52 protein-coding genes (1 of these 52 running past the window's edge) are annotated in these 57,671 nt (G+C 34.9%); 24 read left to right on the forward strand and 28 right to left on the reverse strand.

Annotated elements, in window-relative coordinates; genetic code table 11:
• Positions 1-445 precede the first annotated feature (445 nt).
• Entirely contained in the window at positions 446-1,246 is an 801-nt protein-coding gene (locus tag AZF04_RS03580; protein ID WP_061947598.1) for an RDD family protein, read from the reverse strand.
• 106 nt (positions 1,247-1,352) lie between these two features.
• Here AZF04_RS03580 and AZF04_RS03585 point away from each other — a divergent pair, with 106 nt between their 5' ends.
• Positions 1,353-2,345 (forward strand): stage II sporulation protein M, encoded by a 993-nt coding sequence (locus tag AZF04_RS03585; RefSeq protein ID WP_061947599.1) that lies wholly within the window; start codon positions 1,353-1,355, stop codon positions 2,343-2,345.
• Between the two features lie 46 nt (positions 2,346-2,391).
• Here AZF04_RS03585 and AZF04_RS03590 read toward each other — a convergent pair whose 3' ends face one another.
• The 6 genes from AZF04_RS03590 to AZF04_RS03615 all read right to left on the reverse strand — a co-directional run bounded on the left by AZF04_RS03590 (position 2,392) and on the right by AZF04_RS03615 (position 9,970).
• The gene (locus tag AZF04_RS03590; protein ID WP_061947600.1) at positions 2,392-3,750 is read right to left on the reverse strand and encodes a DUF58 domain-containing protein; all 1,359 of its coding nucleotides are present in this window, start codon (positions 3,748-3,750) and stop codon (positions 2,392-2,394) included.
• Positions 3,701-4,630: an AAA family ATPase gene (locus AZF04_RS03595; protein ID WP_061947601.1), complete on the reverse strand. Its 930-nt coding sequence runs from the start codon at positions 4,628-4,630 to the stop codon at positions 3,701-3,703. The genes AZF04_RS03590 and AZF04_RS03595 overlap by 50 nt, the downstream gene beginning before the upstream one ends.
• Positions 4,627-5,772 (reverse strand): DUF4350 domain-containing protein, encoded by a 1,146-nt coding sequence (locus AZF04_RS03600; RefSeq protein ID WP_061947602.1) that lies wholly within the window; start codon positions 5,770-5,772, stop codon positions 4,627-4,629. Before AZF04_RS03600 ends, AZF04_RS03595 begins: the two co-directional genes overlap by 4 nt.
• Before the next feature lie 19 nt (positions 5,773-5,791).
• Positions 5,792-6,445, reverse strand: coding sequence for a DUF4129 domain-containing protein (locus AZF04_RS03605; RefSeq protein WP_061947603.1), 654 nt, complete (start codon positions 6,443-6,445; stop codon positions 5,792-5,794).
• 40 nt (positions 6,446-6,485) lie between these two features.
• Complete coding sequence (locus tag AZF04_RS03610; protein WP_061947604.1) at positions 6,486-7,394, reverse strand: hypothetical protein; 909 nt, start codon at positions 7,392-7,394, stop codon at positions 6,486-6,488.
• Between the two features lie 239 nt (positions 7,395-7,633).
• The gene (locus tag AZF04_RS03615) at positions 7,634-9,970 is read right to left on the reverse strand and encodes a hypothetical protein (protein ID WP_064504041.1); all 2,337 of its coding nucleotides are present in this window, start codon (positions 9,968-9,970) and stop codon (positions 7,634-7,636) included.
• Between the two features lie 265 nt (positions 9,971-10,235).
• Between AZF04_RS03615 and AZF04_RS03620 the strand changes: the two genes are divergently transcribed.
• The 4 genes from AZF04_RS03620 to phnE (AZF04_RS03635) all read left to right on the forward strand — a co-directional run bounded on the left by AZF04_RS03620 (position 10,236) and on the right by phnE (AZF04_RS03635) (position 13,854).
• Positions 10,236-11,222, forward strand: a complete 987-nt coding sequence (locus AZF04_RS03620) for a phosphate/phosphite/phosphonate ABC transporter substrate-binding protein (protein ID WP_045477929.1) — start codon at positions 10,236-10,238, stop codon at positions 11,220-11,222.
• Between the two features lie 267 nt (positions 11,223-11,489).
• On the forward strand, positions 11,490-12,263 hold the full coding sequence (phnC, locus tag AZF04_RS03625; RefSeq protein ID WP_045477931.1) for a phosphonate ABC transporter ATP-binding protein: 774 nt from the start codon (positions 11,490-11,492) through the stop codon (positions 12,261-12,263).
• On the forward strand, positions 12,263-13,054 hold the full coding sequence (phnE, locus tag AZF04_RS03630; protein ID WP_082795373.1) for a phosphonate ABC transporter, permease protein PhnE: 792 nt from the start codon (positions 12,263-12,265) through the stop codon (positions 13,052-13,054). Before phnC ends, phnE (AZF04_RS03630) begins: the two co-directional genes overlap by 1 nt.
• Positions 13,051-13,854 carry a phosphonate ABC transporter, permease protein PhnE gene (phnE, locus tag AZF04_RS03635; RefSeq protein WP_061947606.1) on the forward strand — a complete coding sequence of 268 codons (804 nt, stop codon included), beginning with the start codon at positions 13,051-13,053 and terminating at the stop codon, positions 13,852-13,854. Before phnE (AZF04_RS03630) ends, phnE (AZF04_RS03635) begins: the two co-directional genes overlap by 4 nt.
• A gap of 145 nt (positions 13,855-13,999) precedes the next feature.
• Here phnE (AZF04_RS03635) and AZF04_RS03640 read toward each other — a convergent pair whose 3' ends face one another.
• The 4 genes from AZF04_RS03640 to AZF04_RS03655 all read right to left on the reverse strand — a co-directional run bounded on the left by AZF04_RS03640 (position 14,000) and on the right by AZF04_RS03655 (position 18,078).
• Positions 14,000-14,524: a hypothetical protein gene (locus AZF04_RS03640; protein ID WP_061947607.1), complete on the reverse strand. Its 525-nt coding sequence runs from the start codon at positions 14,522-14,524 to the stop codon at positions 14,000-14,002.
• Entirely contained in the window at positions 14,514-14,894 is a 381-nt protein-coding gene (locus tag AZF04_RS03645; protein WP_045477943.1) for a hypothetical protein, read from the reverse strand. The genes AZF04_RS03640 and AZF04_RS03645 overlap by 11 nt, the downstream gene beginning before the upstream one ends.
• A 301-nt stretch (positions 14,895-15,195) precedes the next feature.
• Positions 15,196-17,076: a molecular chaperone HtpG gene (gene htpG, locus AZF04_RS03650; RefSeq protein WP_061947608.1), complete on the reverse strand. Its 1,881-nt coding sequence runs from the start codon at positions 17,074-17,076 to the stop codon at positions 15,196-15,198.
• Positions 17,077-17,190: 114 nt separating this feature from the next.
• A complete protein-coding gene (locus tag AZF04_RS03655) occupies positions 17,191-18,078 on the reverse strand; it encodes a TIGR01777 family oxidoreductase (RefSeq protein WP_061947609.1) in 888 nt (295 codons plus the stop codon).
• A gap of 150 nt (positions 18,079-18,228) precedes the next feature.
• Here AZF04_RS03655 and AZF04_RS03660 point away from each other — a divergent pair, with 150 nt between their 5' ends.
• Together AZF04_RS03660 and AZF04_RS03665 are read left to right on the forward strand one after the other, a co-directional pair.
• Positions 18,229-18,852, forward strand: a complete 624-nt coding sequence (locus AZF04_RS03660; protein ID WP_061947610.1) for a YesL family protein — start codon at positions 18,229-18,231, stop codon at positions 18,850-18,852.
• 101 nt (positions 18,853-18,953) lie between these two features.
• The gene (locus AZF04_RS03665; RefSeq protein WP_061947611.1) at positions 18,954-19,823 is read left to right on the forward strand and encodes a hypothetical protein; all 870 of its coding nucleotides are present in this window, start codon (positions 18,954-18,956) and stop codon (positions 19,821-19,823) included.
• Positions 19,824-20,518: 695 nt separating this feature from the next.
• Here AZF04_RS03665 and AZF04_RS03670 read toward each other — a convergent pair.
• The 4 genes from AZF04_RS03670 to AZF04_RS03685 all read right to left on the reverse strand — a co-directional run bounded on the left by AZF04_RS03670 (position 20,519) and on the right by AZF04_RS03685 (position 25,038).
• Positions 20,519-21,259: a class I SAM-dependent methyltransferase gene (locus AZF04_RS03670; RefSeq protein ID WP_061947612.1), complete on the reverse strand. Its 741-nt coding sequence runs from the start codon at positions 21,257-21,259 to the stop codon at positions 20,519-20,521.
• Between the two features lie 216 nt (positions 21,260-21,475).
• A complete protein-coding gene (locus tag AZF04_RS03675) occupies positions 21,476-22,372 on the reverse strand; it encodes a carbohydrate ABC transporter permease (protein ID WP_045477960.1) in 897 nt (298 codons plus the stop codon).
• Between the two features lie 18 nt (positions 22,373-22,390).
• The gene (locus tag AZF04_RS03680) at positions 22,391-23,248 is read right to left on the reverse strand and encodes an ABC transporter permease (protein ID WP_412459195.1); all 858 of its coding nucleotides are present in this window, start codon (positions 23,246-23,248) and stop codon (positions 22,391-22,393) included.
• A gap of 176 nt (positions 23,249-23,424) precedes the next feature.
• Positions 23,425-25,038 carry an extracellular solute-binding protein gene (locus AZF04_RS03685; RefSeq protein WP_061947613.1) on the reverse strand — a complete coding sequence of 538 codons (1,614 nt, stop codon included), beginning with the start codon at positions 25,036-25,038 and terminating at the stop codon, positions 23,425-23,427.
• Between the two features lie 386 nt (positions 25,039-25,424).
• Between AZF04_RS03685 and AZF04_RS03690 the strand changes: the two genes are divergently transcribed.
• Positions 25,425-26,333 (forward strand): AraC family transcriptional regulator, encoded by a 909-nt coding sequence (locus AZF04_RS03690; protein ID WP_061947614.1) that lies wholly within the window; start codon positions 25,425-25,427, stop codon positions 26,331-26,333.
• A gap of 74 nt (positions 26,334-26,407) precedes the next feature.
• On the opposite strand, the gene truA is transcribed toward AZF04_RS03690, so the two are convergent.
• The 4 genes from truA to AZF04_RS03710 all read right to left on the reverse strand — a co-directional run bounded on the left by truA (position 26,408) and on the right by AZF04_RS03710 (position 30,751).
• Positions 26,408-27,133 (reverse strand): tRNA pseudouridine(38-40) synthase TruA, encoded by a 726-nt coding sequence (gene truA, locus AZF04_RS03695; RefSeq protein WP_061947615.1) that lies wholly within the window; start codon positions 27,131-27,133, stop codon positions 26,408-26,410.
• Positions 27,115-28,080, reverse strand: coding sequence for a TRM11 family SAM-dependent methyltransferase (locus tag AZF04_RS03700; protein WP_235599916.1), 966 nt, complete (start codon positions 28,078-28,080; stop codon positions 27,115-27,117). Before AZF04_RS03700 ends, truA begins: the two co-directional genes overlap by 19 nt.
• Before the next feature lie 149 nt (positions 28,081-28,229).
• A complete protein-coding gene (locus AZF04_RS03705) occupies positions 28,230-29,384 on the reverse strand; it encodes a Gfo/Idh/MocA family protein (protein WP_061947617.1) in 1,155 nt (384 codons plus the stop codon).
• A 269-nt stretch (positions 29,385-29,653) separates the two neighbouring features.
• A complete protein-coding gene (locus AZF04_RS03710) occupies positions 29,654-30,751 on the reverse strand; it encodes a Gfo/Idh/MocA family protein (RefSeq protein WP_061947618.1) in 1,098 nt (365 codons plus the stop codon).
• Positions 30,752-31,200: 449 nt separating this feature from the next.
• Here AZF04_RS03710 and AZF04_RS21095 point away from each other — a divergent pair, with 449 nt between their 5' ends.
• Positions 31,201-31,338 carry a hypothetical protein gene (locus AZF04_RS21095; RefSeq protein ID WP_156479542.1) on the forward strand — a complete coding sequence of 46 codons (138 nt, stop codon included), beginning with the start codon at positions 31,201-31,203 and terminating at the stop codon, positions 31,336-31,338.
• A 173-nt stretch (positions 31,339-31,511) separates the two neighbouring features.
• Here the strand turns inward: AZF04_RS21095 and AZF04_RS03715 are convergent, their stop codons facing one another.
• Positions 31,512-31,712 (reverse strand): cold-shock protein, encoded by a 201-nt coding sequence (locus AZF04_RS03715; RefSeq protein WP_045477981.1) that lies wholly within the window; start codon positions 31,710-31,712, stop codon positions 31,512-31,514.
• A 308-nt stretch (positions 31,713-32,020) separates the two neighbouring features.
• Here AZF04_RS03715 and AZF04_RS03720 point away from each other — a divergent pair, with 308 nt between their 5' ends.
• The 7 genes from AZF04_RS03720 (at position 32,021) to AZF04_RS03750 (ending at position 39,538) form a co-directional block, all read left to right on the forward strand.
• Positions 32,021-33,139 (forward strand): sensor histidine kinase, encoded by a 1,119-nt coding sequence (locus AZF04_RS03720; protein ID WP_061947619.1) that lies wholly within the window; start codon positions 32,021-32,023, stop codon positions 33,137-33,139.
• Positions 33,129-33,737, forward strand: coding sequence for a response regulator transcription factor (locus tag AZF04_RS03725; RefSeq protein WP_235599917.1), 609 nt, complete (start codon positions 33,129-33,131; stop codon positions 33,735-33,737). Before AZF04_RS03720 ends, AZF04_RS03725 begins: the two co-directional genes overlap by 11 nt.
• Positions 33,738-33,765: 28 nt before the next feature.
• Positions 33,766-34,410 (forward strand): hypothetical protein, encoded by a 645-nt coding sequence (locus AZF04_RS03730; RefSeq protein WP_061947620.1) that lies wholly within the window; start codon positions 33,766-33,768, stop codon positions 34,408-34,410.
• A 262-nt stretch (positions 34,411-34,672) separates the two neighbouring features.
• Positions 34,673-35,287: a trimeric intracellular cation channel family protein gene (locus AZF04_RS03735; RefSeq protein ID WP_061947621.1), complete on the forward strand. Its 615-nt coding sequence runs from the start codon at positions 34,673-34,675 to the stop codon at positions 35,285-35,287.
• Positions 35,288-35,418: 131 nt separating this feature from the next.
• Positions 35,419-37,176, forward strand: a complete 1,758-nt coding sequence (locus AZF04_RS03740; RefSeq protein ID WP_061947622.1) for a sensor histidine kinase — start codon at positions 35,419-35,421, stop codon at positions 37,174-37,176.
• Entirely contained in the window at positions 37,173-37,913 is a 741-nt protein-coding gene (locus AZF04_RS03745; protein WP_061947623.1) for a LytR/AlgR family response regulator transcription factor, read from the forward strand. Before AZF04_RS03740 ends, AZF04_RS03745 begins: the two co-directional genes overlap by 4 nt.
• 170 nt (positions 37,914-38,083) lie before the next feature.
• The gene (locus AZF04_RS03750; RefSeq protein WP_061947624.1) at positions 38,084-39,538 is read left to right on the forward strand and encodes a carbon starvation CstA family protein; all 1,455 of its coding nucleotides are present in this window, start codon (positions 38,084-38,086) and stop codon (positions 39,536-39,538) included.
• Positions 39,539-39,900: 362 nt separating this feature from the next.
• On the opposite strand, the gene AZF04_RS03755 is transcribed toward AZF04_RS03750, so the two are convergent.
• Positions 39,901-40,734 (reverse strand): MurR/RpiR family transcriptional regulator, encoded by an 834-nt coding sequence (locus tag AZF04_RS03755; RefSeq protein ID WP_061947625.1) that lies wholly within the window; start codon positions 40,732-40,734, stop codon positions 39,901-39,903.
• A gap of 851 nt (positions 40,735-41,585) precedes the next feature.
• Between AZF04_RS03755 and AZF04_RS03760 the strand changes: the two genes are divergently transcribed.
• Together AZF04_RS03760 and AZF04_RS03765 are read left to right on the forward strand one after the other, a co-directional pair.
• Positions 41,586-42,605, forward strand: coding sequence for a Gfo/Idh/MocA family oxidoreductase (locus AZF04_RS03760; RefSeq protein ID WP_061947626.1), 1,020 nt, complete (start codon positions 41,586-41,588; stop codon positions 42,603-42,605).
• Positions 42,605-43,561 (forward strand): Gfo/Idh/MocA family protein, encoded by a 957-nt coding sequence (locus tag AZF04_RS03765; RefSeq protein WP_061947627.1) that lies wholly within the window; start codon positions 42,605-42,607, stop codon positions 43,559-43,561. Before AZF04_RS03760 ends, AZF04_RS03765 begins: the two co-directional genes overlap by 1 nt.
• Positions 43,562-44,099: 538 nt before the next feature.
• On the opposite strand, the gene AZF04_RS03775 is transcribed toward AZF04_RS03765, so the two are convergent.
• Positions 44,100-45,782, reverse strand: coding sequence for a methyl-accepting chemotaxis protein (locus AZF04_RS03775; RefSeq protein ID WP_082795432.1), 1,683 nt, complete (start codon positions 45,780-45,782; stop codon positions 44,100-44,102).
• 614 nt (positions 45,783-46,396) lie between these two features.
• Entirely contained in the window at positions 46,397-46,684 is a 288-nt protein-coding gene (locus AZF04_RS03780) for a hypothetical protein (RefSeq protein ID WP_061947629.1), read from the reverse strand.
• A gap of 227 nt (positions 46,685-46,911) precedes the next feature.
• On the opposite strand from AZF04_RS03780, the gene AZF04_RS03785 reads away from it, so the two are divergent.
• The 4 genes from AZF04_RS03785 to AZF04_RS03800 all read left to right on the forward strand — a co-directional run bounded on the left by AZF04_RS03785 (position 46,912) and on the right by AZF04_RS03800 (position 51,031).
• Positions 46,912-47,673, forward strand: coding sequence for a YwaF family protein (locus tag AZF04_RS03785; protein WP_061947630.1), 762 nt, complete (start codon positions 46,912-46,914; stop codon positions 47,671-47,673).
• A 368-nt stretch (positions 47,674-48,041) separates the two neighbouring features.
• Complete coding sequence (locus AZF04_RS03790; RefSeq protein WP_045478035.1) at positions 48,042-48,296, forward strand: transcriptional regulator SplA domain-containing protein; 255 nt, start codon at positions 48,042-48,044, stop codon at positions 48,294-48,296.
• Positions 48,293-49,321: a spore photoproduct lyase gene (gene splB, locus AZF04_RS03795; protein WP_045478038.1), complete on the forward strand. Its 1,029-nt coding sequence runs from the start codon at positions 48,293-48,295 to the stop codon at positions 49,319-49,321. Before AZF04_RS03790 ends, splB begins: the two co-directional genes overlap by 4 nt.
• Positions 49,322-49,723: 402 nt before the next feature.
• The gene (locus tag AZF04_RS03800) at positions 49,724-51,031 is read left to right on the forward strand and encodes a lysine N(6)-hydroxylase/L-ornithine N(5)-oxygenase family protein (protein WP_061947631.1); all 1,308 of its coding nucleotides are present in this window, start codon (positions 49,724-49,726) and stop codon (positions 51,029-51,031) included.
• Positions 51,032-51,083: 52 nt separating this feature from the next.
• On the opposite strand, the gene AZF04_RS03805 is transcribed toward AZF04_RS03800, so the two are convergent.
• The 4 genes from AZF04_RS03805 to AZF04_RS03820 form a co-directional block, all read right to left on the reverse strand.
• Complete coding sequence (locus AZF04_RS03805) at positions 51,084-51,578, reverse strand: shikimate kinase (protein WP_061947632.1); 495 nt, start codon at positions 51,576-51,578, stop codon at positions 51,084-51,086.
• 293 nt (positions 51,579-51,871) lie between these two features.
• On the reverse strand, positions 51,872-52,705 hold the full coding sequence (locus AZF04_RS03810) for an ABC transporter permease (RefSeq protein WP_061947633.1): 834 nt from the start codon (positions 52,703-52,705) through the stop codon (positions 51,872-51,874).
• Positions 52,698-53,684, reverse strand: a complete 987-nt coding sequence (locus AZF04_RS03815; protein ID WP_061947634.1) for an ATP-binding cassette domain-containing protein — start codon at positions 53,682-53,684, stop codon at positions 52,698-52,700. Before AZF04_RS03815 ends, AZF04_RS03810 begins: the two co-directional genes overlap by 8 nt.
• Before the next feature lie 105 nt (positions 53,685-53,789).
• The gene (locus AZF04_RS03820; protein WP_061947635.1) at positions 53,790-54,536 is read right to left on the reverse strand and encodes a MerR family transcriptional regulator; all 747 of its coding nucleotides are present in this window, start codon (positions 54,534-54,536) and stop codon (positions 53,790-53,792) included.
• Between the two features lie 724 nt (positions 54,537-55,260).
• Between AZF04_RS03820 and AZF04_RS03825 the strand changes: the two genes are divergently transcribed.
• Both AZF04_RS03825 and AZF04_RS03830 read left to right on the forward strand, forming a co-directional pair.
• Positions 55,261-55,833, forward strand: coding sequence for a TetR/AcrR family transcriptional regulator (locus AZF04_RS03825; RefSeq protein WP_061947636.1), 573 nt, complete (start codon positions 55,261-55,263; stop codon positions 55,831-55,833).
• 66 nt (positions 55,834-55,899) lie between these two features.
• Positions 55,900-57,342, forward strand: coding sequence for a DHA2 family efflux MFS transporter permease subunit (locus AZF04_RS03830; protein ID WP_061947637.1), 1,443 nt, complete (start codon positions 55,900-55,902; stop codon positions 57,340-57,342).
• 164 nt (positions 57,343-57,506) lie between these two features.
• Here the strand turns inward: AZF04_RS03830 and AZF04_RS03835 are convergent, their stop codons facing one another.
• Positions 57,507-57,671: the 3' end of a YcdB/YcdC domain-containing protein gene (locus AZF04_RS03835; RefSeq protein ID WP_061947638.1), read on the reverse strand. It continues 1,320 nt past the right edge of the window; the window shows 165 of its 1,485 coding nt (coding positions 1,321-1,485); its start codon lies beyond the right edge, outside the window; its stop codon occupies positions 57,507-57,509.

Consider the following 57,671-nt stretch of genomic DNA (forward strand, 5'->3'; position numbering starts at 1 on the left):
CAATCTTACAGGATTAAGGACCATCTAAAAAAGGACGATAGTTGAAATTGTACATTCTTACGTAATCAAAAATGTACATACAAACCTTGACGTTTACAATTTTCATTTAAGAATATGAATGATGAAAAGGATTCAACTAAATAAAATTTGATTTTAGACATACTTGTTTTATGAATGTTTGAAATACACGAAATGAAGGAAAGGATTACTATTCTCTTTATTTCAAGCTAGACATGATAGGTAATGGATGTAAACTCAAAATACGAATGAACCCTCCTTCTTGTGAGAAGAAGGAGGGTTCATTCGAACGGATAAATTTTTATGAAAGACGAAAGCTAGCCATTAATGAAGTGGCCATGCTTAACGCGGAGGAGATCTTGGGTGAGCGAACAGCCGACAAAGCACCTAACATGTGTAAGTCCCAGTCACTCCTTGGACTAAGGTTTTATAATTCATATTCCCAATTATCCTTTATTTTCATATATACAATAAACAATTGATTTTCTTTATCATAATTCGTTAGATTAGAAGTGGAAATATTTAATTTAGGGAACAGAGCATCTGATAATCTATCTGTAAGCTGTGATCTTTTGTATAAATCTAATTTATGAAAGCGGTCTGTATAAATTTTTAACATCTTCCACTCTTTCTCATTGATAGAAGATAACGCATACTCATCACCACGGAAAGGATAGGTCGCTAAATTTCTCTTTTCTATTTCTTTATCAGTTAATGATTTCTTCTTCTTTTTTGTTCTTCTTTCGTGAACAACAATCGTTCCACCTACTATATCGCCCAAGCGTTTATGCTTAGAGTGAAAAAATATACATAATAGACCAACCAAATAGGCTGTAGGCAAACTATCTACAATTCGTAATAAGTTTCTTATTAAGCTTGAGAGAAATGTAATACTATGACCGTTCTCTTGCATAACGCGAATACCTATTATTTTTTTTCCAATTGTCCTTCCACCAGAAACATATTCGTAAATAATGAAATAGCCTTGGTTTACGACAAATAGGAAAAGAAGTAATATCATGAAAGGAGTCGAAAATACATCCATAAAAACAAGAAGACTATCTAATCTCATGATAATGTTTAGATAAACAATTGAGAATACGATACTAAATATCGTCAATATTAATTGGTCAATAACAAAAGCAATAGAGCGACTGCCTAAACCGGCTAATTGAAATTGAATAGAGACATATTCGGGTGTTTTTATATCTAATTGTTCTTGATTCAAATGATTCACCTCTTAAAAGTTAACTAGAAATGGTTTCTATTTTTTTCAAAAATTACTATAATAAAAGTACAAATATTCATTTTCCATTAAGAATAAGGAGTATGGTATGAACTTAAAACAATTTATGAAGCAAAATCGTGAAAGCTGGAATAAACTTGAACTTTTAATATCCGCTATGCAAAAACGCAAATCTAAAATAACAGCCAATGAAATTGATCAATTTCAACGGCTATATCAAAAAGCAGCTCAAAATCTCTCGTATAGTCAAACTTATTTCCAAGATTCAGAGCTTACCTTTTACCTGAATGGTCTCGTCACTAAGGCTCATAATACCTTATACAAGGATCAAGTCACAAGTTGGAAGCAAATACGAGATTTTTTTAGTACAAAGTTCATTCAATTATTAACAGAGCAATGGAAAATGGTTTTAATTGCAATGATTTTATTTATCATTGGCGGCATTGGTGGCTTTGTAGTGGTTGCTTCTGATCCTTTATTACTTTACTCTATATTACCCGCTGATATTGCGAACGGTGTTAGTCCAGAACATTTAGGGTCAAGTGATGGTGAAGTCAATGCCAGCCTAATGTCTACCACCATTATGATAAATAATATACAAGTTGCCTTTTTAGCATTTGCAGGTGGAGTTACCTTCGGATTATTAACGGTTTATCTTCTTATCTATAATGGCATCATTATTGGTGCACTTTACGCAGTCTTTTGGCAGCATAGTATGTCTTATGAATTTTGGGCGTATATTATGCCTCACGGCGTGATTGAATTAGCCGCCATTTTTATAGCTGGTGGAGCAGGATTACTCATGGGGTATAAACTCTTTGTTCCTGGAACTTTTTCAAGGGTTTACCAATTAAAGAAGTATAGTAAGCGTTCAGTCCAACTACTACTAGGAACTCTCCCACTGTTTGTTATTGCAGGATTCATTGAAGGATTTATAACCCCTTCAACTCTATCACTTGAAATGAAATATTCGGTCGCGATTTTAACCTTATTTGCACTAATTTTTTATATCATTGTAGGGAAGTTACTCTTATTAAAAAGAGAAAATGCTTCTCCTAATCTCCATTTAAATCAGTCATAACCATTTTATTGATAGAGGTCAACCCATCTTCTGGGCTGACCTCCTTTTAAATTAAACCTCGATTTAGCATTTGAATATAGGAGCTTACGGCTGCAACTGAGAGGTTCTCTTCCTCAACTTCCTTCATTTCTAATCCTTGTTTTTCCCATTTGGATTTCTCTTTTTTCTTAAAAAGAGTTTGTTGCTCTGCCATACTTTTGACCATCGCTTTTTGAACGGTATCAGGATGGAGCTTCGTATATTGAATTAACGTTTCATCGACAATACCAAGCATTAAGAAGCGGTGACGTCTCCTTACATTCGTTAAATATATCAACGCCATTTCTTCATATAAAAATGTGCGTACATCACTCATTAATAAAATTAAGCTTCGCTTCTTTTGAACTCTTTGTAAATATTGAAACACTTCTCCATAATTCGATTCTGAAGCTTCTACCTTTAGATTATATATCTCATCTAATATAGTTTGTAGCTGTGCCATCCCTTTAGCTGGAGGGATATAAACTTTCACACTTTTAGAGAAAGCTAAAATAGAAACATAATCACCTTTTTGTAAGGCAGCTGCAGCAAGAGTTAGTGAAGCCTCTAATGCCCGCTCTAATCGATTTCCCTTTCTCAATTCAGTTCCCATCATTCTGCCACAGTCTATTAAAATCGTTATATATTTCCCGTGCTCAGGTTCATATTCATTCGACATAACTTCTCGAAGTTTTGCTGTTTGTCGCCAGTTAATCATCCGAGGATCATCACCGACAACATAATTTCTTACTTTCGAAAACTCACCAACGCCTGAGACTTGTTTCTTTATGATGATGCCTTCATCAGTTAAATACCTTTGCGCATTCTCCAGGTATTCCTTCATATCCGTAATGTCAGGAATGACCTTTACTTTATTCTCTCTTAATAAAACCATTTGCCTTTTCCATAATCCTAAAACACTTCGACAACGAATATAGATGGAATCAATGTCATAATCACCACGAATAGGTGCCTTTGTTTGATAGGTTATCTTTGTCTTCGACTCATTATTCACCTTCCCCCTTAGTGGGAAAGGTCTTTCAAAGGATTGAGGCAATCCATCTATAATCTCGTAAATAACGGGCTGCTTTCCTTTATTGACAATGGTCAGCTCTACCTCATAATCTATATTTCTTTCTAGTTTATCTAATAATTTTCTTTGAATATCAATTTCCTTTTTTGATGGCAGCCATAAAAAATCAAAAAGGCTTAAAATAAAAGCTAGCATTAATAGCGCTATAATCCATGGCCACGTTAAACCAAGAAAAACTCCACCAATTAAAAAAATTGAAAGTCCTGTAAATGCAACTAATAGTTTTTTTGTAGGTAAAAACCCTTTATCTCGGAACAGAAACCGATCCCACCAGCGTTTCGATTGTTTGGTCAACAGTTCTTCCCTCCAATTCTACATGTGGAGATAATTGAATTCGGTGGCGTAAAGCCGGCTTAGCAATCAATTTAATATCATCAGGAGTCACATAATCACGTTCTGCTAAATAAGCCCAAGCCCTTGCTGCTTTAGCTATAGAAATAGCTGCACGAGTACTTGCTCCAATGCGAATGGATTCCGATTCACGTGTCTTTCGAACGATTTTTATTATATAGTTTAGGACATCGTCACTTAGCCTTACTTTTTCTATTTCTGAACGTATCTCTAAAAAAGTTTCTATTGATAAAACAGACTGAATCGTGTCAAAGGCATGTGTTTTTTCAATGACCTGTTTTAACACTAATTGCTCCTCTTCGATATTAGGAAATTCGATATTTAATTTAAAGAGAAAGCGATCCTGCTGTGCTTCAGGTAAAGGGTAAGTTCCTTCAAATTCAATCGGATTTTGAGTAGCAACAACAAAGAAAACATCATCTAATTTATACGTCTCTCCTTGAATCGTCACTTGCTGCTCTTCCATCGCCTCTAGCAAAGCCGCTTGTGTTTTAGCCGGTGTACGATTAATTTCATCTGCTAATAATACATTGGTGAAAATCGGTCCTCGTAATGTTCTAAAATCTCCTTCTTTTAAATCATATATAGCACTTCCTGTAATATCACTTGGTAGGAGGTCTGGTGTAAATTGAATTCTATTAAAATTACCTCCCAATAGAGTGGCGAGAGTGCGTACCATTTGTGTTTTTCCTGTTCCTGGTACTCCTTCTATTAATACATGACCACCTGCTAAAATCGAGGATAGTAATAACCTTAAATTCATATTCTGCCCTAGAATTCGCTTCTCATATTGCTCTAATAAGGATGTAATTTGTTCTCTCACCCTTCTTCCACCTCTTTTCTAATTAATTCAAGTCGTTTTGACCAATAAATATACTCTTGCTTTGAGAGCTCCTGCTTATGTAAAACAGTAACTAATCCATTTAAGAATTCCTTGATCTGCTTATTCGTTAAATTCTCATTCAGTTTCTTTTCTAATACTTCTTCCAAATCTGACCAAGGTTTAGCATAAGGAATACCCCACTTTTCTTGAAGAAGATGCTTTACATAGTCAGCTTGAATTCTTAAAGAATCACAGTAACGATTACTTTTTATATACCAAGCAGCTAAAGCGGTTAGTCTCTCATCACTAAATCTAACGGACTCTTCTCTCACCTTCAAAACAGGTCCAAAGCGTTTTCCATGTATCCATAACCACAATATAGTAAGTAGAGCAAGCTGTAGCATAAATACTTGAAACCATAATGGGTATAAGGAAATATAACTTTCACTGCTTTCGGGCATATGGACGTAATCGTTAAATAAAGTTAGTGATGGAACATCAGAGTTTTGATTCAAGGCTTCCGCTATTAATTCTATATGGTGATAGATTAGAATATTTTCATTCACAATCCATTCTGGTGAAATGACCGCAATTAAATTCCCATTACCAAATGAACGATTAATCGCTATTGGACCATTTTCATCCGCTAAAATCACTTCATTTTCATCATCAGCTATTAATCTTGCTGGGCCAGGCATAAAAGCTTGAAATACTTCATCATTATTATTCCTAATATTCGCTGGGTCATCTGTAGCTAAGCTAGCAAAATCAGTTGCAAGCCCAAAATAATCGGCAGGAAATTGACTCATTAGAAGAATCGTATTCCCTTGATTCATATATTCTATGTACTCTTCCATTTCTACTGCTGATGGCATGTATGCCGGTTCAATCATTAATAATAACTGGTTACTAGGCTGATACGATAATAACCTCGGTTCTTTATCCCATCTATCTACTGGAAACCCTTCTCTTTCTAAATATGTATAAAAAGCTTTAGTACCAGATGGTGACGCTGACTCAGATATAAAAGGAGGATATTCCTTCGGTTGATTCGAAAAAATAAAATAGCCAGCTACCCAAAAGATTAATAAAACTAGAATGACATAAAGCCACGTTCTTAAATTCGATTTTGTTTCATTCAACTTCGTGAAACCCTCCTTTCTATTCCGCTTTTTCTTTCGTTTTCAGATGGGTTTCGTGATGAATCCATTTGGTTACCTGCTCTTTAAACGGTTCAAATTCTTCTTTGGTTATTTGATGATAACCATAGGTAGCCCGTTCAAATAATAGTGCACATTCATAAAACCTAGCTGCGCTTTCTTTATCATTTCGTTTAATCTCATCATAATATTCCCAATTTGTTTTCCATGCTCTTGTTACGAGCCATTCAATATCTTGTAAATAGAGTAATAGGGCTAGGAATAAATGTCTGGTTGCCCCTGAAAAATCTCCTTTATCTTCAAGCTCTTGTGCAATTTTAAAGTGGCTTTCAAAAGACAAAATTTCTTGAGAAAGCTCTTGTAAAGGCTTGCTTCTTTTCATATCTCTTTTTCTCTTCCAATTCTTAGCTAATAAAAATATTGCCACAATTAATATCACAAGACCTGTAATGACTAAACCAAAAACTAAGAAGCTGTTACCACTTGCTTCGAATTCAATATCTGGAAATAGCATCCCGAGTAGTTCATTAAATAAATTGATAACATCCAAAAAGAGACGAGCAACCAATCCATCGGAATCATCATAATAAGCCGTATATTCCGATTTACTTAATATGGATTGAAGTTCTTCTCGAGCGTGATTCGGCTCGATCATTTAAGCTACACCTCCTCCCTAACCATTTTTTCATTTATTATCATTTTTCTTGATAATCATCAAGCATCTGGTCTAAATCATCTGCATCTTGTCTAATTTTCAAATCAAAAAATATAACAGCAATTAAAATCGACATAATCATGGTTAGTACTAAAGAAAGTGCACTAATAATTAATTGCATAACCACACTGTTGCCTAAAAAGGCACTAAACGACATTTCAATTCCACCAATAACAATGGTGCTTATGAGTGCGACAACAATGATTAAACCTAAAACTCTCCAACCATTGCCTTTTGTTAATCTCCAGCTTCGTCCAAATCCTGGAGCCTCTCTTTCAATAGCTACAGCGGCTAGATACATGCTCCATCTTGTTAATAAATAACCTATACCAACAGCTAAGCCAATAAATACTAGTAAAAAGAATATAATAATAAATGCAGCAGATTCAGCCATACCAAAAATCATTGCTGAAATGGAAAAGAAAATAATAAATGGAAGAATGATAATACCTATAACCATTAGGAAATATAAAATAGAACTACCTATTAGGGACCAAAAACGTGAAAAAGATTTTTTTATAAGACTTCCTGTTGAAAAGCTCTCTCCATTTTTCAAATGAAAAACACCGAAAATAATTGCTGCTTGAGCAATAGGATACATAATAAAGCTTATTAGCTGAATAAGTGATATCCAACTATTTTGAGCTAGCTCCGTATATTCTTCATTTAATGCTAATCTATTCATCATTCTTTCCAATACTCCATTCCCTTCTACAGTTTCACGAAAGAAACTTACTCCATATGCTAGGTTCACAAGCGCTTCAAGTAATAGGAATGGACCCACTAATATTAAAACAATAAGAAAGAAGCTTGAAAAATGACTTTTGGTAATTCGAAATGTTTGATCGAGTATTTCTCCAAATCCTTTAGGTCGTGAAAAATGATTCAATGTTGTAACTCTCCTTTTTAATTAAACTGTATTTTTATTATTCTATCATTTTTTAAGATAGATGTACCCATATTCTCCCAAAATAACCCTATCAATAAAATAATAGATTAAGATGAGTAAAGTAGCAAACAAATAAGAAGAACCTATAGAGTAATAAACACTATAAAGGAGCCACAAAAGTGACTCCTTATACTCTTCACAAACTATACCTTTTAATCTGCAAGAAGAAACGTGTTTTTTTATTTATAGCTAACAAGATTTCCTAATAACAAATGCTGGTTCATGATCGTAAATGATTGTGTACGAATAGAGACCGAGTTTGTATACACATTGCTACTTCCTAGACGTAAACGAATGAAGGCTGAATTTGTTGTTATATTTGGATTGAGCCTCATATTGATAGTCGTTCTTGCTGTCCCATTTTCATTAGCTGTTATCGTTCCTATATTAAAGTAGCCGTATTGCGTTGGCCAAGTTCCATCCGCATTTTGAATCTGTGAGATAGATTGTCCACCCTGTAAATAAATTTGAACTTGGGCATTATTAATGATTTCACCTGCAGTTAAATCATTAATGACCACCTTTACCGGAAAAACTTCTCCATCCAAAGGCAAAATAGAAGGAGGAATTAATGAGTAGCGATCGGTGATTTCCGCTAGTCCAACGGTTTCTGTTATGACATTATTCCCACTACCAAGTCTGAGCCGGATATTCGCACTATCTGCCTGTACCGCCGGGTTAATGCGCATCAGAACGATCTTTCGAGCCATTCCATCATGATTAGCGATCATCGTCCCGACATTATGATAACCATACTGAGTTGGCCAAGTTCCATCACTATTCTGAATCTGAGAAATCGATTGACCTCCCGCTAAATACACCTGTAATTGTGCATTCTCAATACGATCTCCTGGATTAAGTCCTGTTAAAATGACCTCTACCGGAAAATGAATGCCGTTTAACGGGAGGATACCAGGATAATTTAAATTAAAATCAGCTTCTTCAGTAGGTGGTTGTTCTACAGCCTCCCCACCGAGTGTAACTGTTTTTGTATAGACATTATTTCCTGAACCGATACGTAACCGAATATTGGCCGATCCTTCTGGTGCAGAGTTACCTAATCTCATTAAAATAACATTCTCTGCTACTCCATTTTCATCAGCTTCTATTGTTCCAATGCTTTGATAGCCGTATCCAGATGGCCAAGTTCCGTCGGCTCTTTGAATTTGGGAAACAGCCGTCCCCCCCTGTAAGTAGACCTGCATTTCAGCATTCGTAATCATTTGACCAGGTTCCATATCAACTAAAGTGACTTTCACTTCGAAGGTACTTCCGTCAATTGGTAAGATTTCTGGTGTCTCAATGCTATATTTAATATCTACTGGAGGATCTACATCCGATCCAAAAGAGCCATCAGCAAACGAAGATTGGTCATACCATAAATACCCAGCTTGTGGTGCTCGCCAAGGCTCTGTCTGAGGTTCTGTAGAATGTTCAGGTGTCTCCATCGGTAAAATAGGAGAAGGTTCATCTAAAGGTAAATCAATATCACTAAAAGTTTGATAATTTTCCTGTTCCGCTAACCAATTAATGATATTAACTAATAATGCACCGTTATCTCTATCAATAAAACCATCATATGTTCGTTTGATTCCACCATGTTCCTCATTTCGATATTTTGGAGTACTATCCTCTACTGGAGAAGAATCTCCAATAAAAGCTGATTTTCCATCGCCCTTTTTGCCAATTGCAACAAAAGGTCCTTCTTCCATTCCTCCTCCAAAATATACACCTTGGTCAACAGCTGAGCCCCATTTATTCTCACTTTCTGTTAAGCCTTCAGGTAAGTATACAATTCCCTTTGCAATCTCTTCGTTCATGATAGCCATAGTAGACCCTGCATGAATCGAGACTTCTTCAATGTTTTCTGTAATACCAAATGATTCTTCAGATGAAACAATGATGTCTCCAACTGTGTGATCAATCGCGTTAAAGCGAAAACGAACGCCAAATTCCTCACTGAGCCAATCAGAGCTTTCCACTCCATCCATCGCCTCAATTTCACCTGGTGTCATTCCTTTAGTTGGCTCTTCATATGCTCCACGACGCCAACCATTCATAATCTCATTTGAATCCCAGCGATTCAGATTTCGATCAGCATTGTAATGGTCGGCAATAAAAAAGACCCCTCCTCCATTTTCTGCAAAGCTTGCAATCGCATCCTGCTCTATTACTTTAAAGGGAATTTGGGCCTCTGGAATAACAAATACATCAATATCATTTAAATCTTCTAAAGAAATAGGTGTCGTACTTCTATACTCTTTTACTGTATAGCCTTCTTCCACTAAAGCATCGGCAAAATCTGAAAAAGCTCCATCAATAACCCAATCCGATTGACCAGCTGTTTGTCCATGACTATTATCAAATAAGACTATTTTTCCGTTTGGTTCATCAGGAATTAGAACAGGTGGTGGATCATTTGGACCTTCTGCTAAAATAAAATGATCTCCTCCAACAACCCAAAACAAAGCTAGTAATGGTAGTATCAAAGCCTTTAAAAATTTACCTTTACTCAATCGACATTCCTCCTAGATTTAAATTATGCTAATAAAGCTTAGCAAATCTATCATATCAAATTTATTTTTAATTTGTTTTAATTTTCTAAATATTTCACGAATATTCATCTACTGTTATAAAACCTTACAGAATTTACATGATCTTAACACAAATTAGTATTTATTCTATCATCTATCCCATGGTATAATTTTCTATGAAATAGAGATTGGTTATTTTTTGCTTCACTATTTCGCAAAATTATATTTGCAGGGGGTAGTTTGGTTCATGTTCAAAAAAAGTAGTTTTTATCTACTAATTGCTTTATTGCTTTTATTAGCTGCTTGTGGAGATAGTAGCGATGATACGAATGAAGGTACTACAGGTACTGATGAAGGAACAGAAGAAACAACAGAGGAAACGAATGAGGAAGAAGCTAATGCTGATACATATGTACCTGAATCATTAATCGTTCAATTCGTTCCATCACAAAATGCTGAAACTCTTGAAGCAAGAGCGAAACCACTTGAAGATTTACTTCAAGAACAATTAGGAATTGATGTTACGGTTAATGTATCTACCAACTATAATACAGTAGTAGAAGCGATGGCATCTGGACAAATTGATATTGGTTTCTTACCACCAAATGCTTATGTACAAGCTCATGATGAGTACGGTGCAGCAGAAGTTATTTTACAATCACAACGCTTTGGCGTTAACGAAGATGGCTCTCCAACTGAAGATTTAGTTGATCATTACTTTTCTATGATTATTGCTCGAGCTGATTCTGATATTGAATCTCTTGAAGATTTGAAAGGTAAAACAATTGCTTTCCAAGATTACACTTCTTCAGCAGGTTATGTATGGCCAGCTGGTATCTTATTAGATAATGACATTGATCCACAAACAGATGTTAACCCACTTACACTTCAAGGACATGATGCTGGAGTAACAGCTGTACTAAATGGTGAAGCGGATGCAGCAGCTATTTTCCAAGATGCACGTAATGTTGTTGTCAATGATTTCCCAACTGTTTTTGAAGATACAAAAGTAGTTGCTTTGACTGAAAAAATTCCTAATGACACGATTTCTGTTCGTCCAGATATGGATGACGAATGGAAAACAAAAATTCAACAAGCTTTTATTGAAATTGGTCAATCAGAGGAAGGCTTAGAAATTATCCGTGATATCTATTCTCACGAAGGATATGCTGAGTCTCAAGATTCTAACTTTGATGTTGTTCGTGACTATGCTGAAAGAATTCAAGGAAACTAATTATACGTAACAATCGTAATGAGTATACCCCGCTTCAACTTAATTTAAACGAGTTTTCGTTTATTACTCTAAGCTTTATATATGTAGATTTAGATGCGGATACTATTAACGTGTCTTAGAGGATGTCCAAAAAAGGGGGTAACAGACCTTTTTTTAGGACATCCTTTTTTTCATAATTTTGGAAACACTGTCTTTATTATGAACATTTAATGAAGCCATTTATATAAAAAAACCGAGCTTAAAATACTTTAGAAAGTTGGATAGATTATGATAGAACTTAAAGATGTATCAAAGGTGTACCCTAATGGGGTTAAGGGCTTAGAAGATATTAACTTAACAATAAATGAAGGTGAATTTGTCGCTATTGTAGGGCTTTCAGGTGCTGGTAAATCTACATTGTTGCGCTCTATCAATCGACTAGTAGATATTTCGTCTGGAGACATTAAAATCAATAATCAATCTATTACTTCAGCAAGCGGAAAATCATTACGACTAATGCGTAGAGATATTGGTATGATATTTCAAAGCTTTAATCTAGTTAAACGCTCTAGCGTTTTAAGGAATGTACTTTCTGGTCGTGTTGCTTACAATAATACATTTAGAACGATTTTCAATTTATTTCCACAGAAGGATGTAAATCTTGCTCTAAAAGCGTTAGAGCGAGTAAATATTCTAGAGAAAGCCTATACTCGTTCTAGTGAATTATCTGGTGGACAGCAGCAAAGGGTTTCTATTGCGCGAACATTAGCGCAGGAAGCAAAAGTCATTTTAGCCGATGAACCAACTGCTTCTTTAGACCCTGTAACGACTAAACAAGTTATGGATGATTTAAAGAAAATCAATAAAGAAGATAATGTAACGGTCGTTATCAATCTCCATTTTGTCGATTTGGCAAAAGAATATTCCACTAGAATCATCGGTTTACGCGCTGGTAAGGTTGTCTTTGATGGACCTGCTAAGGATGCAACCGATGAAGTATTCCAAGAAATTTATGGGCGTTCATTGAAAGATGATGAATTACTAGGAGATGAAATCGAATAATGGATACTAAATTAAACAGTGAGCTTCCACTAAAACCGTCAAGGCTTTCTTTTTATCTATTGTTGCTAGCTTTGTTCGTCATCGTATTCGTTAGTGCGTTATATATTGAAGCTGATCCACTAACTTTTGTTCAAAATAGCTCAAACATGCTAGATTTGATTGCTAGAATGTTGCCACCAGATTGGTCTTACATCGTCACTACAACACCGGCTATGTTAGATACGATTAGAATGGCGTTACTTGGTACTACAATGGGAATGATTTTTTCGATTCCTGTTATGTTTTTATGTGCTAGAAATGTATTTAAATCAAAATGGCTAGTAGAAACATCTAGAATCGCCTTAAATATCTTAAGAACCATTCCTGATTTATTACTAGCTGCTATCTTTGCTGCTATTCTTGGGTTTTCACCTTTAGCAGGTATCGTTGCTTTATCAATATTCTCTATAGGTATTATAGCTAAGCTATCCTTTGAGGCTATTGAAAATATTGATAATGGACCATTAGAGTCAATGGATGCAGTAGGCGCTAATAAATTGCAGTGGATTGCTTTTGGAGTCGTTCCTCAAGTACTTCCTCACTTTGTATCTTATGTTCTCTATACATTTGAAATTAATATTCGTGCTGCTGCCATTCTTGGATTAGTTGGGGCTGGTGGTATCGGATTGTTTTATAATCGAGCTCTAGGCTTTTTTGCTTATGATCAAGTATTGGCACTTATATTATATACATTAATTGTTGTCATTATAATTGATTTGATTAGTTTGAAAATAAGGGAGAAGTTACTATGAAATCGACTGATTCATTAAAAAGAGAACGACTTATACGAAGAGCAAAGTACTCATTATTATTCATTATATTAGCCGCTCTATATACATGGGCTTTTGCTAGTTTAGAATTTAGAGGGTTATTAGATACAGCTTGGCCAGTTACCAAAAATATAATAAACGGCTTTATTTCTCCCGATTTAAGTTATATTTACAACCCACAAGGAGAAGATTTAATTAGAGGATTACTCGAAACATTAGCCATTGCTATAGTCGGAGTTGTACTCTCGGTCATTTTAGCTGTTCCGATTGGACTTTGGGCTGCTAAAAACTTGAGTAAATATTCCCTTATCTCACACGGTGGTAAAGGAACACTTAGTTTTTTCCGTACATTACCTGATATTATTTTAGCTCTTTTATTCATCAAAGTAGTTGGACCAGGAGCTTATGCGGGAATGCTTGCCCTTGGTATTGGTGCTATCGGAATGCTCGGAAAACTCTATGCGGAAGAAGTAGAAGCGATGGACCCAGGGCCAGTAGAATCTATCGTGTCTGTTGGCGGAAACAAGCTAGAGCAGCTTGCGTTTGGAGTCATCCCACAAGTGCTCCCTGGATTTATTTCTGCGACATTATATCGCTTTGAGATTAACATGCGTTCAGCTGCTACATTAGGTGTTATCGGAGCCGGTGGTATCGGAACTCCACTTATTTTTGCTATTCAGGGTAGAAGCTGGGATCGAGTGGGAATCATTCTTATCGGAATTGTAGTTGTCGTTTTAATTGTTGATTTGATTTCAAGTGCGTTAAGAAAGAGAATTGTTTAGAGTGATCTTTTCATTCGAGGTCTAATGCATCATGCTCGTACAATCACTACAATTTGTTCATACAAAAAAGAATCAAGAAGTCATAACTTCTTGATTCTTTCTTAATTGAAGGAGCTTACATGCGTGTAAGTGCCTTTTTTTAATTTTAGAAAATAATCTCAATTAATTGATTCATCGTCATATCACTTTCAACTTCAAATGAACCTGGCTTTAATTGATTTGAAAGATCACGGTCTTCAACTTCATTGAAGAAATCTTGTGCACGATCGATTACATTAGCATTTTCTAATGCTCGTCCTACATCAATACTCGTCATACCAGGAGAAACCGTAAGTATCGTTCTATAAATCACTGTACTTTCTTCATCATCGGTTGATTCGTCTTCGTTTGCTGCCCATTCTTCTTCTAAACGCTCTGTTACGGCTAATTCAAGCTGTTCTAAGCTTGCGTTCCATTCTTCTTCTGATTGAATGACATAACCAGATTCACTTAGTTGCTCAAGCATTTTCTCTTCCGTAGCAGGTACTTCAATGGTCGTTTGATTTTCTTCTGAAGACTCCTGAGATCCAGCATCTACTTGGCTATCCGATGTTACATAATAGGTAATTCCACATACTGCAGCAGCTACAATGATACCAGAAGCAAAGCTCCGTAATTCTTTAGAGGCCATTTACCACTTTACTCCCTTCACCATTTGATCTCACATAAGGTTTGAGTAGAGATTCTACTTCATCTTGAGGCATTCTTTTCTCTTTTGCAATACCTTCATAGGAATACCCTCTCTTATATAAGCTTAACAAGTCTCTTCTTAACTTGCGATCTCGTTCAGAACCTATATTCACTCCAGCATCCTTTGCTAGCATCTCCGTGTCAAGCTCTAGATTTCGCATTTGGTTTTGCACACCTTGAATTTCTTCCATAAAAGAAACCGAAAATTGTTCCATTCGTTCCTCTTCTTTTGCCTTATTGTTAGACACGAAGAATGAAACGATTAATAGAATAATCGCCAAGCTGAGTAAAATAATAATCGCAATCCCCACAAAATGTCCCTCCTTTAGTCATAAAGCTAGATCAACCTCTTGTTATCTATTGGTCTATTAAAACCTCTAGACTTGTAGTTAACATGTTCATCTTACAACTTTTTGATTACTTCTTATTATACATGTTATTATGATAAATTTCGATTATAATCGAGTAAATCTCACAATATTCATGACCATTACCCTAAGATATATCGTAGCGTTCATTTTATCCTATCTTTGTTCCTACTAGATTTAAATATATTCAAAAATAAATACTACCCTTAGAACAATAAGGGTAGTACTATTATCACTTATTCATTTAGACCATAACCTTACACATATCATTTGTAAAGGCAACAGGATCCTGTAAAGGTAAGCCTTCGATTAATAAAGCTTGGTTATAAAGGAGATTTGTATAAAGAGCAAATTTCTCCTTATCCTTTTCATATACGGACTGTAAGGATTGGAAAATCTCATGATTAACGTTTATTTCTAAAATCTTTTCGGCTTTAACATTTTGATTGTCAGGCATTGCTTGTAAAACCTTTTCCATTTCAATCGTTACTTCTCCCTCTGTAGCAAAGCATACTGGGTGAGTTCTTAAACGCTTAGATACACGAACATCCTTTACCTTAGATTCAAGAAGTGACTTCATTTCAGTGAATAAATCTTTATATTGATCATTCTCTGCTTTTTCCTCTTCTTTCGTCTCTTCTGAATCGATACCTAAATCTCCACTCGAAACAGATTTAAATTCCTTTTCCTTATAATTCATAAGCATTTTGATCGCAAATTCATCAATATCCTCTGTGAAATAAAGAATTTCAAAGCCTTTCTCTGCAACCATCTCTGCTTGTGGAAGCTTCTCAATTCGTTCAATTGAGTCACCTGATGCATAATAAATATACTTTTGTTCTTCAGGCATTCTTTCCACATACTCAGCTAATGTTACTAGCTTTTTCTCTTTTGAAGAGTAAAATAAGACTAAATCTTTTAAATCATCTTTGTGTGCTCCATATTCATTGTACATACCAAACTTTAACTGACGACCAAACGAGTCATAGAATTTTTCATACTGCTCTCGTTCATCTTTAAGCATCGTTTGCAGCTGACTTTTGATTTTATTTTTAATATTTTTAGCAATCATCTTTAACTGTCGATCATGCTGTAATATTTCTCGAGAAATATTTAAGGAAAGATCCTCTGAATCCACCATCCCTTTAACAAAACTAAAATAGTCAGGTAGTAGGTCTGCACATTTATTCATAATTAATACGCCACTTGAATACAGCTCTAGTCCTTTTTCAAATTCCTTCGAATAATAATCGAATGGAATCGTTTCTGGAATATAAAGAATGGATTGATAGCGAATAGCTCCATCTACACTTATATGAATGTGTTTTAAAGGTTTATCAAAGCCATAATGCTTTTCTTGGTAGAAGTTCTCATAATCCTCATCTTTAAGCTCGCTCTTATTTTTTCTCCAAATAGGAACCATACTGTTAACCGTTTGTTCTTCAGAGAATTCCTCCCATTCGTCCTCAGTACCTTCTTTTAGGTTACGATTGGTGATATCCATTTTAATAGGATAACGGATAAAGTCAGAATATTTTTTGATAATTGATTTTACGCCATACTCTTCTAAGAATTGATCATAATTTTCATCTTCTGTATTCTCTTTGATTTTTAATTCAATTGTCGTTCCAGCGGTTGTTTGATTTCCTTCTGAAATCGTATAACCGTCTGATCCATCTGATTCCCATACATATGCGGTTTCACTATCTAATGCTTTAGTAGTCACCTTTACGTAATCAGCCACCATAAATGCGGAATAAAAGCCGACTCCGAATTGTCCGATTATATCGTGACCATCTTTAATTTCGTTTTCAGACTTAAAAGCTAATGATCCACTTTTGGCTATTGTTCCTAAGTTTATTTCAAGCTCTTCCTGAGTCATCCCAATACCTGTATCCACGATTGTTAATAACCTAGCATCTTTATTTGTCTCAATCTTAATATAGTATTGATCTTTTTCAAATGTTAAAGATTCATCTGTTAATGCCCGATAATAGATTTTATCAATTGCATCACTGGCATTTGAGATTAATTCACGTAGAAATATCTCTTTTTGTGTATAAATAGAATTAATCATCATTTCCAGTAAACGCTTTGATTCTGCTTTGAATTCTTTCTTGGCCAAATGAAACGCCCCTTCCAAGTTATGTAATACTTAGCACTCGCTAAGCTTGAGTGCTAATACTATCATTTTTTTACCATAGATAAAGAAAGGTGTCAATATATCCAATGAAGAGATTTAGTGCTTAATTTCATCCAGAGCTTGTTCTATTGTTGGATAGGTGAATGGAAAGCCTTCATTAACTAATCTATCTGGTACAACCCATCGACTCTTCAATAGAAGCTCTGTCTCAGTTCTTAAAAAGATAGCCCCTAACTCTAGCATCCACCGATAAGCCGGTAAGCCTCTTTTTCTATTCTCCATATTTCGAACAGCCTTCATGAACTCTTTATTATTAATAGGATTAGGAGCTGCACAATTATAAATACCTGTCGCATCTTTCTTTTCCATTAAAAAGCGTATGACTTGATATAAATCTTCTATATGAATCCAGCTAAACATTTGCTTCCCATTTCCTTGTTTTCCACCTAATCCATATTTCGCTAAGTTACGGTAAGGAGTCATCACCCCTCCGTTTTTACCAAGTACAATGGAAATTCTTAACGCAATTTGTCTAGTTGTAGGAAGTGAGAATGAAAAAAACGATTTTTCCCAGGCCTTTGCTACTTCCACCGAAAAGCCCTCCCCTATTTCTCCATTCTCCTCTGTCATCGCTTGATCATCAGAGTGTCGGTAAATAGTAGCTGTACTAGCATTAATCCAAAGCTTTGGTGGAGTCTGGCAACTTAGAACACATTCTCCTAATAGCTTTGTAGTCTCGGTTCTTGACTGAAATATTTCATCTCTATTTTTCTTATGATAGCGACAATTAACAGATTTACCAGCTAGATTTAATAATAGTTCAGATCCCTCTATTGCTTCTTTTATTTTGGATGTATGGTCCCAGTTGATGTAAGAAGGATTTCTAGAAATAATGATCACTTGATAACCTTCTTCTTCAAATTTTTTCTTAAAATATTCACCAGTAAAACCTGTACCTCCGGCCATAACAATTTTCCCTTTCACAATGATCACTCACCTTCCTTTTGTGAATATATTCACATTAATTGTAACATATCTTTCCAGTCACTCAACCATTCTTCATGATAAAAAAAGCAGGAAAATCTCATTAAATAACGTACATTAATACATAGACATTTTTAAGGGGGCTATAAAGTGAATCAAATTTCTACTTGGTATATACGGTTAGGTCAAATGGCGCTCCAACTATTTTTACTTAATCTTTATTGGATACTGGGAACATTAATGGGGTTATTCATTTTTGGCCTTTTTCCTGCAACTGCTGGGTTATTTGCTTCTTTACGGAGAATTCTTCAGGATGAAGATGTACGACTGTGGAAAGTGTTTTGGTCAAACTATAAAAAGGAATTTTTGAAAGCGAATACATTAGGTTGGATCACTGCTAGCTTTTTTATAATCCTTCTTTTAAATATCCAAGTATTGAATGTATTAGAACAAAACCTTTTACATATGATGCTTGCCATATTCACTTATATTCTTTTATTCTTTTTATTAATCATAAGTCTTTTCTTATTTCCTGTACTTGTTCAATTTAATTTAAAAACGCTTCACTATTTAAAGTATTCCTTTTACTTAGCCGTAGGAAGACCCTTTATTACTATACTATGTTTAAGTGGTATTGCTATTATCCTATACCTCTATTGGTCAATTCCTGGATTTATTCCCGTTTTTGGTATATCTTTAATTAGCTTAGTTATTATGAAAATGGCTTTTCTTTCCTTTCCATCTAAAATGTCGAAAGTTAGTACTATCAAATAAGTCTTATCCTTGTCCATCATGAATAGATACCAATATTTGTTTTAGAACCTTTTATTAGGGAACACAAAAATAAATGATTTTTTACTTTAGGAGTGTACACGATGAAAAAGACAATGGCTGCCACTTTATTAAGTATAGGCATGTTTCTTGGTGCCTGTAATTCAGAGCAAGCATCCAATCAATCAAATAATAATGAAACAGACATACAAACAGAAGATGTAGGAGCAAGAGAAGAGGACACTAATGAAGAGGAGAATCCTTCTGAAGGAAGCTTAACAGCAGAAGAAATTTTAGAAGAAGCCATTGCCCTTTACAACGACCTTGATGGATTATATGTTGTAAGAGGAGGTAGTGGTGATATCAATTTGGATCCTCCTGAGAGTGATGAAGCAGGAAATTTAGATTTAAACTTAGAAATGAACACTTACGAATGGATTTATATGATAGATGGAGACTATTACAATAGAACTGAATTAGTTTCTGAAGTGTATGGAGAAGAAGGTGAAAATGGGGATATGGAGGAACGCACTTCATACAGTTTTACAGAATTAGACAACCCCACTTACTTAATTAGTTATGAAGAAGGAGACGGAGTAGGCATCCGTTTTGAAAGCCCTATTGAAGAATTCTCCTTCAGCATGCTAGGTGAACGATATCAAAGTTTACTTAACAATGCTGAGTTAACATTCATTGGTGAAGAAGAGGTAAATGGTTTTCATACATATCACATAAAGTCTGAACAAAATGGTCATGTTGAAGAATATTGGTTTGATAGTGAAACATTTTTCGAAGTGAAAGTCACTTCCACCTTTGGTTCAAGCACAGGAGTTGATAGTGTCGATTCATTAGCAACTGCTGAGGACCAGGTGATGGAATACGAATTAAATCCGGATTTTGATGAAACATTATTCCAGGTCCCCAATGATTTGGAAATCTCAGATGGACAATTAGAAGACACTTTAGAAGAATAAAGACAGAGAATTTTTCTATTTTTAAAGAAATATCTAGTTAACTTAAATCCAGCTCATAACAGATTCATATACTATCATATAAAGAACGACCAATGAAAATAATATTTTTCATTGGTCGTTTCAGTTAGTCCGTTTAATCAGAAGCAGTGGAGGATAATACCTTTTATCAGTTACTGTGCTATCTTAGAAAGGAAAACCAGTTGGTGACCATTGACTTACTCTAAATGAGATTCTTTAGTCATCTTTTTTACTTGAGTGAATTTCATCATTGCTCTATAAGTGAATAAAACCGAGGTAAAAAATATGTCTTGAATGTTTTGAATTCACTTGTTGATTGTAACGATAGGTAGTGACTCCCAAAGGATCAGCGCAGTCTGAAGATCCACTCTGACGAAGCTCTAAATTGTCAGAGTTAGCTGAAGACAAGCCCTTGGGAAWGCAWCTACCTAAAGTGAAAATCAAAAACCTAACCAATCGGTTTTTCTTAAAAGACGAACCTTTGTTAATTCACTCGTTGATTGTAACGRTAGGTAGTGACTCCCAAAGGATCAGCGMAGTTTGAAGATCCACTCTGACGAAGCTCTGCGYAGTCGGAGTTAGCTGAARACAAGCCCTTGGGAAAGCATCTACCTAAAGTGAAAATCAAAMACCTATTCGTTCGGTTTTCATTATAAGATATGCATGATGAAATGGATTCACTTGTTAGCAATTATTAAAAATCTTTTTGAATTGGTACAAATTCCTTTTTCGGTTTGATTGTTCTTTATAAAATCGTTCAGAATTTCGATATCCCCTTCTTTACTACCAAAGTCAGGAATAATCGGTGTATGGTTAAGTAAGAAAATTAAATCATCTGTTCGCTTATAATATTCAATAGCATCATACTCAAAAGAATTTACTTTAGTAAACCCTGATTCATACAGTTCTTTTATATACTTTTTTTTTAACGTACCATCCACCTCTCCAAAAGATTGTCCTCTCCCGAAGGCTTTCTTTAGATTTAACTTATCTGCTTCACTTACTTGTTGTGTTAAAAATAAACCGTTATCTTTTAACACCTTGGCTACTTCGGTTGATGTAAATGGAGCGTGGCAAGCTGAAATAACATCAAAAAAACCAGTTGGAAATTGTAAATGCTCCGAAGACATATGAGAGAATCGAACGTTTTTTACTTTCGATTTTTTTAGATTGGCTTTAGCTGTTTCTAACATCCCCATTGAAAAATCAATTCCTGCTAAAAAAAGCTTCAATGGTGCCATTTTAATGATATTCTCACCTCCGCCTGTGCCAATATCCAAAAGAATATCTGAAGTTTCGCTTTTTTTATTCACTTCATGATAAAAATCCCACTTAACTCCTTCAGCCTCTACTTGTAAGTTACTAAAATCCCACCCATTTACTACTCCAACCTTATTATAATATTCTAATTCATTCATATACCAATGCCTCTCTTCTCTATAAAAAGATCAAATAATCGTACTTCTATTCTTTCTTGATTAGTAATGATGATGCTAGCAATTTCCGTTACTATATTATTCTTCGATAGATATTTCTAATAACCGTTCTAAAAGTATATAGGTGATAGCAAATAAAAACCTTCTTCCACAAAACTAGTTTGTGAAAGAAGTATCTTCAACTAACATTATATATATTTATCCTTTTACAGACCCAATCATTACTCCCTTTTCAAAGTACTTCTGAATGAAAGGATAAATAATTAGTACAGGTAAGGTAGAAACGATAATAACACCATACTTTACTTGATCAGCGTATCTTTGAGCATACCCACCTGATGCCCCTCCTGTTCCTGCACCTTCAGCAAAAACTTGATTTGAGATTAATATATCTCTTAAGACAATTTGTAGAGGTTGAATATCATAATCTCTAACATAAATTAATCCAGTAAAGAAATTATTCCAATGAAACACCAAATAATAGAGACCAATTACCGATATAACCGCTTTTGATAAAGGAAGAACAATTTTCAAAAAATATTTAAAATGATTACAGCCATCGATAGAAGCGGCTTCATACATTTCTCTTGGTAAATTATGTTCAAAGAATGTTCGTGTAATAATCAAGTTAAACACATTAACGGTTGCCGGATTAAAAATGAAGACCCACATCGTATTAATTAAATTTAAATCTCTCATTAATAGATAGGTTGGAATTAATCCTCCACTAAAAAACATCGTAAAGATAAAAAAGAACATTAAAGGTCTGCGAGCCCGAAATTCATATCTAGATAAAACATAGGCAGCTGGTAAGGTTAACAATAAGTTAACAAAGGTTCCGACAGTTGCATAAATCATCGTATTTCGATATCCTGTCCAAATTCGAGAATCTTTAAATATTTCTTCATATCCAAATAAACTAAACCCTTTAGGGAATAACCATACTTGCCCAGTAGATACAAGTGTCGAATCACTAACGGATGCGATAATAACAAAATATAGTGGATAAGCAATAATCAAAAAAATGAGAATACAAAGTCCATAAACGAATATATCAAAAAGTCGGTCTGATAACTTCATATTTTTCAATGCCATTTTTATCAACCTCCCCCATTACCAAAGACTTATTCTTGACGTACGCTTTGCAAGATAATTGACCATCACAAGCAAAGTAAAATTAATCATCGTATTGAATAATCCAATTGCTGCAGCATAGCTGAATTGATTAGACATAATTCCTATTTTATAAACGTAGGTTTCAATTACTTCTGAGATTGGAAGATTCAACGTGTTCTGCATGAGAAAAATCTTTTCAAAGCCCGTGCTGATAATCGATCCCATATTTAAAATAAGAAGAATAATAATTGTTGGAATAATAGCTGGAATTTCGACATTTCGGATAATTTGCCAACGGCTTGCACCGTCTATTTTTGCCGAATCATACAACTGTGGATCAACTCCAGCTAATGCAGCTAAATAAATGATGCTATTCCAACCAACATGCTGCCATACATCCGACAATACATAAACCGGAATAAAGGTAGATGTAGAAGCTAAGAGGTTAATGTGACCTAACCCAATTGCACTCATAATATGACCAATAATCCCAGTCTCTGGAGAAAGTAGCACATGTAACAGCCCTACAATGACAACAATTGAGATAAAGTGAGGTAAATAAACCGTTGTTTGTAGTACACGTTTTGTTCGTTTAAAACGTATTTGATTAATCAGTAGTGCTAAAATAATTGGTGCAGGAAATCCGACCACAATTGTTGCCAAACTAATTAATATTGTATTTCTCATTAAATCCCAAAACATGTGACTTTGTACAAATTGCTCAAAATATTTAAGTCCTACCCATTCCCCGCCTGTTATACCTGCCGTAAAGTCAAATTCTCTAAATGCTAATTGAATACCATACATAGGGATATAGTTAAAAATAAAGACACATATGATAGCTGGCAATATCATAATCCAAAGCTGATAATCTCGCCTAAATGTATTAAGAATAGTCGGTTTTCTCCTAATCGAAACATCTACTATATTCGTATTTTTCTTAGAATTGATGATCGCCATACTTTCAGTTCTCCTTTACAAAGGAGGATGCTTGATAACAAGTAACAAGCACCCTCATTATTAAATTTAGCTTATTCATCTAATTGAGTGATATAGTCATCATAATAGCGCTGCATGATTTCTAAGTTTTCATCTAATCCCATATTTTTCAGTTGCTCCACAAATGAATCCCACCCTTGTTCTATACCACCATCCGTTACCCAAAGGGAGAAGTTAGACATTGCTAAGTTCATCATATCTGTATTGTTTAATGAAAGAGTATTATTATCTTCCTGTGAGTATTTGATGAATAGCCCTGGATAAACATCTCTTAAAGGATCAACGGATTCAAAAGCAGGTAATAAGGGTTCTGTTTGTGCACCTACTGATTTCATATCTTCCCCTAATTCCAATTCCAAAGAATCGTCGATATATAATGGTCCATTATCCGCCCATGTTGAAGTCCATTTCCAAGTTCCCGGGTCCATTGATTCATCCTGTGGAGGAAGGACAGAATAAGTTCCGTCACCATTCTCTTCAATATTCGGACCGATGGAACCAAACAATACTTGCATACTAACAACAGGGTCGTATAACTCATTAATAAACGCCATTAATTCTTCTTTATGCTCACTTTGTGAGGCAATTTGTACCATATTTTCTCCATAATTTAATTGATTGTAATCATACGTCCAGGAAACATCTATATCAGAATTTTCCGTCATTTTCAGAGGTGGAATGGAAACATATTGATCGGCCACTTCAGTACCAAATCTATCTGAAAGTTCCCAGCCAAATGTATAACCAACCTTTGCCTCATTCCCACTTCCACGAGCAGTTGATTGATATTTTGTATAATCCTGTGTAAATGCTTCAGAATTGATTAATCCTTCTTTCCATAACTCATTTAAAAATGAAACGACTTCTTTATATCTTTCATCAATAAAAAAGTTCTTCACTTCTCCATCCTCGACAAAGTAACCTTGCCCCCCTCCTCCTGAAATAGTCATTCCTGTACTACCTAATAATACGGAAGGCTGAAAAAATCCAAATCCACCGGTACCTACTGGAGAAAAGTCAAAAGGAATTTCATCATTTGTATTTCCATTACCGTTTGCATCTTCCTCTTTAAAGGCTTTTAATACGTCAAATAATTCATCCCATGTAGTTGGTATCTCAAGTCCTAATTCATCTAGCCAAGTTTTGTTAATAAATTGTCTAGTAGAAGTCTCTGGCCAATATCTTTGATATTTTGGCAATCCTAGGATTTGACCATCCAATTGAGTAGCGATTATTCTCATTTCTGGTCGATCATCGAACATTTTTTGAACATTAGGTGCATGTTCTTCTATTAGCTCTGTCATATCGTCAAATAAACCCGGAAACTGAGCAAAATCAGCATTTGTTATAACATTTGCTCCAACTATAATATCAGGAATATCCCCCCCTGCTAGCATGGCACCTTTTTTTTGGTCCCAATCAGCTGACACCTCTTCCCATTTAATCTCAACTCCGGCTCTTTCCTCTGCTTCTTGTAACCATTCCATTTCATCAAAACCTTTTGTCAAAGCATGCTTTACCATAATTCCATTCAAGATAGGTCTTCCATCCTCTGTAACACTAGGTTGATTGCTGCAGCCAAACAACACTAGCATCATTAATAAAAAGACTACGATTGAAGCTGATTTACTGATTTTCACATTCATTATATTTCCCCCTTTTAAACTCATGTATGTTTTGATACATAGTACCCTTTACAAATTCAAAGAGACTGACATTTATAAATCTCTTTAACTAAACTACGAAAGAGTGCAGGAAAAAAACAAAGAGTGTCGTAATTAATCATCATTCCACCCATAAATGAATACGCTTCCATTTTTTTGAAAAGTCAATATATTTGTGAATAGAATTATATTATCATTACTGAATTTCTTTGTCGGTAGAGTAACTATGAGATTGAGTAGATAAATCCGACTTGAATTCAACATAAGCAGCTGTATCTTTGTCGAAGTCACGAAAATTTTGTAACAGCAAAAATTGATTGGTCCATAACTTACTAAAAAAAAACCATTCAATTGAAGGAGAGAAAAAGATGAAGAATTTTATTAAAGCGGATGTTTATAACCCAATTGACTTTATAAGCGCGGGGCAGCTAATGACGACCGAAAGATGGAAGCATATGAAAAGGAAACACGAGGACATTTATGTAGCGATTATTAATTTGAATGATGTCGTATATATAGAACAAAATGATTGCAAATACGAAATTAAGCCCGGTGAAGTCTTTTTCTTATTGCCCAATCAACTTCATCAAGGCTATCAGTTTTCCAATATCGGTACCTCGTATTATTGGATACATTTTTGCTTTCGCTCTCTTGTTTCAATGAAAACAAAAAGAGACATTCACAAGGAAATCATTCAAAAAAATAACTCAAAGAAAAACAGTTTATCATTTGCAGAGTATTCGACCATTTATTTACCTGTACATTCTCGTCCTTTACAAATTGAACGAGTTCATATTTTGACGAAACAAATCCTTGATTTAACGAAAAGTCACCAATTTAATCAGCGTAGTCTTCATTTTTTGGCAACAGCCTTATTAATTGAAATCTCTGAGCAGACGATTCAGCATTTTATAAAGCCCGTTATGAAGTCTAGAGCTGAAACGAAGATGGAGCCTATTATGGAATGGATTCATATTCACCAAATGTATCCTATAACGGTTAGTCAAATAGCCGAACACTTTAATTATAATAGTGACTATTTATCGAGAATCTTTAAAAACTGCACAGGTATGAATCTACAAGAATATATTCATAAGCTAAAAATAGAGAAAGCAAAAGAACTTCTAATCCGTACAAATGAAAGCATTAAGGTAATTTCATATGCCGTAGGAATAAATGATGAGAAATACTTTATGAAGTTATTTAAAAAGCATGAAAAAGTAACCCCTAGTGAATTTCGTGCTGCGTATTTCAGATTACTAATGAATAATAATTAAAAAATCGTTTTACCTTCCTTTTATGAAAGTAAAACGATTGATTGCTATATTGAAACAACTCTATATTTGTTTATTTACATGAGATATAATCCAGATGCTTCCGCCATTCTACCCGTTTGATTTCTTTCTTTCGCTTCAATAATCGCTGGAATATCTTTCGCCTCTATGTTTCCTAGTCCAACTTCAATGAGCGTTCCGACTATTTTTCGAACCATATTATACAAAAAACCATTACCAGTAATATAGATTTCAATTAATTCCTTTTCTATGACCATTTCAAGAGAATAAATTTCTCTAACTTTTGATTTCTTCTTTGATTTTGCATTTGAAAAGGCTGTAAAGTCGTGTTCACCAATAAAATAAACCGCTGCTTCTTTCATTGCATCCACATTTAAAGGCTCTTGAATGAACGAACTATACTTCCGTAAAAAAGGATTTGGATAGGAAGTATTCCAAATTTTATATAAATATGTTTTTTCTGACGTATGATACCTTGCATGATATCTATTTGAGACTTGCTCTACATTTATAATACTAATATCATGAGGCAAATACTGATTTGTATAGGTCAATATCTCTTTTTCAGTCATATTTTTTCCCATTTTAAAATTGGCAAATTGCCCTAAAGCATGGACACCCGCATCAGTCCTACCGCTTCCAATGATTTCGATTTCTTCTCCTGCCATCAATGATAATACTTGCTCGATTTTTGCTTGAATCGTATTCTCACCATTACCAAGTCTTTGCCAGCCTTTATAGCGTGACCCATCATATTGTATCGTTAATTTGTAATTATGCATGACGCCCTCCGTCCGTTGGTTTTACATACGAATATTTCTCTTTTAAATTGACTCTTTCTAACCGTTCCTCTATCTACTATATCAAAACCGAGGTCAATTAGTTGCCGTTCTATTGGTTCAACCGTGATGATGACAGCCTTATCAGAGACATTTTTTATTCTACTGAGTAAATTTATTTTTTCTTGTTCAGGAAGAACGGAACACAAATTATAAGGCATATCTAATATAGCTACATCAAAGCTAGAGGTAATCGTATTCAAATCTTGAATATTAACGTCTGTACTATATCCAAAGTGTTCAATATTTTCCCTTGCCCCTATAACAGCTAATGGATTTCGATCTGAGCCTATTATATTTACTCCCATAGATAATGCTTCTACCAATACCGTACCAATTCCACAGCATGGATCTATCGCGGTCCTATTCTCTATTTGAGGAAGAGCTATATTTACAATAGAACGAGCTACTCTAGTGCTTAAAGCCGTTGAATACATTTTAGGCTTTTTTTTATGTAATAGCCACATAGGCTCACTTTCCGTCCACGGACCAAAATACCAAGCATCTTCATCATTAATTAATAACCAATTTACCTCAGGATTTTGTAAATCTACTTCTCCCTTTATGCTTTCACCGAGAGCTCTTTCTATTCTTCTACGTTCTTGAAAATGAATTTTAAACGAAGGCTCTTCTCTTCTATAAATATTAATCTTAAAAGAAGTGTTCATTGTATAGCCTTTAATGATTTTTTCCATATCAGCAAAACTTTTTTCTTTAAAAACAATATCTAGTCTTCCCCGAATGAATGGGCTCCTACTTGGATTTATTTTTATTGAACTTTCTAATAGAGAGCTAGGTTCTTCCTTTTCGAACAATGCCCTCATTTCTAATCGTTTTAGCTCTTCCTCATCCTCATGACAAGAATACATATATACATAACCCTTGTACAATTACATCACCCTTAGTTCCCTTAACATCCATTTTTAATTGTTCAATTTCTTCTCAACTTAACCCATTATAGCCGAAAACCTCTTTAATCTAAATAAAAAAACTGCCCAGCCAATCACTTAGTCGCTCAATGATTGGGGCAGTTTATCATTTATTTATAATTTCCTCCAATTGTAATATCTTCACTATTAAAATTAGAGATGTGTTTTTTCTTTTCATAGAAATAAGTAGCATTTTCTAGCACACCTGCGCGAGTATAAAAAGGATCATTTTTGGTTAAAGGTAGCTTTACCGTCTGTTTTAAACTAGCTGCTTGATAGATCGCCATAATTAACTCTAAAGTCCTTTTCCCCTGAATTCCATCTACTAAGACTTCTTTTTTGCCCTCAAGAGCTAACAGTATATCCTCTATCTGGCCAGAATGACCTTCATGCTTCTGAGATGGGTATTGATTATATAGCTTCTGAAGCTCTGATTCTACTATTGGATCATTTAGGGGGAATCCATTTTCCATTGATTGAGAAGCTGTAACCTTCCATGGTACGGAAATACGCGCATTTCTTCCTTGAAAAATTAACGTTTGCTCTTCTCCATGATGCACAACCGAGCTAGTTATTTGGGCTAAGCAATTATTTTCATATTTGCATATAGCAATAGACAAATCCTCAACCTCAGCATTATCATGTGCTGTATTGGTAGCTACTGCGGTTATTTCCTTGGGCATTCCAACCATCCACTGAAGCATATCAATATGGTGAACCGCGTGATTTAGTGTACACCCTCCTCCTTCTTTTTCCCAAGTACCTCGCCACCATAAATCATAATAGCTATATCCTCTCCACCAATGGGAATCAATTTGAATATGCACGATTTCACCAGCTAATCCGCTATTTAGTACAGACTTTAGTTTTTTTATTGGAGTCATGAAACGATTTTGTGCCACAACGGATAACACTTTTTTATTTCTTCTCGCAGCCTCATTCATCGCATCACATTCTTCAAGAGAAGATGCCATCGGCTTCTCAACTAATACATTTACTCCGCTTTCCAAAACATCAATAGTGATATCAGCATGAGTATAGGGGGGTGTACAAACAGAAACTAAATCGATTTCTTCTTCATTAATCATTTGCTTGTAATCACTATAAATGGATAAATGATTCGTGAATTTTTCTGCTGCCCTTTGCGCTTTTTCAGGATAGATATCACACAACGCCACAATCTCACACCGTTCTTGGAAAGATAAATAGGCATCTATATGCGCTTTAGATATAGCTCCAACCCCAATTATAGCCACTTTAATCATGTTTTCACTCCTTCAATTTCAAGCTTTTATAAAGACTTTATTAGGTGTTTGATTTTCACTTTAGGTAGATGCTTTCCCAAGGGCTTGTTTTCAGCTAACTCTGACTGCGCTGAGCTTCGTCAGAGTGGATCTTCAAACGGCGCTCATCCTTTGGGAGTCACTACCTACCGTTTCAATCAACGAGCTGATTCATAAATAGTGAGGACATTTTTATAATGAATGTTTGGTTTTATTCACTTATAGAGCAATGATGAAATTCACTCATTTATTTATATTTGAATCTTGTTATCCGCGGTCTCAACGTGAATGGCTTGATTTTGTGCTTCTATACATAATTCAGCAGCTCTAAATGCATGCTCTTGCGTCATGGCTGTTTCTGTTCCATTTATACAATCTAATATAAACTGTCCAAAAAAAGGATAGCCTACTTTTCCATTACAGGAAAAATGTTTTTCACCTTCTTGATTAACTAAATACACTTGGTCCCCTTGTTTATCTCGAGCAATGTCAATATACTTTCTTACTTCGATATATCCCTCCGTACCTAATATAGTGACGCGCCCATCTCCCCATGTACCTAGACCATCTGGTGTTAACCAATCGACTCTAAAATAAAAGGTGGCTCCATTATCTGCTAACAGAGTGGCATCGCCATAATCCTGAAATTGCGGATATTCCTTCAGTGAGTAATTGGCTACCTTACTATGAAGGACTTTCGCATCTTTTGCTCCAGAAAAGTGTAAAAATTGTTCGATTTGATGACTGCCTATGTCGCATAGTATTCCTCCATAATATTCAGGATTAAAAAACCACGGTGGACGAGCTCCTACATTCGCCCGATGAGGTCCTGTTCCAATCACTTGCACAACCCTTCCTATTTCACCATTTTCAATAAGCTCACCTGCTAATATCGCTCCTTCTACATGCAGTCTTTCACTATAATAAATGCCCCATTTAAGTCCAGTCTCACTTACCTTTTCTCTTGCTTTCTTTACCTGACTCAGAGTAGTAAATGCGGGCTTATCGGTGAAATAATGCTTTCCATTCTCTAATACCTCTAACCCTAGCTCTCCTCTTTCAGAAGGTATATTTGCAGACGCAACCAAATTAATCGCAGGATTCGTGAGGATATCTTCCTTTGATTGTGCTTTACTTACCATAGAATAAGCTTGCAAAAATTTCTCCACCTTCTCTTCATCAGGGTCATATACTGCAATAAGCTCTCCACCAGCCTCTAATAACCCATTACACATTCCATAAATATGGCCATGATCTAAACCGATTACTGCAAATGTAAATTCACCAGCGCCAACTACTTTCGTTTGGTTTCCAACAGGTGCATAATTCATACCGTCATTCTTGCTCATTTTTATCCCTCCAACCTAACATCAACCAAATTGTAACCCCTTACATTTTAAAAGTCACTCATCATTATACAAAATATTCAGTCTTTATTTCAGTTCTAGAGACGTAATCTCTCGTTTTCTAAGTATATTCTATATTTTTTTAAGTTTATCTGTAAACTTTAATGATTAGCTTCAAGAGTCCCAAAATCATACAATCGAAATAGTGCTGAGAAAACACTAGTGAGAGCAAAAGACATTGTCATGAAATTGGAAGTAAAACATGCAATGAAAAAATTGGTTCTCTAAATGAACCTTTCTTTACAGATACTTCTACGACTACACAAAATGGGTATCAGCAGATATGAATGGCAGAATAGTATGATATCATTACGGAAATATATTTTTAATGTTTTGACTATTTAATACTTCGGGTATCAATTCATATATACATCAAAATGGAGGGTATTTTTATGAATATGAGGATGGATGCACTTATTAATACATTACACGAACATTTTGGATACTTTAACATTATACTCACGATTTTCGTTGTATTTTATGCTGTCAATACTATTATTAAAGCGATAGACATGTTTAAAAGACGATAAGAGTATCAAACATTAAAAAGAACAGGCGGCAAAGGTCGGTGGCTTTAACAATTAAATGAACACACGTGTAGGCTTTTAATGAGAAACAATAAAAGCAGCAACGGCTTTATGCCGTAGCTGCTTTATTAGTGCCTATTAATTATAAAAAAAGGACTCTTAATGAGTCCTTTACATTAGGCTTTATTTACGTTAGTAGCTTGAAGTCCACGTTGACCTTGCTCAGTATCAAACGTTACTTTTTGACCTTCGTCTAATGATTTAAATCCTTCGCCTTGGATAGCTGAGAAATGTACAAATACATCGTCTCCACCTTCAACCTCAATAAAACCGAAGCCTTTTTCTGCATTAAACCATTTTACTGTACCTTCTTGCATGGATGTTACCTCCTGTGTGGAATAATCTTCCACATATTTGATACTATTATTGCTCAATTTAGATATCTAAGGCGAAAAACTCAAACACTTATCTTTTCTAACCGAACAAAAATAACTCTACATTACAATAACAGACATTTTCTTGAAATGCAAATGATATTTATATTTTCGTTCTTTAGTTTCATACTATATCGGCTGTTGACACCTGTCATATGAAAAAAGTGACAGATATGAATAGAAAGAAGCATGACGTTTCATTACAATAAAAGGGCGGATATAATGAGTATGAAGAAGAAGGAGTTGTCAGTATGATGCCATTATATCCTAAGAATCAAATGAAATCTTATTTATTTGTAGATATCTCTCTTTTTGTCTTTTTTATTTATAACTTATTTGTAATAAATGATGAACTATCTTTACTTCCCAAATTCTTATTATTCTTTATTATCTTTGCATGCTATTATTTGATACTTTGGTGGAAAGATTGGCGCTTTTTATTAGCTACCTTCATAGGAATAACCACTATGATTTTTTTAGCTATATGGACTGATCCTATTTTTCTAATTTATTTATTTATCTTCAGTGATGCAACGGGCAAAGTACGTCTCTGGCCTCATTTAATTTTAAACGTATTTTTAATCAGTGCCAGTTATTTTATTGTATCTGCGGTTACAACCGGAAACCCATTTTATTTTCTAGCAACTATCCTTTCACCTTTTTTACTTTTACAAATTCTTTTTCCTTTTTGCGTTCGTTTTATTAGGCGCGTTCATTCGTTAGAAAATGATTTAGATATTGCCAACAATAAATTATCCTATTATATCAAAGAAGAGGAACGGAATCGTATCGCCCGAGATTTACACGATACACTAGGACACACATTAACCGTTATTAAATTTAAAAGTGAATTAGCCATTAAACTTTTAAATATGAATCCACAGCAAGCTAAAAATGAAATGAAGGAAGTTCTTGATACTGCTCGAAACGCATCAAAGCAAGTCCGAGAGGTAGTAACTGCTTTAAAGCATATTAAAATAGAGGATGAATTAACGCACTCAGCCGATTTACTGAAAGATACGTCTATCACTTTTAAAATCAAACATTCCAGCGCAATTCCTAAACTTAGTGAGCTAGAAGAGACTATGATTACTCTTTGTATAAGAGAAGCAATCATGAATAGCTATAAGCATAGTAGAGCTTTTCATTTAAGTATTATCTTTTCTATAGAAGGAGCATACTTTGTCATTAAAATAATAGATGATGGGATTGGCTTCGATGTGCATACGCCATCTTCAGGAGAAGGTTTGTATTCTATAAAAGAAAGAATGAAACTAATAAAAGGAAAAAGCTTTATAGAAAGCAACAGCACTAAAGGCACAACGATACAATTACAGCTTAAGCTAGGAGAGACTGCAAATGATGGTTAATATTTTAATTGCTGAAGACCAAACCATACTGCGCGAAGCTTTAACCTCTTTATTAAATTTAGAAGAAGATTTGAACGTAGTTGAAACAGTCGGTACAGGTCAGCAGGTTTTAGATTATCACAATAACCCATCTATTGACCTTTATTTATTGGATATAGAAATGCCTCATCGTAACGGGTTAGAAGTAGCAAAGATATTAAAAGAAAGAAAACCTTCACACAAAGTAGTTTTACTAACTACCTTCTCTCGATCAGGTTATATTGAAAAAGCGATTGAATTGGGGGTAGATGGTTATTTGCTAAAAGATGAGCCTATAGAACAACTCATTCAAAGCATCCGCAGGGTTCTAAATGGAGAAAAGGTTGTTTCCTCTATGTTAGGCGATTTGATTTTTTCATTAGAAAGAAATCCATTAAATAATCGTGAAATAGAGATGCTGAGAAGAGTGAAAAATGGTGAAAGTACTAAAGATATCTCAAAAAACTGCCATCTTTCTCTAGGCACCGTTCGCAACTACCTATCAACTGCTATGCAGAAATTAGATACAACGACTAGACACGATGCGCTGCGGATAGCAGAAGAACGCGGATGGATTTAACTCCTTCCAATTAGAGGTGAAATATATAATGTCAAACTTTTTATTACCTTATCAAATAGAAATTTTTATTACTTTAGAAATTTTATCGTTAATATGCTTACTTATATTCGGACTTGTTCGCTATTATTTTGATAAGCGACAACTAAGCAATATATTTATTATTCTATTTATTAGTATAACGGCGATTGAAGCTGTTTTTGCCTGGTATTTATACAGTCAAACGGGAGAAATATCCACTCTTCAAATCGTCATTTCTATATTTGTTCTTTATGCAATCACATTTGGGGTTCAGGACTTTAAAAAGCTTGATCGTTGGATGAGAAAGAAAATTGGGAATTGGAGGGGAATCAATCTACTGACAGAAAAAGACTTACAGATGATTGAAAAGCAAAAAGACCCAAAATATGTAGCCCACAAATATCGAATTAGTTCAAGCATTCATCTGATTTTATTCGTTATAGCTCAAACACTTTTTATATCCCTCGGAACAGAAAGCTTGGGAGAGGCGATTTCCTATCTAAAGGACCTTTCATGGATTGGAGCGGGAACCTATACACAAAGCCCTTATCCAAACGAAACGATTTATTCAATAGCTTTATTATGGGGAGTTATCTTCATCATTGATATCCTCTATTCTTGGTCATACACATTGTTTCCTAGCACTAAACAGTAAGAGCCACAGCCTTCTCATCAAAATCTTTATCTTCTTGAGCACAAGCAAGCTAATGATCAGTACTCAACCGGTCATTAGCTTTATTACGTATAAACTCTATTTCACCCTCACTATGCTTCAAGTGCAAGCTACTATCTCTTTTAATCAAACAAATCCATTCCCTTCTTGAAGTATTAATGATACAATCTTAATCGCGTGTGTGTCGATTTCGACATACTATTTAGTCATGGTTTAAAATAGCTTAAATGAAGGTGTATAAATAATGGTTTGGGAGACTTTAAATATTATTGGAACCATTGCTTTTGCTATTAGCGGAGCGATTGTTGCTATAGAAGAAAAATATGACATTCTCGGTGTCCTTGTTTTAGGATTTGTAACAGCTTTTGGTGGAGGAGCGGTAAGGAATTTATTAATTGGAGCACCCGTTTCTTTATTGTGGGACCAAGGACTTCTCTTCGCACTTGCTTTAATCACGATATTCATTGTTTTTTTCTTAAAAGATATGTGGATAGAATATTTAAAAAAGGTCATTATTTTTGATGCAATGGGGTTATCAGCCTTTGCTATCCAAGGTGCAATGATTGCATATCACAATGAATTACCTTTTTGGGCAGTGGCGACAGCTGCTGTTTTAACCGGATCAGGTGGTGGAATCATTCGAGATGTACTTGCTGGGCGTAAGCCTACCATATTTCGTGAGGAAATTTATGCATTATGGGCCTTGCTCGCAGGTTTATTTATAGGATTAGGATTCATTACACACCCTTATGTGTACTATCTACTCTTTTTTATGATCGTAGCCTTAAGAATTTTATCAGTAAGGTACAATTGGACGCTGCCGAAGCATCAAAATCAGCTTTTTCAAAAAGAACTTTAAAGAAATAATGCAAATGGAATTTGAAGATGATTCAAATTCCATTTATTTTTCTCTCCCCTTTTCAATGTTATAATCAAACCAAAAACTTGTTACGTTCTCATTAAAAGCATCAAAGAAAATAGGTGATCATGATGGTTGAATTGTTTATTCTTATGATCGAACGTCTTGGATTAATTGTCATGCTGGCTTTTATCGCGACTCGATTACGTTTTTTCCGAAACATGGTGTCATCCTATCAGTTAACGACAAAACAAAAATATATAGCGATTTTATTTTTTAGTATTTTTGGCATTATTGGTACTTATTCAGGGGTTACCTTTCATTCAGAAGCACTTGAACTTAATCGATTTGTTACTAGCCTTTCAGAAGAAGAAGCTATTGCTAATTTCCGTGTTATCGGTATTGTTTTAGCAGGTTTATTTGGTGGCTATAAGGTGGGGATTGGTGCAGGAGTGATTGCAGGGGTTCACCGAATGCTCTTAGGTGGTTTCACCGGCATTGCATGTGGAGTCGCTACGATTGTTGCAGGTATTCTAGCTGCCGCTTATGCAAAGCGAAATCCTTCGGCATCGACTCAGCCTAAGCATATCTTTTTTTTAGGTGCGATTGCTGAAACCGTTCAAATGGGATTGATCCTTCTAGTGGCACGCCCTACCGATCAAGCAATTGCATTAGTTCAAACGATTGGAGTTCCGATGATTTTAGCCAATGGTTTTGGTTGTGTCCTGTTTTTGTTAATCATTAAAACTGTCGAAAAAGGTGAGCAACATATTAGAGCGGTTCAAACTCAAAAAAGTTTACGAATTGCCCAAAAAACCTTAACTTTTCTGAAGGAAGGATTACATTCTAGATCGGCACAGGAAGTATGCTCGATCCTTTTTAAAGAATTGAATGTAGCTGGAGTCGCCATAACCGATCAGAGAAGAATATTAGCTCACATAGGTTTAGCAAGTGACCATCATAAAGCAGATTTACCTATTCAAACTCAAATAACCTGGGAAGTTATTAAAAGAAAAGAAATGGTGATAGCTAATGATAAAAGCATCCATTGTAATAAGCAAGATTGTCCTTTAGGAGCAGCTGTTATTGCACCATTGTTGATTCGTAATGAAGTCATGGGTACGTTAAAATTTTATTTCCACTCTGAAAAGGAAATTACTGAGCTTGAAAAGGAAATGCTAGCAGGTCTTACGAGCCTGTTAAGTAGCCAACTAGAATTAGCAGCAGCAGAAAAATCGTATCAGCTAGCAAAAGAGGCTGAAATTAATGCATTACAAGCTCAAATCAGTCCTCATTTTCTCTTTAATACTTTAAACACTGTTATTTCTTTAATTCGGATGGATCCTAATAAAGCACGAAAGCTTCTCCATGCATTATCGCAATTTCTTAGACAAAATGTTTCTGCTACTACCACAACTGTTTTACACTCGGTCGAGGATGAATTAAAGCATATACAATCTTACTTATCAATTGAGGAAACCCGTTTTGAAGGGAGATTTCATATCTCTTATCAGATCGATTCCAAATGTCTTGAAACATCGATACCACCATTAACACTTCAACCAATCGTAGAAAATGCCATTAAGCATGCTTTTAAAAATCAAGATATGCATTGTCAATTAGAAATTTCCATTAAAGAAAAGGAGCAAGATGTCGTTTTGTCTGTTACGGATAATGGAATTGGATTTGATTCAGAGGAAATGAATTGGCTAGGTCAAAAAGTATCTCCTTCAAAAACGGGAACAGGCATTGGACTTTATAATATTAATAAAAGATTACAGATGAAATTCGGAGATGATTCAGGCTTACAAATTCATTCGAAAGTCGGAAAAGGTACAAGTATTTCATTCAAAATTCCAAAAAACATTCAAGAGGAGAGTCTGACATGATAACATCTACCATGCGCGCTCTAATTGTCGATGATGAAAAATATAGCCGAGAAGAGTTAATCTATTTATTAAAGTCTCATTCTCAGATTGAGGTCATTGGCCAAGCTTCTACAGGACAGGAGGCTGTTGCTAAAATGATTGAATTAAAGCCTGATGTCCTTTTTTTAGATATTGAAATGCCCGGAATGTCTGGAACAGAAGTGGCAGCTGTTATCAAAGAAATGAAACAGCCTCCTTTTATAATCTTTGCAACTGCCTACCCACAATTTGCTATCGAAGCTTTTCAGGTACAAGCTAAAGGCTATTTATTAAAACCAATCGATGAAGATCAGCTAGCTGAAACGGTCACTCATTTACTTGAATTACGAGGAAAATCTATGATAAATGAACCAACTGAGTATACAAATAACAGCAAGCTTGCAGTCGAAAATGAAGGCTCTATTCTATTCATAGAGCCTGAGCAAATTTTATATGTATACCGTGATGGTAAAAACACAAAAATAGTATCCGCAAAGGGTACCTTTGAAATTAAAATGACTTTAAAAGAATTAGAGTCTAGATTACTTGCCTTTTCGTTCTTCCGTGTTCATAAAAGTTATTTAGTTAATACCCACTATATAACAGAAATGAAAGCTTGGTTTAACGGTGCCTATATTCTCTCTCTCCAAGGATGTGAAGAGGAGATTCCCGTCAGTAGAAATTATGTTAAGCCCTTAAGAGCTCAAATTGAACTCTAAATTTACTCCTCCTAAATGCGTGTTAAGTGTTCATTTAACAGGTTAGTTAGCTTTTTTAACATGTTAACTTCTTAATTTTACATCTTAACTTAAATCCTCTCACAAGATCATTACTTTCTTGTAAAATGATGTTATGAAAACGCATACGAAACTTTAGGAGGATTCAATCTATGATTACTTTCTTAATCGCCATTGCTTTATTAATTATAGGTTATTTTACTTATGGAGCCTTTGTTGAAAAAGTATTTCAACCTAAGGAAGAACGAATAACACCCGCTTATTCCAAGGGTGATGGTGTCGATTATTTACCTATGCATAAAAATAGAAATCTACTCATTCAGCTTATAAGTATTGCTGGTGTTGGGCCCATTTTCGGACCAATCATGGGCGCACTATATGGCCCAGTCGCTTTCCTCTGGATTGTATTTGGTGCGATCTTTGCTGGAGCCGTACATGATTATTTAACCGGTATGATATCAATTAGAAATGGAGGAGCTCATTTACCTGAGTTAGCTGGTCGCTTTTTAGGAAAAGCGATGAAACACATTGTAAATGCTTTTTCCATTTTGTTATTATTACTTGTCGGTACAGTGTTTGTTGCCTCTCCTGCAGATTTATTATTTGATTTAACCAATGGAGTCGTTCCAGTAATCATTTTTGTCGTATTAATATTTATTTATTTTTTACTGGCTACAATACTACCGATTAATAAAATTATAGGAAGTGTTTATCCTTATCTAGGAGCTATTCTACTAGTAAGTACGATTGGCGTTGGAGGAGCTTTAGTCCTTCAGGGTGCTCCTATTCCTGAAATGTCATTTGAAAATACTCATCCTGCAGGAGCAGCTATTTTTCCATTACTATTTCTAACGATATCTTGTGGTGCTTTATCAGGATTTCACGCTACACAATCACCAATTATTTCTCGAACCACCCAAAAAGAAAGTCAAGGACGCCGTATTTTCTATGGTGCGATGATCGCTGAAGGAATTATTGCGATGATATGGGCGGCGGCGGCTATGAGCTTGTTTGATGGCCCGATTACTTTAAGTGAATTAATCGATACGATTGGAACTGGTGGGATTGTGAATGAAATTAGTACCGTATTATTAGGGTCTGTTTTTGGTACGATTGCTGTGATTGGAGTTATTCTATTACCTATCACTTCTGGTGACACAGCTTTCAGAAGCGCGCGAATGATTATAGCTGATTACATTAAGGTACCACAAAAGAAAATTATAAATCGTATGCTTATTGCCACTCCTTTATTTGTTACTTCGATTATTTTAACAACCGTTGATTTTTCAATGCTTTGGCAATACTTTAATTGGGCCAATCAATCGACCGCTGTTATTGCATTATGGGTCGGAGCGATGTTTTTATTCATTAATAAACGAAACTACTGGATTGCAATAGTACCTGCTTGGTTTATGTCGATGACCGTCGCTACTTATATTGCCAATGCTTCTATCGGTTTTGGATTGCCAATGAGTGTATCGTTAGTCTTTGGAGCCATCTTTACTATTGTCATAACCGTATTATTTTTCTTATTTGCCAACAAGAATCGTAAAAATAAAATCCCTACTGAGGATGATGTCTCCAATTGGGATTCTAATGTAGCCTAACATCAGCTCAATAAACGAGGATTGAGCAAAAAATGGTTTTTATATAGCTCATGTAGCGAAACTTGAAATGCTATGTAATGAAGTTATACACAAAGTACGAAAAGGACCTTCCTTCTTATCAAAAGCAGGAGGGTCCTTTTGGATTTGTAGATTCTTTATAAAAGACGAAATCTAGCGGTTAATGAAGTGGCAAAGCTAAACTCTACTTTTTTTAAAAAGGTAGTTCAACACCGTGGAGTATCTTGGGGGAGCAGCCAACTGGTCACCTAACATTTGTGGAGTTCTTCATTCATGCGAGTTGTCCTAGACTGTTTTTGCCATAAAAAAACCTCCTTCCTAATCGTTTTATCTTTTAGATACTCTTACTTTAAGCCTTCATGAGTGTGAATTTTATGCTGATCATAGTCCAGCTTATAAACACATGAGTAGATAGTATTTAAAACATATTCAAAGGAAATTTGGGAGGCAAAGGTTCCGATTTTAGCGAATTTATCTTCTATATTGGGAACAGAGATTGTAAATGAACTAACTTCACTTAATAAGCTACTGCTAGAAGCCGTTATCGTTATAATAGGAATTTTTTTACCTGCCAAATATTCAGCTGCTTTAATAAATTCCTTTTTGTTCGCATGATAAGTTAAGAAAATGGCACAATCTTTTGTTGTAAGGTTTACAGTATGATGGGACCATTCAGATAATTCAGTGGCTATGACGACATACTGATTAATTTTTAGCATTTTATTTTGAAAGCTTTTAGCTCTTATTTGAGAATCGCCCCATGCATAAATAAAAATTCTTTCAGCGTTTTTTAATAAATGAGCACACTTTTCTAATAGATCATTTTCCATATAGGCACAAGTTTTCTCAATCGTATAGCTCATTAAAGTAGACATCTCATTAGCAATTTGAATGGGTGATTCATTTTGACTAAAAGGGTAATTAGGATTTATTTTTCCTTGAGGCTTTTTTTCTTCATTTAATTCTTGAGCTAAAACAATCGAAAATTCCTTGAATCCCATAAAACCAAGCTTCTGTGTCAATCTAACAATAGCAGAGTGTGAAGTATATGTTTGTTTAGCAAGCTCCTGTATGGTCAGGTAAAGCATTTGTTCTTTTTGTGAGAGAATAAAATCTGCAATACTTACCTCGTTTGGAGTAAACTGCTTCTTTTCTTTTAACTGGTCTAATACTTTCATCTAACACAGCCCTCCATTTCTAATTCACTGAAAAAAATGTTTAAGAATGACCGTTTATTTTCCTACATCATTAAAAAATTATACCATAATAGCCCTAATCTCCAATTTAGAAGAACATTTCTACTATACTTGAGTCAATTACATAATTGCTTTATAAAGGTAACGAAGCCGACCATTTATTAAAAGATATCTTGAATCTTTGTGAAATCACTTATTGATTGTAACGGTAGGTAGTGACTCCCAAAGGAAAAGCGCGGTCTGAAGATCCACTCTGACGAAGCTCTGCCTAGTCAGAGTTAGCTGAAGACAAGCCCTTGGGAAAGCATCTACCTAAAGTGGAAATCAAAATCTAATCGAGCGGTTTTCATTATAAGATATGAATGATGAAAAGGGTTAGTAAATTAAAAAATTTATTGAATGGTTTGTTAATTCACTTGTTGATTGAAACGGTAGGTAGTGACTCCCAAAGGATGAGCGCAGTCTGAAGATCCACTCTGACGAAGCTCAGCGTAGTCAGAGTTAGCTGAGGACAAGCCCTAAAGTGGAAATCAAAATCTAATCGAGTGGTTTTCATTATAAGATATGAATGAGTAAATTAAAAAATTTATTGAATGGTTTGTTAATTCACTTGTTGATTGAAACGGTAGGTAGTGACTCCCAAAGGAAAAGCGCAGTCTGAAGATCCACTCTGATGAAGCTCTGCGTAGTCAGAGTTAGCTGAAGACAAGCCTTGGGAAAGCATCTACCTAAAGTGGAAATCAAAATCTAATCGAGCAGTTTTCAATAAAAGATAGCAATTATGAAATTAATTCACTTAATAAAACATATCAAAAAATAAAGGAGATTTCATCATGCTTACAATTGGATATATCGGCAATGGTAAAAGTACAAATCGTTATCATCTTCCCTTCTCATTAAATAGAGATCATATCTTTGTTAAAACTATATATGCTCGTGACTTAACCAAAAAAGTTTGGACACAAATACCAGGAGTCAACTACACCAATAATTTAGATGATGTTATGAAAGATCCGACTATTCAAGCCATTGTCGTTTGTACAAACGTTGAATCACATTATCAATTTGCGAAAATGGCTCTAGATCATGGAAAGCACGTTTTAGTAGAAAAGCCTTTCATGCTAACAAAAGATGAGGCTGTTAAAATCTTCAATTATGCCAAGGAAAAGAATTTAGTCATTCAATGCTATCAAAATCGAAGATATGATTCAGACTATCTCACGACCAAAAAGTTGATCGATTCAGGGATATTAGGTGAAATACTAGAGGTTGAGATGAATTATGATTATTATCGACCCGAAACCCCACGAAGGATTCAAGCCTTTTCTAAGTTTAATAGTTTTTTATACGGTCACGGAGTTCATACAATTGATCAAGTGATTTCCTATTTTGGTCAACCTAACACTATTCATTATGATGTGCGACAGTTATTAGGTCCTGGAAGAATGAATGATTATTTTGACTTAGATTTCCATTTCTCCTCTTTTAAAGTTTCTGTCCGGTCGAGCTTTTTTAGAATAAAGTCAAGGCCACGATTTATCGTTTACGGAACAAATGGGATGTTCATTAAAGAAACCGAGGACAGACAAGAAGAGCATTTAAAGTTATTTTATATGCCTAAAGGAAATGATGACTTTGGTATCGATCTCCCTCAACATTACGGAACGTTAACCTATCAAGATTCTGAAGGATGCTTTCATGAGGAGAAAGTCCAAACAGAAAAAGGAGATTATGCTCGAATTTATGATGATTTCTATCAATCGATTTTTCATGGTAAGGAAAAGTCAATAAAAGACGAGGAAACGATTCACACTATGGAAATACTAGAAGCTGGTATTAAGGGGTGTCTGTGATGAATCTAGGGATAGCTGGTTCAGGTATGATTGTACAAGATGTATTAAAATTAGTTGAAGATATTCCTGATATAAAAGTAAAAGGTCTCTTTGCTCGTTCAATAGAAAAGGTTCAAGCTCTTCAAAATAAACATCATATTCCAGATGCTTTTACAAATTATGAAGAAATGCTATCTAGTCAAAAAATTGATACGGTATATATTGGTCTACCCAATCACCTTCATTATCAATATGCTAAATTAGCTCTTTTAAATGGAAAGCATGTCATTTGTGAAAAGCCTTTTACTTCCTCCCTTGAGGAATTCAGAGAGCTAGTTAGGATTTCTAAAGAGCGTCATCTCATGCTATTTGAAGCCATTTCTAATCAATATCAAGAAATGTATTTACAACTTAAAAATATCCTTCCTCAGCTAGGAAGAATCAAGCTTGTTGAATGTAACTATTCGCAGTTTTCCTCAAGGTATCAAGATTTTAAAGATGGTTATGTTCATCCGGTCTTTGACCCTCAAAAATCTGGTGGAGCATTAATGGATATTAATATTTATAACATACATTTTGTAGTCGGTCTTTTCGGGCTTCCTTCGGATGTTCAATACTTTCCAATTATAGAGAATCAAATCGACACTGCTGGTGTACTTGTTTTGGATTATGGAACATTTAAAAGTGTGTGTATCGGCTCAAAGGATAGCCACGCCACTTCCTTTCTTCAAATCCAAGGAGAAAATGCTAGTTTATATATTCCAAACTCTGCTAACGATATTCAAACATTAGAGTATAAAGAACCTAAAAAAGAAACGATTCATATGAAGGGAGATCGTTTAAAACATCGAATGTATGATGAATTTATTCAATTTACCTCTTTCCTAAAAACAGAGAATTATGATGAAGTAGAAAGAAGATTAATTCATAGTGAGAATGTATTAAAAGTTGTTGAGAAGGCTAAGGCTGAAGGTTAAAAAGATATTCTCCTCCTTTTCCTTAATGATTACTTGGTTATACTTAAAAATGATTCGTTTGCCTAAACCTAATTCGTCATTCATAATGAAAGAAGTACTGAATACATTAGGAAGAGCACTCATTATCATATTTATATCATCATTATAACAGGAGGGATGTTCAAGATGCCTGACACTGTTAAAGAAGAATTTAAGTTATTACTTCAAGTCTTTCTTCCTTTTTTTATTATTTTATTGATTGCACTTATATTTCAAATGATCTTCGGAGAAGTTCCACCACTTATCCCATTCATTTTAATCGGCGTAGGTTTATCAGTACTTTCTTTCTCCATTTTCGGGAAAAAAATAGTCATATTTTCTTCTTTTTTTACGTTATCAAGTTTATGTAGCTTACTCATTTTCTTTCTATGAGTCTAATAATCATGGCAATGTATTAAAGGATTATGGAGAAATGTATAGTGGACTTCAGTAATCTTTAGAGGGGGAGATTCCCCCTCTAAAACACCAAGTTCAAGAGGCTTTTCCCGTCAAAAAATGATTATTTAATTCTAAAGGCTTCAATTTTTGAATATAGTGATTGTGATAGTTTCTCTAAATGATTTCCTATTTGATTCGTTTGTTTGGTTTCTCTTACCTGCTCTTCACTTATTGTCATAATTTCCTCTGCACTTGCCAGCGTTTCTTGTGAAATCGATGTTAATTGCTCTGTCGCATGTGCAAAATTCTCCAGCGTTTTCTTCACTTCAGACGTACTATTCTGAGTAGCACGAATACTTTGATGTACACGATTTGTTTCCACGATTAACTGTTGAATAACATTCATTGTACTATCCGTAATAGATAATTGTTCTTTTAATTCTCCAAAACGCGATTGAAACGATTGAACAGAGTATGAGGAGCTTTCTTTGATATTTGTAATGGTTTCATTCATTTTATTCGTAGCATGTCCTGATTGCTCAGCTAATCTTTTTACTTCTTGTGCGACAACAGCAAAACCTTTCCCATGCTCCCCCGCTCTTGCTGCTTCTATAGAAGCATTTAAGGCAAGAATTTTAGTTTGTTCAGCTAGATTGTTAACTAAATCAATTAATTGGGTAAGAGCATTAGAATCTTCCGCTACACTCTTTATAATTTGTGAAAGATGTTTAAAATTATCATTAAATTGATGAATACCCGCACTGAGCTTTTGTAAATGTTGTTGGCCTTTTTCTCCTGATTCTGTCATACTTTCAGAGCTATGATGAGCCTTATCCATTTCGAACAAAACCGAATCCATTTGTTTGCTCACTTCTTTAAATGTAACCGTGTTTTTTTCAGAATCATCAGCTGTTTTTTCAGCACCGCTTTTGACCATTAAAATCGCTTCTAATAATTGCTCACTAGATATTAAAGCTTTACTTGATGAATTTTTCAGCTGTGCTCCTTCCTTTTCTAGCTCATAGATTGTTCCTTGTAATTCTTCAATCATCTTTTTCATTTGAGAAATCATTTCATTATAACTTTTAAACAAAGATTGCATTTCTGGAATTTTAGTTTTTACCGAGTCCACTCTAAAAAGCTTTCCTTCACGAGCATTTTTCATAGCACTTCTTAAAGTATGAACTGGCTTTGTAATCGATTGTACGAGGAAATACACAATCACGGCAGTAAGGATCATACTCAAAACAGTAATAATAATTGTCAATATAGCCATTTGATTTACCGTTTGTAAATAGGAATCCGTCGGTAGGATAATTCCGTATTGCCCATTAATTTCTTTCATATTTGTAATGACGATTGTGTAATCAATGCCATCTATATTCTTTTCAAATACTCCTTGCTCATTAGTAGTGTCCTCATTCCATAATTCTTCATTGAAAGAAATTGAGTTTTCACTTACTTTAAACGGGATAAGCTGCTGATCTCTCAAGTAGAAAAACTCGGCAGCTAAGCCTTCTTCATGTAGTTTTTCCTTTTGTAGTCTGACATTTCCCTCAAGCTGCTGCATGAAATATTCTTCATCACTAACATAAACAAATTTCAAGTTTTCAGCAATATATTGCATCATGTCAGCTTCTCTTTCTAAACGATTTTTAGTGAAATCGTAAGCCATCTCCTTCGTTTTCGTATAAGTCGTAAAGCCAATAATCGTCATTACAACAACGAACAATGAGATAAAAAGCAAAAATAGTCTAGTCCCCCATTTAATTTGAAAAATCCTTCTAAGTTTAGAATCTTTCACCTTCACAACCCCCTAATAATACTTTAGACCCAAGACTATTCTATAATATGAATATGAAATAGATGTAAAGATTATTTAAATTTCTGTGGAGAATTGTAAAGGAGACGCAATATAACGCAATAGGATCCCTGATGAAAATGTATTGTATGCTTGTTAATTAACTTGTTGATTGTAATGGTAGGTAATGACTCTCAAAGGATGAGCGCCGTTTGAAAATCCGCTCTGACGAAGCCTTGCGTAGTCGGAGTTAGCTGAAGACAAGCCCTTGGGAAAGCATCTACCTAATGTGAAAATCAAAAAACTAATCGCTCGGTTTTCATTATAAGATATGAATGATGATATTGGGTTTAAGTGAATAAAATCGACCATTCATTTTAAAAAAGTATTGAATATTTGCGAATTAACTCGTTGATTGTAATGGTAGGTAGTGACTCCCAAAGGATCAGCGCAGTGTGAAGATCCACTCTGACGAAGCTTTGCGTAGTCGGAGTTAGCTGAAGACAAGCCCTTGGGAAAGCATCTACCTAATGTGAAAATCAAAAAACTAATCGCTCGGTTTTCCTTATAAGGTAGAAGGATGAAATTGAATCATTTATAAACGATTTAGAAGAAATTTAAGGACTGTTAAAGCTTAACGCCATCACATAAGGAACACTAGAAACTAGCATTAAGCTGATATTTAGCATTAGCATAGAAAAAACAGCTTGTTTAGAGCTAAAAAAACTAAAAAATAGTCCAATTAAAGCCAAGAAAAAAGGACTAAACACAAAAAAATTACCCACTTTAAAACCAATAAAAAAATCTACATGATAAAAGCTATATAAATTGGGCAGCAAAAATAAAATAATAATGGATAATCCAGCAAATAACAGTGAGACGAAAGTAAATAACTTATTATTCATGCTTACCTCCGAGTACAATATTGATATAATAGGGTTAATGATTTCAAAAAAATCCTTTTAGTTAGGTCTATTTAAAGGTACCATAAAAGATGCTTTATTTACCAATTTTACCCTTAGAATGACGGATGAAACTCCCTTTATTATACATATTCAATATCAGAGTTCTAAAACCTTATTAATTAGCTTCTATTTTCTAATGAAAAATTATGACTTTAAGGAGATGTACTATGCCTTGGTGGTTCTCATATAAGCATAACGGTCCCGACTTTACTATGTTTGGAGCTGCACATTTGTCCGTTCTTACTTTGTTAATAATCGCTTGTCTGTACTTCATTCTCGCTCGCGAAACGTTTAGAAACTCTCCTAAGCTCGATCGTAATATTCGATATACTTTAGCTGCATGTCTCATTTTCCTTGAGGCCTCTTACCATATATGGTATATAGTAAACGATGCTTGGTCTGTTCAATTCGCCTTGCCGTTACACCTTAGTAGCATCACCCTCATTACATGTATTTTTATGCTCATTACAGGTCATAAAAGGTTGATTGAAATTACCTTCTTTGCAGGTGTTAGTAGTGCTTTTTTAACTCTCATTACACCCGATGTTGGGAACTTTGGTTACCCGCATTTTCGTTTTTTTCATTTTTTCCTTTCACATGCAATCGTCATTATTGCATCCATTTATATGATTGCTGTTAAAAAGACGATGTTAACTTTTAGCTCGGTTATGACAGTGTGGTTATACACAAACCTCTATGCTGCTCTCATTTTCCTTGTAAATTTCATAACGGATGGTAATTACTTATATTTGATGAGAAAACCAGCAGGTCCTTCACCATTCGATTGGTTTGGGCCATGGCCTTATTATATTTTAGTTTTACAACTTGTCTCTCTCATTCTTTTTGTCTTCATGTATGGACTGTATCAGCTTCTTTTTAGAAAAGGACATCATCATAATCGAAAAGGCAATAATTACATGCACGAATGAGAAACCCAATAGTTATAAAGTACTCCAACTTTAACGCACGATAAACTCCCCTCATCATCCGATAGGTAACGTATTTTAGAGTAAGTATTCAAATGTATCAGGATCTTCCTTCTAATAAAAAGAAGAAAGGTCCTTTTTTTGTATATACACCCGTTATACACCATTTATCATACATTTAATTATAAAAAAAGGTTTTGTCCCTTCCTCACACTACTCTTAAACGAAATATGTAAATAGAATATTCGTCGTTGATTCTCCCGACTAAACTTAGTCTCTTTCTTAGTTTTCCATAAACAGGTAGCATGATTTGTTAACTGGAAGACAAAATAATAGTGAATAAAATTCTGATAAGAAAGGAAGGGGAAAATATGAACAGTCACCCATCATATCATGCAGGGGATATTGTCTATGTGTTATATCGTAATCCCCATACTCAGGATGTAGCGAATGTACAGGCAGCGGCTGTTGTCAATCATCCTGAGCAACCTGACCAACTTGCTTTATTTCTTTACGAAACTTATTACTCTTTAACTGATGAGTTAGCCATTTATACATCGGAGGAAGAAGCTAATCATGCCTATGAATATTATTATGGTGATATTTCCGAGGGAAATTTAGAATGAAAAAGCCATTTAACCCAAAACTAGTTTACTTTGAACCTGGTGCATTAGAATATCCACTTGGTCAACAATTATTAGAAAAATTTAAACAACAGGATGTTGAAATCCGTACGACAACTTCTCATAATCAAGTACGAAACCTTCCTGGTGATAATGATTTCCAGCGATATCGCGTAGCAAAATCTACCCTTGTGGTCGGTATCCGTAAGACTTTGAAATTCGATACTTCAAAGCCTTCTGCTGAATATGCCATTCCATTTGCTACTGGCTGTATGGGACATTGTCATTATTGTTATTTACAAACTACGATGGGCAGTAAGCCTTATATTCGTACATATGTAAATGTAGATGAAATTTTAGGGGCAGCCGATCAATATATGCTAGAGCGAGCTCCAGAAATGACTCGGTTTGAAGCATCCTGTACATCCGATATTGTAGGGATCGATCACTTAACACATACTTTAAAAAGAGCGATTGAGCATTTCGGAAAATCTGAGTTTGGTAAATTAAGATTCGTCACAAAATTTCATCATGTGGATCATTTATTAGATGCAGAGCATAATGGCAGAACTAGATTTCGATTTAGTGTAAATGCGGACTATGTCATTAGAAATTTTGAGCCTGGAACATCTCCTTTAGAAAAACGTATTGAAGCAGCTGGAAAAGTAGCACGAGCGGGGTACCCACTAGGCTTTATAGTTGCACCCATTTATTTGCATGAAGGCTGGAAAGAAGGATATCTTCATATGTTTGAAAAATTAAATGAAGAGCTTCCCGAAGAAGCAAAAAAAGACTTAACCTTCGAATTTATCCAGCACCGCTTCACAAAACCGGCAAAAAGGGTGATTGAAAAAAATTATCCTATGACTAAATTAGAATTAGATGAGGAAAAAAGAAGATACAAATGGGGGAAATATGGGATTGGAAAATATATTTATCAAAAAGAAGAGGAAGAAGATTTAAAAACTCATCTTTATGGATATATGGAAAAGTATTTTCCTGATGCAAAGCTTGAATATTTTACGTAAGAAATACGATAGAGTGTAAGGAAGCTCTCATGGTAGCATCCGGTTAGAGACGAACTAATTTTTTTAAAACATATTTGGCTTTGCCACTTATCTAGAGTCTTTGTGTCTTTGTCTGCTAGATGTCACTTTCATGAATTTTGAATTCCAATTGGCCCCCTTTCTTGATGAAAAGGGGACCTTTTCGTATCACACTATTCTATAATCGCTACTTGAGCTATTTAAAACATTTTTGTTCCTGCCTACATCTAAAAAAAACAATAATTTCCATCCATAATTCTTTTATTCTCTTACATTTTTTAATGGCTTATTTAACAGATTCAAAAATGGGCTTTATTCGTTTAACTATACATTTATTAGGGAAAATAAGAGTATTCATTTTACTTAGAATGTAGGAGGATACTTATGGAAGAGCCAAAAATTTACGATCTCATTGGAATAGGAATTGGGCCATTTAATTTAAGCCTAGCTGCATTAATAGATCCTTTAGAAGAGTACGAAACGCTCTTTTTTGAACAAAAGCAAGAATTCAATTGGCATCCGGGAATGCTTATTGAGGGTATGGATTTACAAACACCTTTTTTAGCCGATTTAGTCACCTTTGCTAATCCTACAAGTCCCTATTCGTTTCTTAATTACTTACATACACAAAATCGTCTATATCCGTTTTACTTTTTTAATTCTTTTGATATTCCACGTGAAGAATATAATGAATATTGCAAATGGGTAGCTTCCCAACTCAATCATTGCTTCTTTGACTATAGAGTGGTTGATGTAGAAGAAATTTCTTCAAAACCAAACTCTTACTATCAAGTAGTCGTAAAAAATGGGAAGTCAAATGTAGAAGAAACTTATTTTAGCAAGCACATTGTAATAGGGACTGGCAGTATTCCGTTCATTCCTAAGGATTTTAAACCTTTTAAAGAAGAACATGTCATTCATACAAGTCAATATTTATATCATGAAGAAGAATTAAAGAGAGGAAAAGCCATTACTCTCGTTGGCTCAGGACAAAGTGCAGCTGAGGTATTTTTAGATTTACTAAGAAAGCAAAATAATCACGAATATAAACTGACTTGGTATACAAGATCTGCTGGTATCTTTCAGAAGGAAGAAGCCAAAATAGGGAAAGAAGTTTTTTCTCCTGACTATGTAGATTATTTTCATCAATTATCCTTTCAGCAAAGAAAGGACGCTTTAGAGGATTTAAACTCGCTTAGAAATGGCGTAGACCCTAAAATACTTCGTAACATCTACGATCTCTTATATAACCGTTCCATTAACGAACAATTACCTGTGAAAATACAACCAGCCACAGAGGTTAATGGTGTAACAGAAGGAGAAGAATTACCTCTTCAATTAACATGTAACCAGTGGCAGGAAGGACAAAGCTTCACAGAGGAAACCGATCGGGTAATCTTGGCAACAGGCTATAAGCCCAACCTTCCTGATTGGTTATCAAAATTTAAAGAGGATATCATATGGGAAGACGAAAAAAGGTTTAAGGTTTCTAATGATTATCGAATAGAATTTAAGGATAAACGTAAAAATCATATGTTTACCTTAACTAATATTGAGCATTCTCACGGCGCTAGTGCTACAAATTTAGGTCTCTCTGTCCTAAGAAATCAAATGATTATTAATACGCTCGCTGGAAAGAGCATCTATCCAATTCCAAAGAGAACGATCTTTCAACAATTTTCTCCCAATTGATAAGCATAGGAAATATAATGATAAGTCCAACGACATGCCCGGACGTTGGACTTTATTTCTTGTTACTTTTAAGTTTTCTCACAATACTATCAACTGAATCTTCTACATTCATTAGATCCGTATCTATGACCATAGAAGCTGAGCGCTTGATGATTTCATTAAATTGGTGATAATTGGCGGTAATTTCCGCTCTTTCCCTTTCTATTTTTCCATATGGATTATTGGTTCGTTTAGAGACTCTGTATAAAATGGTCTCTAGTGAAGTTGTTAAACATATCACTTCATTAAAATAACCGTAAAATTTCCCTTGATTCGAAACTGTACCTGAAATAATTAATGGCGTTTTTCTAGTGTTCTTCAACAAACGTTCGATTTTATCTTCGTCCCATAACCATTCATATTCATCTCTCTCTTTTTGGTAAACGGAAATTGAATAATTAAAATAATCCGTATCAATGGTTTGAAAACCCATTAGAGAAAGCTTCTCTAAAACCGTAGATTTCCCCGTTCCAGACATGCCAGTAATAAGTAAAATAGAATCATTCACTAAAAATCACCTGCCTTTTATAGAATAAAAATGTCTTCTCTCTAACAGGTAACGGGCTGAGACAATACCTCAAGAATGGATGATTCGCTCTCCCCTTCGCGTCCAGTGGGGTGCTGCGGAACTAACTTTTTTAAAAGTGGATTTCGGCATGTCCGCTAGCTTACACGCCTTCTACCCTTTCAAAAAAACCTCCTTTTTTCACAGTAAGGAGGTTCATGGTTCGTTACACATCATTTCAATTTTCTCTCGTATGGTGATATTAAAACAGGTTTTGTCCCGTCCTGCCTTTACTATTATTTTTTATTTCGATATAAATACATAGTAAGTGGAGCAAAAATAAGTAAGATAATGGCTGATGCAATGAAAACATAAATTAATTGTTCAGCTGTTACACTTCCATGCATAAGACCACGAACGGCTGCAGCTAATAAGGAAATAGGGTTAATCTCTACAAATCCTTGAAGCCAGGTTGGTAATGTTTCAGGAGCAACAAATACGTTACTAACAAATGTTAAAGGAAACAAAACCATCATACTAACCATCATTAGTGATTTTTCTGAACGTAATATCATCGCAAGTGTCGTCCAAATCCATGATAAACAGAAGCAAAACCAAAGGACGATTCCTACTGCCAGTATAACCCCGATGAATCCCCCCTCTGCCCGAAATCCTAATATGTAACCAAGACCAATCATAATCGAGGATGCCATACTATAACGAAGTACATCTACTAAAAGAGCTCCTACTAATGCGGATGGTAACCAGATAGGTAAGGTACGAAAGCGATCGAAAATCCCCTTCTTAATGTCATTATTTAAATCAAGACCCGTATACATCGTAATTTGTGATACGGTCATGACTAAAATTCCTGGAAGCAGGAATTGTAAATATTCGCTAGTTGAACCTGCAATCGCTCCACCAAATAGATAGGTGAACATAAGCAAGAAAATAATAGGGAACATCGTGACATCAAATAATTGTTCAGGTATATGCTTAATTCTAAGCAAGGCACGCTTTCCGAAGGTTAGACTAGACGATAAGGGATTAGGACTATTAGGACGTTTTGTCTGAGAAAAAACGTCTAATAATTCTTTTTCCTCTTGAGTTTGTTCGTACGGTTTATTCATGACTTCCACCCCTTTCTATTGCTTCGTCAGTCGGCTTTTGACCCGTTAATGAAAGAAACACCTCATCTAAACTTGGCTGTCCTAATGTAAAAGAATCAACGACAATCGATTGCTCTGTTAAGACCTTCAGAATTTCGATCGCTTCTAATGATTGGTCAATTCGAATATGAAAGGACCCTGGTTCATTCAAGGTTTGAATCGAACTTGGGAAGCTTCTAGCAACTAGTTCCATTGCCTGTTCTCTTTCATTTTCATTCTTCAATGTAATCGCTAAAAGATTAGAGCCTACAGAGGACTTTAATTCATTTGGTGTCCCTTCTGCGATAATTTTCCCATCATTTATTACAGCAATACGATCAGCTAGTTGATCAGCTTCTTCTAAATATTGCGTCGTTAAAAGAACCGTTGTTCCTGCCTTTACTAAAATGCGAATAATATCCCAAACCTGATTTCGACTACGCGGATCGAGACCTGTAGTCGGTTCATCTAAAAACAATAAATCTGGAGTTAGTACAATACTGCCCGCTATATCAATCCTTCTACGCATCCCACCAGAATATTTTTTCACCTGTCGATTACTTGCCTCTTCTAAACGAAAGGCTTTTAATAATTGAACCGCTCGTTCTTTCGCTTCTTTTTTGGTATAACCAACTAGCTTAGAAAGCATCACTAAATTTTCATAGCCCGTCAAGTCTTCATCTAATGAAGCATACTGCCCGGTTAAGCTAATTCTTTTTCTAACCTCAGCTGTTTCCGTTTTAATATCATATCCAAAAACCTTTGCCTCTCCACCATCAGGTTTTAGTAGTGTGGAAAGCATTCGTATCGTCGTTGTTTTTCCAGCCCCATTCGGACCTAAAAAACCATAAACCACCCCTTTTTTTATTTTTAAGTCAACACCATCTACGGCTCTATGCTCCCCAAATATTTTAACTAGTCCTTTTGCCTCAACGGCTAATACATTCTCTTCTCCAACCATATCCACTTTCACTCCTTTTTATCATACAACTGACCTTAAAATGAGTCTTTCTATTTTCCATTCTTTTTAATCAAGCGGTTTCCACATACAGCTCAGTTTGATTTCCTATTTTTTTTGTAAATAATAATGATTAACTGCTTGATCACTATACGTTTTGATAGGCTCTGGTATAACACTTTCAAACAAATGGGCATTCTCTTCAAAAAGATCAATTTTATCAGCTATTTGTTCAACAATACTTGGGTCCACCATTTTTTCAATATCAACCATCAATTCCTTAATAATACACTGTACTTCCTCACTAGTCGGATCTTTCCCTTGGTTAATGGCATCAATCATTTTATGAAAATAGATGACATTTTGCTTAAGTATACGACCTCTATCATCTGGACTGTGATTAAATAATTGGTCGACCCATTCCTTAGAAAAATGTTTAATCAAAAAATTCTTTTGCTCCCTCTCTAGTCGATACATATTAACGACCATAAAAAGAATATCCATGTATTCTACCGCTTTACCTTCACTAACCTCCACTATTTGCTCAGCATCTTCTACTGCTTCAATCATTGTTTCAAGACGTTCCTTTTGTTCCATTAATAGCTTCTTCTGCAAAGATAATGTAAATGAATAATGTTCTTTATTTTCATCTAAAAGTGGTTTAATCTCATCTAAAGAAATACCTAGAAATTTCCACGCTTGAATTCTTAATAATATTTTTTCTTCTTCTTTTCCATATAACTTATGACCCTGAGCATTCGTGCTTTGAGGCTTTAATATGCCAATATCATCATAATAACGAAGTGTTCGAACCGTCACATTTATCCTTTTTGCAAATGTTCCAATCGTTTCCATATCTTCACAACCCCTTTCACTTTTTTAAATTGTATCCTGTTACGTTACGTTATAAGCAAGAGGTTTTTTTGTATATGAAAAACTTAATTTTATCGTTTACTTCTTTTCTTCTACTATATTATCGTACACTTTTACTCATTTGTATTACTTATCCAAAAATTTATTTAGATATATATGTTCATTAACTCATTGCAATTCTTTATGGGCAATTTTAATGATGGCATAGTACGAGCTCAAAATATTTAATACTTCGTTAAATCATAATCTTGAATCATTTATTTATTAAAACGGAACGATTGGTTTTTGTTTTCCACTTTAGGTAGATGCTTTCCCAAGGGCTTGTCTTCAGCTAACTCTAACTAGGCTGGGCTTCGTCAGAGTGGATCTTCAGACTGCGCTCATCCTTTGGGAGTCACTACCTACCGTTACAATCAATAAGTAAATTCACAAGCATTCAAGACATATTTTTTACTTCACTTAAACTCACTACATCATTTCTATCTTTTAAGAAAATCGAACGATTAGGTTGTTGATTTTCCCTTTAGGTAGATGCTTTCCCAAGGGCTTGTCTTCAGCTAAATTGATGTTCGGTTTCGTTCACTTATAAATCAATGATGAAATGGACTCATGCAAAAAAACATTGACAGGTTTAACGATTCTCACTAAAATAGGTAAGCAACCTATAATAGACCAGTCAGTATAATCTTAAAGGAGAACAGACTTAATGGATGCAAAACTAGATTCAAAAACGAATATCCTCGCTGCTGCTGCTAGACTTTTTCATTTACAAGGCTATCACGCAACAGGTCTTAACCAGATTTTAAAAGAAAGTGGTGCTCCTAAAGGATCTCTCTATTACTATTTTCCAAATGGAAAAGAACAGCTAGCTACAGAAGCTATTGAGCAAATGAGCGAACGAATTTACGTTGAAATTAAAAATAGCTTAAATAACTTTCCAACGTTAAAAGAAGGAATTCAGTTTTATATTGAGAAATTAGCTCAAAAATTCGATAAAATAGACGAGCTCGAATCGATGCCCATAGGGCTTCTAGCTTCAGAAACTTCTTTAATTAGTGAGCCTTTGCGAAACACATGCTTACGCTCTTATCAGAAATGGGAGGATTTATATTATCAAAAATTAATTGAAAACCATTTTGACAGTAAGGATGCATCGCATATTAGTGTAATGATTACCTGTTTAATAGAAGGAGCAATTACCCGTTCGTTAGTAAGTCATAATGGGAATCCATTGAGAGAGGTTCGTATTAGTTTAAATAAACTGATTGAAGAAAAATGAATGTAATTTAACTATTCGTAAAAAATATAAATATAGACAATTTGTAGAGATGGAGAGGTATGCAGCATGACGAATATCCCACAAACAGAAGTCGCACAAGAAAAAATCCGTCCTGTGCCGATTACAATTGCTCTTATTATAGGAGCATTTATTGGATTATTTAGTGAAACAGCTCTAAATATGGCTCTCACTAATATTATGGCAGAATTTCAAATTTTGCCTCATGTAGCTCAATGGTTAACAACAGGATATTTACTTGTTCTTGGTATTTTAGTACCGGTTACTGGATTTTTACTACAATGGTTTACGACACGTCAATTGTTTATCGCCTCACTATGTTTTTCAATAATTGGTGCCATTATTGGCGGATTAGCTCCTAGCTTTGAAATTTTAATGATTTCGAGAATCGTTCAAGCAATGGGTACAGCAATTCTTTTACCATTAATGACTAATGTTATTTTACTAATTTTCCCTCCAAGTAAAAGAGGAACCGTTATGGGGACTATGGGGTTAGTGATTATGGTTGCTCCAGCAGTTGGTCCTACTCTTTCTGGACTTCTTGTCGATAGCTGGGGATGGCAATCTATATTTTGGATTTTCACACCTGTATTAATACTATCACTTATTTTTGGTATGATATTCATCCAGAACGTCTCAACTATTACTAAACCTAAAATCGATATTCTTTCTATCCTCCTCTCGTCTATTGGATTTGGTGGAGTTGTTTATGGGTTTAGTAGTGCTGGAAAAGGAACCGGTTCATGGTTAGACCCTATTGTTTTTATTCCGATTCTTATTGGGTTAATAGCGCTTTTAATCTTTTCTATAAGACAGCTTAAACTGGATCAGCCTATGCTTGATTTAAAGGTTTTCAAATTTCCTATGTTTTCATTAGGAGTTATCATGGTATTTTTAGGGATGATGATTATTTTATCCTCTGCGATTCTTTTGCCGCTTTATTTAAAGGGTGGACTTTTATTAACAGCTTTAGCTGCAGGCTTTGTTTTACTTCCTGGTGGAATTATTAATGGGTTAATGTCACCTATAACAGGAAGGTTATTTGACAAATTTGGACCAAAGTTTTTAATCATACCTGGCTTTGCTTTAACCACTACTTTTACTTTTCTATTTACAAACGTTACAACAGAAACGAGTCAAATAGCGATTATTATTATGCACACGATATTGTTTATTGGGGTGGCAATGGTTATGATGCCATCACAAACGAATGGTCTTAATCAATTACCCAAAAGTAATTATCCAGATGGATCGGCAATTATGAATACTTTATCTCAAATTGCAGGTGCAATTGGGACAGCTATTGCGATTGGATTTCTATCGGCTGGTCAAGCTAGCTATCTAGACGCAGCTACCAATCCAAATGATCCTCTTGTTATAGCAGAAGCATTAACCGCTGGTACTCAAAACGCGTTCTTTTTTGCCTTTATTGCTTCTATCATTGGATTAATCGTTTCTTTATTTGTTAAGAGGGTGAAGGTCTCACACTAATTGAAATGAATGAACAGAGACCGTCATAACTAGCCTCGAATACAGACAAAATCTCCGTCACTTGGAAATAGTGATGGAGATTTTTTTCTGCTACTAGCTTTTAAGCAAGTTAGCATGCCTCTTTTCAATTTTTTTACTGAATAATCATTGTTTAATGACATTCTTTAAAAGAACATCGCATCTCCTACATCGACAAACATCGCATCACCAGTTAAGGCATCTATAGCCTTCACATGACCAACCGTAGCAGGGAAAGCCGGTACATAACTTAAATTGTAATGTACTTGACCGTCTTCATCGTACTCCATTAAATAAGCTAACTCCATCTT

It is taken from the genome of Alkalihalobacillus trypoxylicola (assembly GCF_001590785.1).
GTDB classification, from domain to species: Bacteria; Bacillota; Bacilli; order Bacillales; family Bacillaceae_D; genus Alkalihalobacillus; species Alkalihalobacillus trypoxylicola.

Coding starts and splice junctions, on each gene's coding strand:
- AZF04_RS03585 (WP_061947599.1), top strand. CDS start 1,353: ATGAACTTAAAACAATTTATGAAGCAAAATCGTGAAAGCTGGAATAAA.
- AZF04_RS03605 (WP_061947603.1), bottom strand. CDS start 6,445: ATGATCGAGCCGAATCACGCTCGAGAAGAACTTCAATCCATATTAAGT.
- AZF04_RS03620 (WP_045477929.1), top strand. CDS start 10,236: ATGTTCAAAAAAAGTAGTTTTTATCTACTAATTGCTTTATTGCTTTTA.
- phnC (WP_045477931.1), top strand. CDS start 11,490: ATGATAGAACTTAAAGATGTATCAAAGGTGTACCCTAATGGGGTTAAG.
- phnE (WP_082795373.1), top strand. CDS start 12,263: ATGGATACTAAATTAAACAGTGAGCTTCCACTAAAACCGTCAAGGCTT.
- phnE (WP_061947606.1), top strand. CDS start 13,051: ATGAAATCGACTGATTCATTAAAAAGAGAACGACTTATACGAAGAGCA.
- AZF04_RS03640 (WP_061947607.1), bottom strand. CDS start 14,524: ATGGCCTCTAAAGAATTACGGAGCTTTGCTTCTGGTATCATTGTAGCT.
- AZF04_RS03665 (WP_061947611.1), top strand. CDS start 18,954: ATGAAAAAGACAATGGCTGCCACTTTATTAAGTATAGGCATGTTTCTT.
- AZF04_RS03670 (WP_061947612.1), bottom strand. CDS start 21,259: ATGAATGAATTAGAATATTATAATAAGGTTGGAGTAGTAAATGGGTGG.
- AZF04_RS03675 (WP_045477960.1), bottom strand. CDS start 22,372: ATGGCATTGAAAAATATGAAGTTATCAGACCGACTTTTTGATATATTC.
- AZF04_RS03680 (WP_412459195.1), bottom strand. CDS start 23,248: ATGATATTGCCAGCTATCATATGTGTCTTTATTTTTAACTATATCCCT.
- AZF04_RS03685 (WP_061947613.1), bottom strand. CDS start 25,038: ATGAATGTGAAAATCAGTAAATCAGCTTCAATCGTAGTCTTTTTATTA.
- AZF04_RS03690 (WP_061947614.1), top strand. CDS start 25,425: ATGAAGAATTTTATTAAAGCGGATGTTTATAACCCAATTGACTTTATA.
- truA (WP_061947615.1), bottom strand. CDS start 27,133: ATGCATAATTACAAATTAACGATACAATATGATGGGTCACGCTATAAA.
- AZF04_RS03705 (WP_061947617.1), bottom strand. CDS start 29,384: ATGATTAAAGTGGCTATAATTGGGGTTGGAGCTATATCTAAAGCGCAT.
- AZF04_RS03710 (WP_061947618.1), bottom strand. CDS start 30,751: ATGAGCAAGAATGACGGTATGAATTATGCACCTGTTGGAAACCAAACG.
- AZF04_RS21095 (WP_156479542.1), top strand. CDS start 31,201: ATGAATATGAGGATGGATGCACTTATTAATACATTACACGAACATTTT.
- AZF04_RS03715 (WP_045477981.1), bottom strand. CDS start 31,712: ATGCAAGAAGGTACAGTAAAATGGTTTAATGCAGAAAAAGGCTTCGGT.
- AZF04_RS03720 (WP_061947619.1), top strand. CDS start 32,021: ATGATGCCATTATATCCTAAGAATCAAATGAAATCTTATTTATTTGTA.
- AZF04_RS03725 (WP_235599917.1), top strand. CDS start 33,129: ATGATGGTTAATATTTTAATTGCTGAAGACCAAACCATACTGCGCGAA.
- AZF04_RS03730 (WP_061947620.1), top strand. CDS start 33,766: ATGTCAAACTTTTTATTACCTTATCAAATAGAAATTTTTATTACTTTA.
- AZF04_RS03735 (WP_061947621.1), top strand. CDS start 34,673: ATGGTTTGGGAGACTTTAAATATTATTGGAACCATTGCTTTTGCTATT.
- AZF04_RS03740 (WP_061947622.1), top strand. CDS start 35,419: ATGGTTGAATTGTTTATTCTTATGATCGAACGTCTTGGATTAATTGTC.
- AZF04_RS03745 (WP_061947623.1), top strand. CDS start 37,173: ATGATAACATCTACCATGCGCGCTCTAATTGTCGATGATGAAAAATAT.
- AZF04_RS03750 (WP_061947624.1), top strand. CDS start 38,084: ATGATTACTTTCTTAATCGCCATTGCTTTATTAATTATAGGTTATTTT.
- AZF04_RS03755 (WP_061947625.1), bottom strand. CDS start 40,734: ATGAAAGTATTAGACCAGTTAAAAGAAAAGAAGCAGTTTACTCCAAAC.
- AZF04_RS03760 (WP_061947626.1), top strand. CDS start 41,586: ATGCTTACAATTGGATATATCGGCAATGGTAAAAGTACAAATCGTTAT.
- AZF04_RS03765 (WP_061947627.1), top strand. CDS start 42,605: ATGAATCTAGGGATAGCTGGTTCAGGTATGATTGTACAAGATGTATTA.
- AZF04_RS03780 (WP_061947629.1), bottom strand. CDS start 46,684: ATGAATAATAAGTTATTTACTTTCGTCTCACTGTTATTTGCTGGATTA.
- AZF04_RS03785 (WP_061947630.1), top strand. CDS start 46,912: ATGCCTTGGTGGTTCTCATATAAGCATAACGGTCCCGACTTTACTATG.
- AZF04_RS03790 (WP_045478035.1), top strand. CDS start 48,042: ATGAACAGTCACCCATCATATCATGCAGGGGATATTGTCTATGTGTTA.
- splB (WP_045478038.1), top strand. CDS start 48,293: ATGAAAAAGCCATTTAACCCAAAACTAGTTTACTTTGAACCTGGTGCA.
- AZF04_RS03800 (WP_061947631.1), top strand. CDS start 49,724: ATGGAAGAGCCAAAAATTTACGATCTCATTGGAATAGGAATTGGGCCA.
- AZF04_RS03810 (WP_061947633.1), bottom strand. CDS start 52,705: ATGAATAAACCGTACGAACAAACTCAAGAGGAAAAAGAATTATTAGAC.
- AZF04_RS03815 (WP_061947634.1), bottom strand. CDS start 53,684: ATGGTTGGAGAAGAGAATGTATTAGCCGTTGAGGCAAAAGGACTAGTT.
- AZF04_RS03820 (WP_061947635.1), bottom strand. CDS start 54,536: ATGGAAACGATTGGAACATTTGCAAAAAGGATAAATGTGACGGTTCGA.
- AZF04_RS03825 (WP_061947636.1), top strand. CDS start 55,261: ATGGATGCAAAACTAGATTCAAAAACGAATATCCTCGCTGCTGCTGCT.
- AZF04_RS03830 (WP_061947637.1), top strand. CDS start 55,900: ATGACGAATATCCCACAAACAGAAGTCGCACAAGAAAAAATCCGTCCT.